General features: G+C 50.3%; 42 protein-coding genes and 4 tRNA genes (1 of these 46 only partly in view). 30 read left to right on the forward strand and 16 right to left on the reverse strand.

Going from position 1 to position 57671, the window contains the following annotated elements:
• Nucleotides 1-111: 111 nt before the first annotated feature.
• The 6 genes from PsAD46_RS16025 to tssM form a co-directional block, all read right to left on the reverse strand.
• Nucleotides 112-732, reverse strand: coding sequence for a 2OG-Fe(II) oxygenase (locus PsAD46_RS16025; protein WP_208981872.1), 621 nt, complete (start codon nucleotides 730-732; stop codon nucleotides 112-114).
• A gap of 280 nt (nucleotides 733-1012) precedes the next feature.
• Entirely contained in the window at nucleotides 1013-2005 is a 993-nt protein-coding gene (locus tag PsAD46_RS16030; RefSeq protein WP_063292023.1) for a hypothetical protein, read from the reverse strand.
• A gap of 161 nt (nucleotides 2006-2166) precedes the next feature.
• Nucleotides 2167-4140 (reverse strand): hypothetical protein, encoded by a 1974-nt coding sequence (locus PsAD46_RS16035; RefSeq protein ID WP_063292024.1) that lies wholly within the window; start codon nucleotides 4138-4140, stop codon nucleotides 2167-2169.
• A 26-nt stretch (nucleotides 4141-4166) separates the two neighbouring features.
• Nucleotides 4167-4631, reverse strand: a complete 465-nt coding sequence (locus tag PsAD46_RS16040) for a type III secretion system chaperone (RefSeq protein WP_063292025.1) — start codon at nucleotides 4629-4631, stop codon at nucleotides 4167-4169.
• Nucleotides 4632-4799: 168 nt separating this feature from the next.
• On the reverse strand, nucleotides 4800-6224 hold the full coding sequence (locus PsAD46_RS16045; protein ID WP_063292026.1) for a TssA family type VI secretion system protein: 1425 nt from the start codon (nucleotides 6222-6224) through the stop codon (nucleotides 4800-4802).
• A 5-nt stretch (nucleotides 6225-6229) separates the two neighbouring features.
• Nucleotides 6230-9856 (reverse strand): type VI secretion system membrane subunit TssM, encoded by a 3627-nt coding sequence (tssM, locus tag PsAD46_RS16050; protein ID WP_343229274.1) that lies wholly within the window; start codon nucleotides 9854-9856, stop codon nucleotides 6230-6232.
• Nucleotides 9857-10085: 229 nt separating this feature from the next.
• Between tssM and tssB the strand changes: the two genes are divergently transcribed.
• The 13 genes from tssB to PsAD46_RS16115 all read left to right on the forward strand — a co-directional run bounded on the left by tssB (nucleotide 10086) and on the right by PsAD46_RS16115 (nucleotide 25913).
• Complete coding sequence (gene tssB / locus PsAD46_RS16055; RefSeq protein WP_063307341.1) at nucleotides 10086-10595, forward strand: type VI secretion system contractile sheath small subunit; 510 nt, start codon at nucleotides 10086-10088, stop codon at nucleotides 10593-10595.
• Nucleotides 10596-10691: 96 nt separating this feature from the next.
• A complete protein-coding gene (gene tssC / locus PsAD46_RS16060; protein ID WP_063307342.1) occupies nucleotides 10692-12185 on the forward strand; it encodes a type VI secretion system contractile sheath large subunit in 1494 nt (497 codons plus the stop codon).
• A gap of 9 nt (nucleotides 12186-12194) precedes the next feature.
• A complete protein-coding gene (tssE, locus tag PsAD46_RS16065; RefSeq protein ID WP_208981873.1) occupies nucleotides 12195-12653 on the forward strand; it encodes a type VI secretion system baseplate subunit TssE in 459 nt (152 codons plus the stop codon).
• Between the two features lie 18 nt (nucleotides 12654-12671).
• On the forward strand, nucleotides 12672-14459 hold the full coding sequence (gene tssF / locus PsAD46_RS16070; RefSeq protein WP_057462093.1) for a type VI secretion system baseplate subunit TssF: 1788 nt from the start codon (nucleotides 12672-12674) through the stop codon (nucleotides 14457-14459).
• Nucleotides 14423-15457, forward strand: a complete 1035-nt coding sequence (tssG, locus tag PsAD46_RS16075; protein ID WP_063297241.1) for a type VI secretion system baseplate subunit TssG — start codon at nucleotides 14423-14425, stop codon at nucleotides 15455-15457. The genes tssF and tssG overlap by 37 nt, the downstream gene beginning before the upstream one ends.
• A gap of 9 nt (nucleotides 15458-15466) precedes the next feature.
• A complete protein-coding gene (gene tagH, locus PsAD46_RS16080) occupies nucleotides 15467-16966 on the forward strand; it encodes a type VI secretion system-associated FHA domain protein TagH (protein WP_057462091.1) in 1500 nt (499 codons plus the stop codon).
• A 65-nt stretch (nucleotides 16967-17031) separates the two neighbouring features.
• Complete coding sequence (gene tssJ, locus PsAD46_RS16085; RefSeq protein ID WP_063289819.1) at nucleotides 17032-17592, forward strand: type VI secretion system lipoprotein TssJ; 561 nt, start codon at nucleotides 17032-17034, stop codon at nucleotides 17590-17592.
• A gap of 29 nt (nucleotides 17593-17621) precedes the next feature.
• On the forward strand, nucleotides 17622-18971 hold the full coding sequence (gene tssK / locus PsAD46_RS16090; RefSeq protein WP_082830588.1) for a type VI secretion system baseplate subunit TssK: 1350 nt from the start codon (nucleotides 17622-17624) through the stop codon (nucleotides 18969-18971).
• Nucleotides 18971-19789 carry a type IVB secretion system protein IcmH/DotU gene (gene icmH / locus PsAD46_RS16095; RefSeq protein ID WP_208981874.1) on the forward strand — a complete coding sequence of 273 codons (819 nt, stop codon included), beginning with the start codon at nucleotides 18971-18973 and terminating at the stop codon, nucleotides 19787-19789. The genes tssK and icmH overlap by 1 nt, the downstream gene beginning before the upstream one ends.
• A gap of 15 nt (nucleotides 19790-19804) precedes the next feature.
• Nucleotides 19805-22507, forward strand: coding sequence for a type VI secretion system ATPase TssH (tssH, locus tag PsAD46_RS16100; RefSeq protein WP_063307344.1), 2703 nt, complete (start codon nucleotides 19805-19807; stop codon nucleotides 22505-22507).
• Nucleotides 22508-22544: 37 nt separating this feature from the next.
• Nucleotides 22545-24116 (forward strand): sigma-54 dependent transcriptional regulator, encoded by a 1572-nt coding sequence (locus tag PsAD46_RS16105; RefSeq protein WP_063307427.1) that lies wholly within the window; start codon nucleotides 22545-22547, stop codon nucleotides 24114-24116.
• Complete coding sequence (locus PsAD46_RS16110) at nucleotides 24106-24981, forward strand: type VI secretion system-associated protein TagO (protein ID WP_084404431.1); 876 nt, start codon at nucleotides 24106-24108, stop codon at nucleotides 24979-24981. Before PsAD46_RS16105 ends, PsAD46_RS16110 begins: the two co-directional genes overlap by 11 nt.
• Before the next feature lie 32 nt (nucleotides 24982-25013).
• A complete protein-coding gene (locus PsAD46_RS16115) occupies nucleotides 25014-25913 on the forward strand; it encodes a pentapeptide repeat-containing protein (protein ID WP_063307345.1) in 900 nt (299 codons plus the stop codon).
• A gap of 257 nt (nucleotides 25914-26170) precedes the next feature.
• On the opposite strand, the gene PsAD46_RS16120 is transcribed toward PsAD46_RS16115, so the two are convergent.
• The 4 genes from PsAD46_RS16120 to PsAD46_RS16135 all read right to left on the reverse strand — a co-directional run bounded on the left by PsAD46_RS16120 (nucleotide 26171) and on the right by PsAD46_RS16135 (nucleotide 35690).
• The gene (locus PsAD46_RS16120; protein WP_063292032.1) at nucleotides 26171-28165 is read right to left on the reverse strand and encodes a BCCT family transporter; all 1995 of its coding nucleotides are present in this window, start codon (nucleotides 28163-28165) and stop codon (nucleotides 26171-26173) included.
• Between the two features lie 414 nt (nucleotides 28166-28579).
• The gene (locus tag PsAD46_RS16125) at nucleotides 28580-29965 is read right to left on the reverse strand and encodes an aldehyde dehydrogenase family protein (protein WP_063292033.1); all 1386 of its coding nucleotides are present in this window, start codon (nucleotides 29963-29965) and stop codon (nucleotides 28580-28582) included.
• Entirely contained in the window at nucleotides 29962-31623 is a 1662-nt protein-coding gene (locus PsAD46_RS16130; RefSeq protein WP_063292034.1) for an acetolactate synthase large subunit, read from the reverse strand. The genes PsAD46_RS16125 and PsAD46_RS16130 overlap by 4 nt, the downstream gene beginning before the upstream one ends.
• A gap of 395 nt (nucleotides 31624-32018) precedes the next feature.
• Nucleotides 32019-35690: a vitamin B12-dependent ribonucleotide reductase gene (locus PsAD46_RS16135; protein WP_063307346.1), complete on the reverse strand. Its 3672-nt coding sequence runs from the start codon at nucleotides 35688-35690 to the stop codon at nucleotides 32019-32021.
• A gap of 698 nt (nucleotides 35691-36388) precedes the next feature.
• On the opposite strand from PsAD46_RS16135, the gene PsAD46_RS16140 reads away from it, so the two are divergent.
• Nucleotides 36389-37078: a response regulator gene (locus tag PsAD46_RS16140; protein WP_063292036.1), complete on the forward strand. Its 690-nt coding sequence runs from the start codon at nucleotides 36389-36391 to the stop codon at nucleotides 37076-37078.
• 169 nt (nucleotides 37079-37247) lie between these two features.
• Nucleotides 37248-37634, forward strand: a complete 387-nt coding sequence (locus PsAD46_RS16145; protein WP_057465168.1) for an NADH:ubiquinone oxidoreductase subunit NDUFA12 — start codon at nucleotides 37248-37250, stop codon at nucleotides 37632-37634.
• Between the two features lie 69 nt (nucleotides 37635-37703).
• Here the strand turns inward: PsAD46_RS16145 and PsAD46_RS16150 are convergent, their stop codons facing one another.
• Entirely contained in the window at nucleotides 37704-38363 is a 660-nt protein-coding gene (locus tag PsAD46_RS16150; protein WP_057465167.1) for an alpha/beta hydrolase, read from the reverse strand.
• A 328-nt stretch (nucleotides 38364-38691) separates the two neighbouring features.
• Here PsAD46_RS16150 and PsAD46_RS16155 point away from each other — a divergent pair, with 328 nt between their 5' ends.
• From PsAD46_RS16155 to PsAD46_RS16195, 9 genes are all read left to right on the forward strand, one after another.
• Nucleotides 38692-39849, forward strand: a complete 1158-nt coding sequence (locus PsAD46_RS16155; protein ID WP_063292037.1) for a cysteine desulfurase family protein — start codon at nucleotides 38692-38694, stop codon at nucleotides 39847-39849.
• A 151-nt stretch (nucleotides 39850-40000) separates the two neighbouring features.
• A complete protein-coding gene (sufB, locus tag PsAD46_RS16160) occupies nucleotides 40001-41473 on the forward strand; it encodes a Fe-S cluster assembly protein SufB (protein ID WP_057465165.1) in 1473 nt (490 codons plus the stop codon).
• A 60-nt stretch (nucleotides 41474-41533) separates the two neighbouring features.
• Nucleotides 41534-42286: a Fe-S cluster assembly ATPase SufC gene (sufC, locus tag PsAD46_RS16165; RefSeq protein WP_057465164.1), complete on the forward strand. Its 753-nt coding sequence runs from the start codon at nucleotides 41534-41536 to the stop codon at nucleotides 42284-42286.
• Between the two features lie 15 nt (nucleotides 42287-42301).
• A complete protein-coding gene (gene sufD, locus PsAD46_RS16170) occupies nucleotides 42302-43585 on the forward strand; it encodes a Fe-S cluster assembly protein SufD (RefSeq protein ID WP_063292038.1) in 1284 nt (427 codons plus the stop codon).
• Nucleotides 43582-44829 (forward strand): cysteine desulfurase, encoded by a 1248-nt coding sequence (locus PsAD46_RS16175; protein WP_063292039.1) that lies wholly within the window; start codon nucleotides 43582-43584, stop codon nucleotides 44827-44829. Before sufD ends, PsAD46_RS16175 begins: the two co-directional genes overlap by 4 nt.
• Before the next feature lie 5 nt (nucleotides 44830-44834).
• A complete protein-coding gene (locus PsAD46_RS16180; protein WP_063288640.1) occupies nucleotides 44835-45230 on the forward strand; it encodes an SUF system Fe-S cluster assembly protein in 396 nt (131 codons plus the stop codon).
• Between the two features lie 65 nt (nucleotides 45231-45295).
• Complete coding sequence (locus PsAD46_RS16185) at nucleotides 45296-45673, forward strand: iron-sulfur cluster assembly accessory protein (RefSeq protein ID WP_057465160.1); 378 nt, start codon at nucleotides 45296-45298, stop codon at nucleotides 45671-45673.
• A 42-nt stretch (nucleotides 45674-45715) separates the two neighbouring features.
• Entirely contained in the window at nucleotides 45716-46375 is a 660-nt protein-coding gene (tenA, locus tag PsAD46_RS16190; protein ID WP_063292040.1) for a thiaminase II, read from the forward strand.
• Between the two features lie 115 nt (nucleotides 46376-46490).
• On the forward strand, nucleotides 46491-46901 hold the full coding sequence (locus PsAD46_RS16195; RefSeq protein ID WP_084404432.1) for a TfoX/Sxy family protein: 411 nt from the start codon (nucleotides 46491-46493) through the stop codon (nucleotides 46899-46901).
• Nucleotides 46902-46914: 13 nt separating this feature from the next.
• On the opposite strand, the gene PsAD46_RS16200 is transcribed toward PsAD46_RS16195, so the two are convergent.
• The 3 genes from PsAD46_RS16200 to parE all read right to left on the reverse strand — a co-directional run bounded on the left by PsAD46_RS16200 (nucleotide 46915) and on the right by parE (nucleotide 51815).
• The gene (locus tag PsAD46_RS16200) at nucleotides 46915-47973 is read right to left on the reverse strand and encodes a GGDEF domain-containing protein (protein WP_063288643.1); all 1059 of its coding nucleotides are present in this window, start codon (nucleotides 47971-47973) and stop codon (nucleotides 46915-46917) included.
• Between the two features lie 110 nt (nucleotides 47974-48083).
• Nucleotides 48084-49517, reverse strand: coding sequence for a DEAD/DEAH box helicase (locus PsAD46_RS16205; RefSeq protein WP_063304934.1), 1434 nt, complete (start codon nucleotides 49515-49517; stop codon nucleotides 48084-48086).
• A gap of 207 nt (nucleotides 49518-49724) precedes the next feature.
• Nucleotides 49725-51815, reverse strand: a complete 2091-nt coding sequence (gene parE / locus PsAD46_RS16210) for a DNA topoisomerase IV subunit B (protein ID WP_063304935.1) — start codon at nucleotides 51813-51815, stop codon at nucleotides 49725-49727.
• A 593-nt stretch (nucleotides 51816-52408) separates the two neighbouring features.
• Between parE and PsAD46_RS16215 the strand changes: the two genes are divergently transcribed.
• The 4 genes from PsAD46_RS16215 (at nucleotide 52409) to PsAD46_RS16230 (ending at nucleotide 53969) form a co-directional block, all read left to right on the forward strand.
• Nucleotides 52409-53305: a tetratricopeptide repeat protein gene (locus PsAD46_RS16215; protein WP_208980920.1), complete on the forward strand. Its 897-nt coding sequence runs from the start codon at nucleotides 52409-52411 to the stop codon at nucleotides 53303-53305.
• A 390-nt stretch (nucleotides 53306-53695) separates the two neighbouring features.
• A tRNA-Pro gene (locus tag PsAD46_RS16220) sits at nucleotides 53696-53772 on the forward strand.
• A 21-nt stretch (nucleotides 53773-53793) separates the two neighbouring features.
• Nucleotides 53794-53870 (forward strand) — tRNA-Pro (locus PsAD46_RS16225).
• A 22-nt stretch (nucleotides 53871-53892) separates the two neighbouring features.
• Nucleotides 53893-53969, forward strand: a tRNA-Pro gene (locus PsAD46_RS16230).
• Between the two features lie 354 nt (nucleotides 53970-54323).
• Here the strand turns inward: PsAD46_RS16230 and PsAD46_RS16235 are convergent.
• Nucleotides 54324-55814, reverse strand: coding sequence for an inorganic phosphate transporter (locus PsAD46_RS16235; protein ID WP_193775952.1), 1491 nt, complete (start codon nucleotides 55812-55814; stop codon nucleotides 54324-54326).
• Nucleotides 55815-56400: 586 nt separating this feature from the next.
• Between PsAD46_RS16235 and PsAD46_RS16240 the strand changes: the two genes are divergently transcribed.
• Together PsAD46_RS16240 and PsAD46_RS16245 are read left to right on the forward strand one after the other, a co-directional pair.
• On the forward strand, nucleotides 56401-56706 hold the full coding sequence (locus PsAD46_RS16240; protein ID WP_063307429.1) for an ETC complex I subunit: 306 nt from the start codon (nucleotides 56401-56403) through the stop codon (nucleotides 56704-56706).
• 79 nt (nucleotides 56707-56785) lie between these two features.
• Nucleotides 56786-56862, forward strand: a tRNA-Arg gene (locus PsAD46_RS16245).
• A gap of 56 nt (nucleotides 56863-56918) precedes the next feature.
• Here PsAD46_RS16245 and PsAD46_RS16250 read toward each other — a convergent pair.
• Nucleotides 56919-57671: the 3' portion of a tyrosine-type recombinase/integrase gene (locus PsAD46_RS16250; RefSeq protein WP_193776954.1), read on the reverse strand. Its footprint extends 147 nt past the window's final position; 753 of the gene's 900 nt are visible here — the last part of the coding sequence; the start codon falls outside the window, past its right edge; its stop codon occupies nucleotides 56919-56921.

Raw genomic sequence — 57671 nt, forward strand, 5'->3', positions numbered from 1 at the left:
AAAAAGCATCCGGTTTATTACAAAGCTGCAAAGGACTCCGCCGCTAGAACGAAAGAAGCTCCCATATCAAGCGACTGATGCCAACAACTCTGGGCGTTGCATTCTGCTTGCCTAATTGATCCGCAACAAGCGTTTAAGCTTAGTTTGGAATCCGCCGCGTTTCTCTTTCCGTGCTAATTCCTCTTCAGAGATGAGAAACGTTACTTGCACCACATAGCGTTCGCCTTTGAACGAAGGATGGCCATGCCAGCTTGTTTCTGAGCGTTTGAATGCGAACACGTTCCCAGCGAGTGGAGAGACTTCCTCCGCATAGTCGTCCATGTCAGTGTCTCCATTAAGGGCACGAATGGCACCGCCAGCGGCGTCATCCCAGTCTTCATTGAGATAGATGAGCATGGTGCAGATCTTGGATTTGGAATCGTTGTGAATACGGCCATCACCGTGTTTGGACAAGCGACGCACAGTGATCATCCGTGGCTTGTCCATAAGATCCAAACTGAGTTTTTCCGAAAGAATTTCAGCCAGTTCCGGTTTATAAAGATCATCTACAAGTTGCTTGAATGCGCCAGTCGATTCAAGTTTAGACAACGGAAGATACCCAGTCTGTTTGATATCCGGATAATCACGACGAACATCAGCAGCTTGCTTCTTGGTCAGTACATTTTCCCCCACCAGATACTGGAAAGGAGTTGTACGAGTATTGGAGTCTCTGAGAGCATCGAAATTGATCATTTTCCAACTTCCCTGACGCAGCAAAAAACAAGTGGTAGCTGTAGCACAGGTTAGAAAAGCCAAAAATTCTCAGTTCTGAGTGCAGAAAATTTGAGACTGCAATTTAAATGGTAAAGGATCAAATCGATCAGAGAGATCGCTTATGTTGATTTGGCTGTGAAATAGTAGTTCACTATCAAAAAGTCTGTTCTACGCGCCTGATTTTTAAGTTCAGGAGAACAAGTGCATAGGGAAATGCCATTTGAAAGAAATCCTCCAGTCAAATGGCATTGCAGTCTTTTTATAGATGCCATTCAGCGAGACCGATGCGTTCTGAGCTGTCTACCCGCAACGTGATCGGTTGGCTGTCCTTGTCGTGCATGAGGACCGTATCCGCCCCCACACATTCAGTGAGCATGATTACGATGTTTCCTCGTGACAAACTGTCTGTGTGAATGGTCCCACCCGGAAGCATAATAGCTTTGCCATCCGGAACTTTAATATTGGCCAGTGCAAACTGGTCGTCTTTGATTTGCTTGCCCACGGTAATAACGATCTCATCCTGATCTGACGAAGCCATAAAGATATGAGGGAACTCATGTCTTTCGACGAAAAACCCATTGGCTTCTTCGAGAGAGTATTGGTGGTTTGCTGGTGTAATTTGATATTCAACGACGTTGAGATCACATTTGTCGAACTTCACTGGTACGGTTTCGCCTTTATCAAAGACTTTCACGCCAAAGGCTTGTGTTACATCTTCAAATGCAGGCGATAACTCCGTTATCATCGGAATTTCCAGTAAGACATCTGCACAGGACAGACATCCAGATGCTCCAAACACGTTTCCGGGCGCCGCGATGCTGACTGTGTTTGCATCATGCCATGTCCCTTCTATGACAGAAAAGGCGCTATCGGGCAGTGAAGACAATGATGTTTTCGTCTCCAAGATACTCTGGTGAGTGCCCGCGACCGTTTGTGAAGGAGAAGCCGGTGTAATGTGAGGGGCACTTCGATTGATAACCACATCACTCCCCGGTGGGATGATGTTATGAAGAGCGTTGGTTGTGACAGCAACTTCATTGTTGACCACACGATGTATCGATACAGCCTTTAAAGAGCTCTCTACTTTCTGACTTGAGAGTTCTGCATTATATTTGACTGTGATTCCGACATCATTCAGGCGCCGTTCCTGATAGTCTGGCAGCTTTATGCTCTTATCGGTAGAGCTTGAGCTCACCGTATGCTGTAGGTTTGCTTGTACCTGCGGCGTTGATGTTGCAAGTGTGACTGGCATCCTGGTTTCTTCTCAGAACTTGCAGGACTGATGAGCCTTTTGCTCACGAAAGGTACTCATCTTAGTCCTGACTTGATTGAAATGAACATGCTGCATCGTGCGGTCACGTCTGCATCAAGCAGACTGTGACCGAGCAATCAGCGGTTTGATGAACTCAGGCGTTATTCAGAAAGCGCCTGCAACTCAGTTTCAAACTGCGCGCGTTCTTCTGGTGTGAAGCCACGTAAGTGGTTGCCATCTGTGCGTTGCGCGATCACGTTGGCGACGAACTCGTTGGCTTTGTCCGCAGGAATATCCGGATAGTTTTGGGCCACGTAAAGGGCAATGGTCTGCTGATCTTCGTTGAAGTTGATGCCACCCGGTGTCGTGATCTGCTGTGGTTTGAAGCTTTCAGTCTGTGCCGCAATGTTCAGCTGTGCTCCACCAATCAGGCGTGGGTCTGCAACAGTCGCGGGTTGTGTGCGGCTCAAGCCTTGCGCCAGCAGGTCTGACACGCGGATTGGTTTAGCCGTACCACCCAGGTCGTTTGCCGCTTTGGCCCGCAAATCAAAGGTATGCAGCAGCTCATTAACGTCACTCAGAGATTGCTCAGCGTCGTTTGCTTTAAGTGCGCTTAACAGTGCTGCCTTCTGGTCCTGATATTCGCCCGGTTTTTTCAAACCGGAATCGGGCTTCAGAAGCTGTTCAAATGACTTTGCATCCAACAGAGCCGGGAAATGTTCTGCAGCCAAAGAACGGAACTCAGGATTGTTCTCAAGGACAGCTTCAAGCTGTGAGCTGTAATCTGCGTCAAGGTAATTGTGTTGGATCCCACGGCTGGACTGCATCGCAGCAGCACCGACCACTTCCAGACCTTCAGTCTTGGTCGTACCTGCAACTTCCAGACCCACCACGTGCTGCCAGGCCCCACCGGAAGAAAGGTCACTGAAACGCTGGTTGACGTCGTAGACTGGCTGCAACTGTGAGGCCAGTTCTCTTTCAAGGATCGGGACTTTCTTAGCTGCGCCCTCAACCACTTCGGTTCTGCTGGTTCCGCCACCGCGCTGACCGACTGCATAGACCAGATAGTCTGCTTCAAAGTCTCCACCATCTGTGCTGATGGTCAAGGGGCGATTTTCACCAGCAGAGACTTTGTTGATCTGCTGATAACGGAACACAGTGCCGCCATCAGAACGGTCATTACCCGCCTCCTGTGCCGTAAAGGTGGCCTCAATACCAACAGAGCGCACATCCCATGTCAGTGCCACGCCGGGCTTTTGATGGGGCTGCATCATCCAGAAGATGTTTTCCTTATCAACGCCGCGTGTGGAAAGCTCCATAATCGCATCTGTACCCGCATTCGGGCCCATCACCGCTACAACACGCCCGGTCAGGTCTCGTGTGCCTGCTTCGTTACGCTGGAACTGATCCAGATCCAGACAGTTGGCAGCATTGGGGTGACCAGATTTTCTGAAATCAGCCACTTCCGGCGGGACATGGTGGTACTCGTAGTCTGAGCGTTCAATGCCGGCGCCTGTGGCAAGGATGACCTTCTTGGCCAGAAGCGGCTCGCTATCTGCATCAGTCTGCACCTTATAAAGACCAGTCTCGCTGTCTCGGCTAATCTGACGGACTTCAGCATCTAGGATGTTCCCACCAGAGACCTGATCGATGCGTTGTGCATTAAGCTGAGACCATTCCTGTCTGTCAACCGGGTCCAGGCAAGAGGATGCAATTGGTTCATCACCAGGGTTCACCAGCTGCTGTGCTTGGTTGATGCACTGAGTGTAATGGCCTTTTTCATAGCCTCGTGCACCAGCCCATGGATCATTTTTGCCAACCACAAGCACGTTGTTCTTCGTGCTGTCCGCAACAATAGAGCAATCACACCGTTTCAGGCTGGTGAGGTAGGCAGCTGCTGATGTACCTCGCCCGACACAAATCAGATCATATAATGATTTGTCAGCATCAGCGTTTCCTTGCGTCGTTGCGAGTTGATCTTTGACAGCGGACTGCGTTTCAACGGCTTTTTGTTGATGCGATTGCAACGCCGGGTGAGGAGAACTCGGCGCCGGACTGCTTGTTGTGTCAGCCTGTGGTGGGATGTTGGCAGGTGCAATTGTTGGCGCCGTAGAAGTCGCTTGCGGGATGGTCATCGGGGAAGCCCTCGTTCTTATGGGGATCAGATTTTAAGGGAGTTTTGGGGAATTTCTGTTGCGAGCTCCTGTGTAAGGAGAACGCCAGATTTCAAAAGCCCAACCCAACCCTGCGCACGTTCTGCGAACTCAGAAAGGGCAGAAAAAAGGTCGTGGCGAGCCAACCCATTCATCGGAATATCCCAGAGGAGGGTGATGGTCTTGTCTGTATCTGCCAGCATTGCAAACCGCAGGCTACCGGTGCCCGCCCAAGACTGATTGACCTTTAAAAAATACTCCAGCAGAACAACCCGGTTCTCTTCTGGTAATCCGCCCAACTCCGCACTGATGGCGAGGGCATGCCTGTCTTCTTCCAGCGTCGCAATCACGTCCAAACCTGACGTGAATTGAAACAACCAACTGTCACGTGCCGGATCCGCAAACACGGATGCATCAACGAATAAGTCACTCACTTCCGTGACGAGTTTCGATACTTCGCTCGTACCAACCATAGTTTTCCGCCCTATGTCTTGCCGCCGTCCACGGCCTTATGTCTGCGCAAAACATTAGAACACGTTGCAATAGGTGATTGTGCCGATAGGCATAGCTCACAGAGGTGTGATGAAAATGTATTTTTATTGGAGGTGGGTAGGCTTAAGAGTGCAAGCCTCAATTGTTCATCATTTTCGGCTCTTGCGCGTAAGGGCAGCGGCTCTCTTGAAGAATTCGGGGTCCCAGTCAGTTATGGATGTTTCTTCGACGGATGTTTGTAGGCGCAGTGTTTGGTCGGAGACGAGGGCGGAGAAGCCGGAGCCTGCGAGATCTTCCAGCATAGCAAGTTCCATGAAGGCCTTTTGGCGGGGGGAGCGTTGTGATTTGTACTCTCCGTTCCATTTTGAGGCTAATCTTGGATTGCCAACAAAGTCTGTGAGACCTTTGCTTTCCTGCTGTTTATCTGCCTGTGCAGGCATGTCTGCGTGCGCAGGCTTTGAGCTTAACCATTCCGCCGTTTCTCCTTCTATGAAGGGGGTGCCATCGTTGAAGGACAGTTCGCGAAGTTCCGGGAGCCGGCCTATGAACGCCTGGGTGCTCTCTGTGATGGCATTAGCGACTTGTATGTGATCGGCTTTGAGAGCCAATTGAGCTGAAATGAACTGGCCTTCAATCCAAAATGGCATGGAAAAAAGCGTTGTTTCTAACTGGTGAATGATTGCTATATCTGCATTGCTTTGCTTGAGCGCTTCGCGATACTTATCGCAGGTATCTATCGATACGGCAGGAATAATAGTTCGGGACTCAGATGTTATCTGAGGCGCACCTGTTATCTCTTGCCAGCACGCATGGCGGCGCAGCTGGTAGATAAAGGGAAGGGATGGATCTTCCTGAAAGATGAGTGTGCATATCTCCGCGGTGGTGCGTTTAAAGGAACGTGCATCCATCGGAGTTGCGGAACCGATACTCCCCGTTTTTGCTCCATCTCCTGATGCAGAGGAACCTGCAGCAGTCTGCGTTTTCTCTTTCTCCGTCTGCTTCTTTTCAAGCTCAAGTCTCTCCTGAAGCACACGAAAATCTTTTACAAGGCCGTGCTCAAGCAAGAGTTCGTTTTTGGTCAGGCGAGCAAGGCTTTCATCCAGTTTTTCAGCTTCTGTGCCGGGCTTGCCGGGTAACGCATCCATGCTGAACAAACCGCAAATACGGCGTAGGATGAGATCAAATCTTCGATCTTCTTTTGGACAGAGGTCCGCTCTTGGCATTGTTAAGCAGGCATCAAGGCCTCGGATGCAACTGGTCAAAGCCCCGCGTGTTTTCCGCGTCATTCGGGCAAGCAGCACAGCTTCCAAAACTGCCAGGCTTTTTTGAGTGTTTTGCAGCAGTTGCAGCGCTTCCCGCTCTACCAGACTCCAGTCGATCGAGCCGTGAGAGAGGGTGCCGCGTTTCATCAACTCATCACTAACGGCGTCAAAGTCTGGATGATCTTCAATGTCGTCTTCAAACCTATCTGAAATGGGGGAAAGGACCGCTTTGGCAAGGTCGTCATAGGATGTTACGAAAAGAGAAGAAGCAGCCGGAGCTGCCTCTTCTGATTTTGTTTCTGATGCGGTCATACGAGTTACATCTTTGCTGGTAGGATAAGACCGGACAATGGTTGCTTGCGCGCGAGCGAACTAGCACCTTTGTGAAGCAGTGAATAAGTTGCTTTTTGACCGTCGAAACTAAATTCGATCAGTGCACCATTGCTGTCAAAGCCCTTGGTTGTCGCGAAGTCCAGCAGTCGGAAACCAGACCAAGGCCCTTTGAACGTAACTGTATGCGGACGACCTCTTCCTGCAGGGAAGACTGAAAGGCTGCTCTCTGCCTCATTCGTAAGGACGTTAGGCCAAATCACGCGGATTGGACGCCTTGGTCCATGTGAATAGGAAATGATCTGCCCTTCAATATTCATCACGGCACGACGCAATTTGGCTGCAAGAGCCACAGGCTGAATGTTGTACTCAACGCCAATGAGCCCTTCGGAGTTAAAGTAGCTTCTGCGCAGATCCAGAATGATCTTCAGGTTGTCCTGAAAATCTTTTTCGATGGCCAAGTGGCGACCATCAATGGTTTTGGGTTCGCCCGTTGCTTCATCAACAAATACAATGAGGTTTTTCTTATAGAACGTTTCGATTTTGCCGCCGGGACCGAAAAAGCTCTCAAACTCTTCAAGTGGTATTTCTTGCTCAGCTTGTTTGTTGAATGGATAGAGCTGAGCGTAGTTCAGATTATAATCCGCATAAATCTCTTCATTCCAGCTTCGCTGTAGTTCCTTCTTGGCTTCCTGCAGCAGAACCTTCCAGCTTTGGTCCGCTAATTTTGCGAAGAAGCGGTTCAATGGACTTGGCAGATCAACACCTATACGTTTGAGAGTATAGATCGGGTCCTCTCCCTGCAGGTCAATCCTAGCCTTCGCGCGTGCAAGGGCCACCTCGCCAGAGCGCTCCCCTGCTTGTCGGATGTCTTTGAGGTATTCGTAGAGTGTGTTGAGTGCAGCATCCAGATCTTCCAGATAGGCTTTTTCGCCTTCCTCCGCTTCAACCAAGCCGTTCAGATTGGAAAATGCCCGACGGACACGCAGTCCTTGCTCGCGGTAGATATCGAAGGGAAGGTCAGGGTCCACGGCCTGTTCGGCATTCAGCTTGATAAGCTTGCCTTCATAGATCTCAGTTTCACTTTTGACGCGGTTGATGAGCCGGTTCAGCGGTCGATCTGGGCCAGTCAGGGTTTCAAGAATATCAACCGCATGATCCAGATTTCTGAAATCAGTAATTTTCAAACGGTTCAGCGCGGTGTTCCAACTGGAGATGTAGTTGGTCGCATAGCGGGACACGATCTTGCGCCGGAACTCTTTTAGGTCGGCTTGAGAATACTCAACCGTATCGCGCTCATCTGCGACCCATGCATCTTCAACAGCGACGACAGAAAGGCCGTCATTCATTTTTACGAAATAGCCCAGATAAGCGTCTTTTGTGAAAAACTCTTTCACCCCAATCGGCTGATCGTTTCCGCTGCTGCTCCTGGTGCCATCAAAAACGATGTTGTAAGCAGGTCCGATATCATTTCGGAAATTAACTGATGAGGCAAGCTGTCTGTCGCTGACCTGTTCTATATTGCGGTAAAGGCGGAGGTCTCTCGGAACTTCTCTTAAGTCTCTTTGGGAGGTTTCCACCAGATCTTTGTCGAGTGCGGCTTCTAGCCCTGCAGTCTCAATGGCAAAGACCAGATGATCACGAAGAGCTTTTTGCAGTTTTAGATCACCTTCAAACTGCTCTTGCCATTTCTGTTCCATCCAGGCTTTGACCAGCAGCTCATTTCGTCGTGATGCGTCTCCCAACATGAGATAGACGCGCAAAGCTTCAAGGCGTTCATTGCTGTCTCTACCGGTCTCATTTTCTCCAAGTTTTGCGATCTCATCTCGTACGTACGCTGCCACTTCCGGGAGAAAGTAGCGTGCGAGCATGTCGACATATGCTTTCTCAACTTCCGGGCCTATTTTGTGTCCCTGGTAGAGCTCAAGCTGAGACATAAGCCAGTTTCTGCTGCGGTAGTTGCCAAAAATGTCGCTTGCCGATGTAAGGGCCCCAAGAGAGCGAATATAATTTTGCCCGGACGCGTTAGAGTTTTGTGCTGGTCCTTGCTGGAGCAGCTCTTCAAAGCTCTCAGTGATATCAACGACCTGATCTGCCCGTGCGCGGTTGCTTTCGTAGCCCATCCAGTAAGCGCTGAAAAAGCCGAGATACAACAATGAAGCCGCTAGGCCTGAGCCGATGAGTGCGAAACGCTTCGCGCGTTCAATCTTGATATTGTCGCCAGCAAGCCCAGCTTCTTTGAAGACCACCTGATCAAAGAGGGCCGAAGAGAAGTACTGCTTGGATGGGCCACTGTGAATGGGCAGGATTGGCGGCGCTATTTCGTACTTTTGTGAAGTTGCCTGCAAAACAGGATTTGTCGGAATGGCCTCCTGCCGGGCTGATGAGAAGAAGATGCCCCGAATATGAGGGGCGGTTGAAAACTTGTCTTGATGCAGGGCTTTGCCGAGGAAGCCACCCAAAATTGTACTTAAGCCAGCCATCTCACGGGTGAACAGATAGAGTTGGCGACGTTTGTGTGCTGAACGAATATCTGAGATACGATCGACAGTGGTATGATTGAGGTTTTCCAGCAATTTGGCAAAAGCTGCATTAAACTCGTCTAACCACTTGTCTTGATCTCGACCACTATGAAGGTCGAATGTAAAGCCAAATGGCTTTGCTCTTTCTGCAGTGGGCAGACATCCAATGAACTCATGGAAACCATCGATGAGGTCGAACTTGGTAAGTACGACATGGACGGTGTAGCGCGTGCCCAGCACTTCTGTCATTTCGCTCAGGCGAGCATGAATAAGTGCTGCTTTCGTGTTTCGCTCCTGAGAGGAGAGCGAAATAAGCTCTGATAGATCGAGACATAAGACAACGCCGTTGATAGGTCTGCGTGGTCGGTTGTCACGCAGGAGTTTGAGAAAGCGGCGCCATAAACCTGCGTAATGTGTTTCATGAGTGTCAGATTGCTTTCCGTTTACATGTTCAACAAACTGGCCAGCAACATCAAACAGAACCGCCTCGTCGGTTACCCAACAATCAACGTCTTTTGTCGGTTGCACATGCTTGGCGTCTTCCTGAGAGAAAAGATGTGCAAGTGGAAACTTTAAATTCGATTCAACAATAAGGGATGTCTTACCCGAACTTGGAGATCCCAAAACCACAAACCAGGGTAGTGCGTAAAGATTCTTTCCATTTCTGCGAGAACCCTTGCCTGCCCAGTTTCTGCTGATGGTTTGCAGGGCTTGGTTGAAGCCACGCTCGAACTCATTCAGATAGGATAGATCAGGTGTTTTAGGCTTTTCTCTTTTATCTTTATTTTTACTTAAATCAACTTTCTTCTTCTTTATGCTTACATAAATTAAGTTACTAGCACCCCAAATTATGGAAAACACTGCCATTGCAAGGGCGCTGTAGATTAATTTTCTTTCGCTTGAGCCTGCGAAGGAGAACACAAAATCCCTGAAGAAAAATACACTTAAAACGAGTAAAATTAGAAATATCGAGCTTATAAATATATATGATGTAGTTAATTTAATAATCGATAATAGTATAGTTTTGATTATTGAGAGAGCTCTAATTATCATTACGTTTCTCTGGTTTGTATTAATCAGGTCGAATCGCATTTTCGGGCAATATTATCTTTTTTCTCGAAATATTTACTTTGCTAATCAATATTACTAAAGTCTAATAACGGAAGTTTTACTTTTGGGTTGTCGTCTGTTTTTCTTTCCGATAGGCCTAAGGGAAATTTAGAGTCGAATTGACGCTAAAGTTTTCAATTTTCAATTTAAGTACAATCTTAGGTAGTTTCTAAGATGTTTTCAGTTTTATTAAGAAGAGTGGGGAAGGCTAATGGCTGGCAAGGAAGGTTCTGTTGCACCCAAAGAGCGGATTAACATTCGCTATGTTCCTGCAACTGGTGACCAACAGGAAGAAGTCGAACTGCCGTTGCGTCTTGTCATGTTGGGTGATTACAACGGCAAAGAAGACGATACGCCTCTTGAAGAGCGCGAATTGCTCTCAGTTGATAAAAATACCTTCGCATCGGTGATGAAAGAAGCGGGGCTGGAGCGTGAGCTAACGGTCAAAAATACGCTTGTTGAGGAAGAAGACGCACAGCTTGCGGTCAATCTGAAGTTTGAAGGACTAAAAGACTTCGAGCCAGATTCTATCGTGAAGCAAATTCCTGAGCTTAAAAAGCTAATCGATCTGCGTGAGGCTCTTGTTGCTCTTAAAGGGCCGCTTGGAAATATTCCTGCGTTCCGCAACCGACTAGAGCAGCTGCTACAAGATAAAGAGCAGCGTGAGAAGCTTCTTTCAGAGTTGGATGCAGTGGTTTCGTCTCAGGAAGAGAACTGCTGACACTACGTCATTATCAATAGATTTTATAAACAACTGCGGAGCTCGTTCGTTTTGATCCGCAAGTACATTTCAAAGTAAAAACATGGATGTGATGACATGGTAGATGTATCAGCTTCTACCGGCCAGCCAGATGTTGCCGGTTCGGGGGCCGCGATTTCTCTTCTTGACCAGATCATGGAAGAGACCCGCATTCGCCCTGAAGACGAAGAAAGCTATTCCATAGCGCGTAAAGGCGTTGAAGCGTTTATTTCTGACCTCCTTGCGAGCCAGGAAGTTGACCAGCGGATCAACCGCGTATTGGTTGACCGCATGATTGCAGAACTGGACCTGAAAGTATCAGCGCAACTTGATGAAGTTCTGCATGATGAAAAATTTCAGGAACTCGAGTCTGCCTGGCGCGGCCTGAAACTGCTGGTTGACCGGACAGATTTCCGTGAGAACATCAAAATTGATGTGCTTTCTGTCTCCAAAGACAAGTTGTTGGAAGATTTTGAAACCAGCCCGGAAGTTGTACAGTCTGGCCTTTACAAACACGTCTACTCCAGTGGGTATGGCCAGTTTGGTGGCGAGCCTGTAGGCGCAATGATTGCCAACTATGACTTTGGTCCTGGTGCCCGCGATGTAAAGCTGCTTCAGTTTACTGCCTCCGTTGGCGCAATGGCCCATGCTCCGTTTATTGCGGCCGCTGGTCCGAAAATGTTCGACGTTGATGAGTATGTGGATCTGCCTGCGCAGAAAGATCTGTTCTCCATCTATGAAGGACCGCGTTTCCGCAAATGGATGGGCTTCCGTCAGAGTGAAGACTCCCGTTATGTTGGCCTGACCTGCCCGCGCTTTTTGCTTCGTATGCCATATGATGCGGAAGAAAATCCGGTTGATGCGTTCGTCTATAATGAGAACGTGACAGAAGAGCATGAGAGCTATCTCTGGGGTAATACTTCATTCTTGATGGCAACCCGCCTGACAGAGAGTTTTGCCAAGTACCGTTGGTGTCCAAATATCATTGGTCCGCAATCAGGTGGTGCTGTTAACGACTTGCCAGTGCATGTGTTTGAGGCTTTTGGTCAGCTCGAAGAGAAAATTCCAACGGAAGTTCTGGTCACAGATCGCCGTGAATTTGAGCTTGCCGAAGAAGGTTTCATTTCGCTGACAATGCGCAAAGGCTCTGACAATGCGGCGTTCTTCTCCGCAAACTCTGCTCAGAAGCCAAAGATCTTCCAGAACACCAAGGAAGGTAAAGAAGCGGAGACCAATTACAAACTTGGCACCCAGCTTCCTTACATGATGATCGTCAACCGCCTTGCTCACTACATTAAAGTGTTGCAGCGCGAACAGATCGGGTCATGGAAAGAGCGTGAAGATCTGGAGCGTGAGCTCAATACCTGGCTCCGGCAGTATGTGGCTGATCAGGAAAACCCACCTCAAGATGTACGTTCACGTCGTCCACTGCGTGCAGCAGAGGTTATCGTCTCTGATGTAGAAGGTGATCCGGGTTGGTACCAAGTGTCTTTGAAAGTGCGTCCGCACTTCAAATACATGGGAGCGAATTTTGAGTTGTCGCTCGTTGGTAAGCTGGACAAGGATAGCTAAGGTTTGCCCATGAGAAAGCGCGATGAACCCGTTGTTTGGGACAGCAGGCTTCGTACAGCGCGTGGCAGTTTGTTCGAGCGTTTGATTGCTGATGAGGAGGAGATTTCTCCTCCTCAGAACATCGATCTGTTGGAAGTAAAAGTAAACTCTATCAAGCGTCATCTAGCCAAGCTGTTGAATGCGAGAGCAGGGGCTTCTGCTGCCACTCCAGATTTGGGACTGGTTGATTTCAACTTGTCTAGCGTGGCGACAAACGACCTTACGCAACATATTGCGGCCTCTATCCGTCAATGCATTGAAAAATATGAACCGCGCGTTCAGGTGCGGTCCGTCCACTTTGTTCGTGACCCTGACCGCCCATTAGAGCTGCGGTTCAAGGCAACTCTGCTCATGCCAGCCTTAAGCCAGGGGGAGCAGGTGCAAATCGATATTCTTATGAAAGATGGGCATGTCGCTCATATTGTTTAGTCAAGCAGGCAACCAGCTGTGAAAGCTTCATACTTTCAAGACGAATTGACTTATCTGCGAGAGAGCGGTCGGCTTTTTTCCGAACGCAATCCGCGGTTGTCGAAATATTTGTCTGATGCCTCCACGGATCCAGACGTGGAACGGCTGCTGGAAGGCTTTGCGTTTTTAACGTCAAAATTGCGCGAAAAGTTGGATGATGAGCTTCCAGAGCTTACCCATTCACTTGTGCAGCTGCTTATTCCGAATTTCCTACGGGCGTTTCCATCAACCACACTTATGCAGATGGTCCCCGTCGAAAAAGCGATTACAGAGCGTCAGGTATTGCCGTCAGGCTCGCAGATCTTGTCTCGCCCAGTGGATGGTATTGTCTGTCCCTTTCAGACAACAGCAGACGTAACGGTCTATCCGCTCGATATTGTCGATCAGGATGTTCAGCGTTCTCGCGAAAGCACTGTTCTGACATTGCAGTTCCAGACATTGTCGGGCCTGCCTCTGTCCCGGCTGAGTTTTAATGACCTACGTCTATGGATTGCTGGCGATGAAGTCGCCGCCCAGATGCTTTATTTGTGGATGGGCCGATACCTGAAAGACGTCACGGTTTGCTTTCGTGCTGATGGGGACAATGAAGACGGTGTTAGCCGTTACAAGCTTCCAGCCTCAGCACTGCAGCCAGGTGGTTTCGGCGGCTCTGAAGCGTTGCTGCCCAATGAGAATTCTGCTTATGAAGGCTACCGGCTCTTGCAGGAATACTTTGTCTTTCCTGCAAAATTCCAATGTTATGATATTGACGGATTAGAGCCCTTTTTCCGCAATCGTGAAGAAACAGATTTCTCATTAGAGTTCACTTTTTCCAGACCTTTGCCACCTGATGTGAAAGTGCGTCCGGGAACGTTCCGCCTCTACTGTGTTCCAGCAGTGAATTTGTTTGATTATGATGCTGAGCCGATGAAGATCGATCATAGTCAGATGCGGTATCCAATCCGACCGACAGCAAATGGTCGTGGTGCCATAGACATCTTTTCCATCGATCGGATTATGAGCTGGCGTGCAGCGAAGGATCCAACAAGTGGTTCTCATCTGCGTGAGTATCCCTCGTTTGAATCTTTCCATCATGAGGTCGAGCGTGCGGATGGTCTAACTCAGATTTATTATCGTTTGAGACTTCGCGAAGCGTTGGGCAAGCGCGGTATGGAGCATCTGGTTTCATTCGTGCGCCACGATAATGAGCGCGCTATCCCGGAACATGAAGTTCTCTCTGCTGATCTGAAGTGCTTCCATCCCAAACATGCCATGGAGTTGGGCGCAGGTGATGTGCGTGAGCCAACAGGTGAAACGCCGAGCTTCGTGACATTTAAGAACCTGAGCCAGCCCAGTGCACCAGTCTACCCACCGCTGGATGGATCGCTTTACTGGAACCTGATCTCTAATCTTTCTCTTAATTACGTTTCATTGCTTGAAAAAGAAGCTCTGAAGACCGTGATTGCGACCTATGATTTTCAGGCTCGCCTGAACCGGCAGGACGAGCGTGTCAGTAAGCAGCGTATTGATGGCATCATCTCTATCGAAACCAAACCAGTCGACAAGTTATTTCGAGGACAGGCCGTTCGAGGTTTGAAAACTGTCATGTCCCTCAGCGAAGACGCGTTCCAGAGCGAGGGCGAAATGTTCTTGTTCTGCAGCGTGCTCGCAGAATTCTTTTCTCTCTATTCAAGTGTCAATTCGTTCCACGAACTCATCGTAAATGGAACACAAAACAATGAAGTCTATCAATGGCCAGCGAAAATTGGGCGACAACCTCTGATTTAAGAGGCGACCTACAGTTTAATGCTCGCAGCTGGTCATTCTTCCAAGCTGTTGAGCTGATCCAGCGTTGTTATGATGAGCGCAATGAAGTTGGTACGCATCTTTTGCCGAAAGATGAGAAGATCAACTTCAGCGTCATGCATTCGCTTGGCTTTCCGCTGTCTGATATCGCCAGCATTGAAAGACAGGGTGATCAGGAGACGAACGTCGAACCGGTCGACTATGTCGATTTTAATATGGAAGTGACGTTTCTCGGCCTGCACGGTTCAAGCTCGCCATTGCCCTCTTATTATCAAGAGGTCATAGCCAAATATGATGCACAAGGCTCCTTGATGAAGGGGTTCTTTGATTTCTTCCATAATCGTCTGGTTGGCCTCTTACACCGTTCCATGCGCAAGTACCGCTTCTATGTGCGTTATGAGCCGGGTGCGTTGGATCCATTCTCGCAATGGGTGTTCTGCGTTTTTGGATTATCAGATCGGGAGTCGCGGCAAAAATCACCCATCAACTGGGCACGCTTGCTTACGTTCGCAGGCGTTCTGGCGTCTCGCAATCGTTCACCTGCTGCGATCGCAAGTGTCGTGTCTCACGCCTTTTTTCATAAAGAAGTGGAAGTGGAGGAATGGGTTCAACGAAGAGTGGATATTCCCGAAGGGCAACGCTCTGAGCTGGGCCAGCACAACATGTTGCTCGGTGAAGACACCATTATTGGAGATAGCGTTTCTGATATCTCCAGCAAATTCAATATCTTCATTAAGAATTTGAGCTTTGAACGTTTTCAGGACTTCCTCCCTCATGGACGAGACTACAAGGCCTTGCGAGATCTGGTGGAATTCATGCTGCGTGATCAACATGCCTATGACATCAAGTTGGAACTGGCGGAAAACCAAGCTTCACCGGTCATGCTTACTGACGAATATGAAGGACGACTGGGTTGGTCAACCTTTCTGGACAAGGGTGATGGACGCTCGCGCGAAGTCCTGATCTCTGCGCGGTTGTAGGAGGGTGGTATGAAACTGGTCCTGGTCATCAACAACACGTCTACGCTTGAAAACGGCAGTAAAGCCACTGCCACATTTGACAAGGCAGGTGGAAACATCGGCTCTGGTGAACAGTGTCACTGGCAGCTGCTGGACCGCCGCAACTCTGTTTCTCGTGAGCATGTACGCGTGTTTTTTCAAGACGGTGTTTATTGTGCGGAAGCCGTGAGTGATGAAGGCATCATCGTAAATGGTTCCAATCGGCCAATCCCAACGGGTCAGAGATTTCGTGTCTCTGACGGTGATGTCTGGAAGGTTGGGGCGTTCAAGTTGACCACTTATGTGGTTGCTGAAGGCAGCGAACTGGAAGACCAAAGCGAGCAGTGGGCAGGCCGGTTTGCAGCCATAGACACAATCGTGTCCGGACGCTTGCAGGACGAAGACGAGCACACACAAGATAACATCGAATACATCCTCGCGGACCGGTTGGAGAGTGACCTCAGTGAGGATTTCTTCGCAGGCAATCAGCGGGCAGGGGCCCTTGCATGCGATCCTGTAGAGGTTCTTGACCAGCAGGATGATGAAGGCCTGCCGGGCAATCAAGACCCGCTCTCTCAATTAAATCATGACAGCAAGCCCGACCAACAAGAGTTGGACGAGGACTTATTGAGCACTCTGGGGCTACAGCCTGAAAACAGCGGTAAGGCACTGGGTGTGGATGATCCTCAAGCACATCACCGTTTGATGATCATGCCCCAAGCAAAAGGAAACCATACAATGACCAATACAGGTACAGAACCGGTTGATCCGGATATGGACAGCTATCTTGAGTCTCTGACGAACTCGGGCGGGCAAGAAATGTTGGTCAGCGATATTCAGGAGACCGAAAGTTGGCATGGTTCTGTTGCTCTTTCTGAATCCGGAGAAGAGGGCATGGTAGATCATGTGGTGCTGCGACCTCTTTTGACAGCACTGGGACTACCGGCTGGCAACATGAGTCTGCCTGAGGCAAACCGTATCACTCAGGATGTTGGCGCAGCCTTGAAAACGGCAATTGCTGGGTTGATGGCCATTCATACGCAGCAGTGGGAAGACCGTTCGTCAATGAACGACACTCACCTGCATCCGGTGGAAGATAACCCGATCCGACTGGCTCAAAGCCCTGAGCAGGCGATTGAGGACCTTTTGCTTGTTCAAAGCCCAGTTCATTTGAACGCTCCCTCTGCCATTGAAGAGAGTCTGATGCAGATTGAACTGCATGAGAAGGCAAGCCGTATTGCGGCGGATGAAGCTCTGGAAGCGGTTCTTCTCGGCCTTTCTCCTGAGAACCTGAAAAACCGGTTTGCACGCTACAAAGGACATGCCCCGCGGACAGGCGATCTGGATGGCTGGAATTGGCAGATGTACGAGCATTACTACCAAGAAATGCGCTCTGGTCGCCAACGCGGATTGACGCGCATGTTCTGGGAGATCTTCCGGCAAGTCTATGACCGCGAAATGCGGAGCCAGCACTTGTATGCAGCTGAGTGACGTTTGATGGCTAGCGAAGATTTGAAGGTGTCCAGCTTTGGGAAGAATGAGGCGGTAGGCATACGATGAACTGGGGTTGGACACTAAACGCGCTCCTGCGAAAGAGCTCTCATCTTGCCTTTGCACTAGCTGCTCTGCTGGCGTTGAGTGCATGCGAAGCACAGAAAATTCCTGAGAAGGTTTTCAAGGTTGTCATGGATCCAGGCATTCCGGTTGGAGAGCCTAAGGACCAGCCGACACTGATTGATGTGACCATCTTCTCAGAACCAGGATCGAACAAGAATGATCTGGGCGAGAGCGTGCCGATTGATGTTTGGGTCTTCCAACTGGGTGACGATGGCAAGTTGCTGCAGTCCTCTTTTGAAGAGGCAACCGAAGACTACGAGAACGCTCTTGGAACCACCTTCATTGATGTGAAGGAGGTTCAGGTCATGCCCGGTGAATCCAAGGTCGTGAGTGAGCTTGAGTTGGATGAAGACACGGTCTTCATTGGCCTTGTGGGCGGCTACGCGAAGCCTGAGAAAGTCGATTGGCGCGTCGTTGAGCAGGTCAAGCCCAAGGGAGAAACTTACAAGCTGCTTGCTGTCATCAGCAGAAAAAAAATTATCACGAACCTTCATCGGTAGGTTTGAGAGCAAATAGGTTTATTTAGATTATGTCACTGCGAAACCATGTAATTTGGCGGGATGGCCTGTTTTTGAAGCCCCACCATTTTCAGCAGCAACAACGATATTTAGAACATCTTATCCGCTCTCGCAGCGAGGCGATTGATCCTTATCAGCACGGGGTAAGCCGGTTGGAGATCAATAAGGAAAGCCTGCTGCACGGTAAGTTGCTGGTTGACTATGCGCTGGGAATTTTCCCTGACGGTACAACGATTGATGTACCTGGCGAAACAATGGCGCCTGCGCCTTTGGATGTGAGCGGTGAAAATGTAGTCGGGCAGACGGTATATCTGGCTTTGCCATTGCGCTCAAATGGTGTTCCCGAAGTAGAAGACCCGCTCAACCCTCAGGATGCGACTCGAATGCGTGCGTTCTCTCAGGATGTGCGCAACAACACCAGTTCAGATTCTGAAGCGTTTCTGGTGGATGTGGCTCAGTATCGCCTGCGACTGATGCTCGAACGTGAAGACCGTTCTGCCTTCACGTGTCTACCTCTAACGCGTATCCGGAACAAAAACTCAGACGGTAGCGTGGTGCTGGATGATGAGTTTCTACCAATGGCCTCAACCATTGATGCTCAACCCCGCCTGCGTAAAACCCTTGATGATCTCGTAGGACTGCTGCGCCAGCGTGCCTCTCACATTTCAAGCCGCATGGGTACACCGGGTCAGCGAGGTGTCTCGGATGTTTCTGACTTCCTGATGCTGCAAACGATCAACCGTTTATGGCCGGAATTCCGGCACATGTCCTCCCTCAAAGGCGTGCACCCAAAAGAGCTCTATAAGATGTTCTCTGGGGCGGCCGGAGAGTTGGCAACGTTTACGCATGAACAACGCATGCCAACAACGTGGCCAGCCTACCATCATGAAGAACCGCAGATTTGCTTCGATCCAGTGATTAGCTCTTTACGCCAGTCGCTATCGACCATCTTTGAAGCAAACGCAATCGCACTGCCGCTGAACAAGCAGAAGTACGGCATCATCACGTCTCCGCTTAGTGATCGGTCTCTTTTAAACTCAGCAATTTTTGTTGTTGCAGTGAAAGCCAGTATGGAGCTGGAAGAACTGGCAAAGTCGTTCCCGGCGCAAACCAAGGTGTCGTCCATTGAGCGAATTCGCGAGTTGATCCATCTGCATTTGCCCGGGGTCGTGCTTCAAAGGCTTCCTTCTCCGCCACGGCAACTGCCATATCATGCAGGGTTCTCCTACTTCCAGCTGGATGCTAACTCAGCAGGTTGGCAATACATTGAAAACGCGAGTGGTTTTGCCTTCCACATCGCGGGTGAATTTGCTGATTTGCAGCTGCAGTTCTGGGCTATCCGCAATGAAAGGACGACATGATGAGTGAAGTTGCAAATCTGTTTGACTCTGGTGATCCTGAAGTTGTTGAAGACGCGCCAATTGCAAGTGCTGAAACAGTGCCTCAGAATTTGAAGGATGTTTCTCCAAGGCCAGTGCAGCACATCAGTTTCCCCATGCGTGGACACAGCATCAATAAAATCATTGATGCAAGCCAGTCCTTACTTGCCTTGATTTCACGCATTCCGGAAGTCTCTGAAAACAACAAGTTGGACTACCTGCACAAGGATGTTCGGGCTGAGATTGAATCCCTTGAGCTGGAGCTTCAGCGCGAAGGATTTGATCGTGCCACCATTCTGGCGCACCGCTATTGCCTGTGTTCTGCAATTGATGAGGCGGTGATGTGCTCTCCCTGGGGGCAGAATTCCGACTGGTCCGAGCGCAGTTTGCTGGCGTTGTTTCATAGCGAAACCTGGGGCGGTGAGAAATTTTTTATAGTTCTCAGCCGTCTGATGAGGGATCCGGTTCGTTATATTGAGTTGATTGAGTTCCTGTATTTGCTGCTCGGGCTTGGTTTCGAAGGCAAGTATCGAGTGATGCACAATGGCAAGCTGCAGCTCGAAGAAATCATGCGTGATGTTCACCACGTCATCCGGCAGGAGCGGGGTGAGGGGAATTTCGAACTTGGTCAATCAGAGAACAAAGTGATTGAGAAAGCGCATGTCGTTCATTGGCATACACCTGTTTCTCTTGTTTGGATTAGCCTTTTTATTTTATGCGCGCTGACCTACGCCGGGTTTTATTGGCAGATAGACCAATACACCGATGGGGTCGTCACTCAGCTGCGTGAAATACTTTAATTTTGGAGATCGAGTATGGCTCGACTGGAAATCAAGGCGCTGATCGAGCGTCTCAACCCATGCTGCCGTCAGGCAATTGAAGAAGCTGCCAGCCTGTGCGTTTCGAACTCGCATCAGGAAGTGACAATTGAGCATTTCCTCATTTCACTCATTTCACAACCTGCGGTGGATATCAGGTTACTGGTACAAAGCCAGAATGTGGATGCAGACAAGTTGAACGAAGCCCTTCGTGCGACGTTCAACCGATATCGCAGAGTTAAAGCTGATCGCACGCCAACGTTCTCACCGCTGCTTCAGGACCTCTTGCAGGATGCATGGTTGATTGCCTCCGTTGAGCAAGGTGAGAAAACCGTCCGCTCTGGTGCTGTTCTCATTGCCCTGCTCAATGAGCGTGGCCGCTATATGCAGATGGACTACTACCCGCTGCTAGAGCGCGTTTCATCTGATGTTTTGCTGCGCGATTTCGAAGCGTTGACGGCTGGCTCTTTCGAAAAAGATCATCGTGCCATGCCGGGGGCTGCATCAGGTGCAGGAGAGGGGGCAGACGGCTTCCTTCAAAAATACGGCACCAACTTCACTCAGCTGGCGAAAGATGGAAAGATTGATCCGATCTTCTGCCGCGATAATGAGATCCGCCAGATTATCGAAATCTTGTGCCGCCGCCGTAAGAACAACCCAATTTGTGTTGGTGAAGCTGGTGTAGGTAAAACCGCACTGGCCGAAGGTCTTGCCCTGCGCATTGCGAATGGTGAAGTCCCAGCAGATTTCGCCAACGTCTCCCTTTGGGGGCTGGATATCGGAGCGCTGCAAGCTGGCGCATCTATGAAGGGTGAATTTGAAAAGCGCCTGAAAGGTGTTATCGACGAAGTCCGCTCCAGTCCTGAACCGATCATTTTATTTATTGATGAGGCGCATACGCTCATTGGAGCTGGTGGTGATCAAGGTGGTTCTGATGCTGCGAACCTTTTGAAGCCTGCTCTGGCCAGAGGCGAGCTGAAAACAATAGCCGCAACAACATGGTCTGAGTACAAAAAGTACTTTGAGAAAGACCCTGCCCTGACCCGCCGCTTCCAATTGGTGAAGTTGGATGAACCGACCATTGATGAAGCGATTATCATCATGCGCGGGCTTAAAAAAGCCTACGAAGATGCGCACGGTGTTTACATCACCGAAGAAGCGATTGGCGCTTCTGTTCGCCTTGCAGCGCGTTACATCACAGGCCGTCAGCTTCCAGACAAAGCGATTGATGTGCTGGATACAGCCTGTGCCCGCGTTCGAGCTGGGGCCAATACGCCTCCTGTCGAACTACAAGATGTCGAGCAAAGCCTCCAAACCTTGAGCTGGGAAAGAGAAGGCCTGGAGCGCGACCAGCACACAGGCCCATTGGAGCCTGAGCAATTAGAGCGTCTCAAAGCCATCGCAGACCAGTTGAATGAGCTTGAAGCACGTAAGGCGGGGCTTTCGCAACGTCTGGAAACGCAGGTTTCCTTAGCTGAAAACTTCATTTTTGCCCGCGAAGATCTGTTTCAGAAGCAACCTGAAACACTCGACGAAGACGCCTTGGATGAAGTCCGAGCAAATCTTGCAAGCCACAAGAATGCGCTGATCGCAGAAGCTGGGGCAGAGCCGCTGATTTCGGTAGAGGTTGGACCTTCAGAGATTGCTGCAATCATAAGCGATTGGACAGGTATTCCGATCAACTCCATGGTGCAGGATGATTACCATCGTCTACTGACCCTTGCTGAAACTATGAAGAAAGCAATCAAAGGTCAGGACCACGCCATTGATGCCATTGAAGCTCGCTTGCGCGCATCGCGGCTTGATCTTCACAAGAAAGGCCAACCGCTTGGTGTGTTCTTCCTTGCTGGACCTTCCGGCGTCGGAAAAACAGAGACAGCCCTTGAGGTCTCGCGCCGATTATTCGGTGGCGAAGAGTTCATTACCACCATCAACATGTCTGAGTACCAGGAGCGTCACACGGTTTCCCGGTTGATCGGCTCACCTCCCGGTTACGTCGGTTATGGAGAGGGTGGTGTGCTGACAGAGGCCATTCGTAAGAAGCCTTACTCTGTCGTGCTGCTTGATGAAGTGGAAAAAGCCGACCCGAACGTGCTGAACTTGTTCTATCAGGCATTTGATAAGGGAGAGCTTGCTGATGGGGAAGGGCGCCTCATCGATTGCCGCAATGTAGTGTTTTTCCTGACCAGTAATCTTGGTTCAGACCAGATTGAGAACTGGGTTGCAAGTGCCGAAGATGGTCAGGTTCCAAGCCATGGCTCGATGCTGAAATCTCTTACACCGCTCTTTGCGCAGCACTTTAAACCCGCACTCCTCGCGCGGATGGAACCATTGGTTTACCTGCCACTATCTGAAGAAGTACTGGCAGACATTGTGCAAATGCGTCTTGCTGATCTCATCCAGCTCTTGAAGGACACACAGAAGGTTGCGCTTTCCATTAGTGAAGAGGCCTATGAGCGTGTAACGCAAATGTGCCGAGTGGCCTCTAATGGTGCCCGGCTTGTCGATCAGGTTATTCAACGCCAGCTATTGCCTACGTTGTCTATTGAGCTGTTAGAAGCTGGCCATCGCGGTGAACAGATTTCCGCGATTGCCATTGACAGCCCGGAAGGTGAAGACGGCTTCACTTTCGCAGCGGCCTACGAGGCAGATGCTGACGAGGAACCAGCCGAAGACCTCGCTTTGGAAGAGGCGCATTAGTATTGATATGGAGGCATCTTCTACAACAGACGCTCTGATGACATTGATGACGTGCAGGTCAGAAAATGAACTGCGCGCCATGATGTTGAAGACTGTGTTGGCGTCAACCAGAGCACAAGCTATCGCTGTTTACTTGCCAGATATTACTGGTCGTAAGTTGATACCTTTTGCATGTGATGGCGGGCTACCGGTAGCCCGCCTTCCACAGCTTGACAATGAAGTCGGCACCGAGCGCTTCCGTGAGCTGGATGTCTTGCAGACTGAGCCATTCTATTTTGGGAAGACGCCATCTTCTGCGAAGACACAAGATCTGAGCTCAGCTCTGTTCTGTCGTCATGGCTCTCTCGTTGCCCATCGGATACTGCTGGAAACGTCAGAAGGTCATAACGCATACAATCAAGTCTACGTTTTCCTGCTCGCTTCAGCGGGTAGTACTCCAAGACTTCAGGAGGAGCACCACACGCTGCATGTGTTGTGGCGCTCATATTTCCACCTGTCCCCTTTGCTTGTCACTCTGGAGAACCTGCTGAAAACCGAAGAAACGCAGGTTGAAAAGTCGAAGCACCAAAAAGGGCAGGTCGACTCCATGCTCTCAGATAACCTCGTGGGACGCTCACCGCAGATAACCCAGGTTAGAGAGAAAATCGCCCAATACGCACAAAACAAGTACGCGGTTTTGGTGCACGGGGAGACGGGAACAGGCAAGGAAGTCGTTGCGCGATCCTTACACCGGCTCTCACAATTTTCTGATGGTCCTTTTATTGCAGAAAATATTGCAGCTCTGCCAGAGAACCTTATTGAGAGCGAGTTGTTTGGCTATAAAAAGGGTGCTTTCACCGGGGCAACTGAAAACAGAGACGGTCTTGTAAAAAGAGCTTCTGGCGGGACATTGTTCCTTGATGAAATTGGTGATCTGTCGATTGATCTTCAGGTCAAACTGCTTCGAATTCTTCAGGAGAAAAAGCTTCGACCTCTGGGAGGAAGTAAAGATGAGTCTGTCGATTTCCGCCTCATCTGTGCCACCCATGTTGACCTGAAAAAAGCGATTGAGAAGGGAAAGTTCCGCGCCGATCTTTTCTACCGTATCACGCAGCTCACCATAGACGTACCACCATTGCGCAGCCGCGAAGGCGATAGAGTTCATCTCGCACGGCACTTCCTGCAGGAGATTGCTGTTAGTAACGCAGACACCTCCAAAGCACTGAGTGAAGAAGCCGTCTCCCTGCTGGAAACAGCAGAGCTGAAAGGCAATGTCCGTGAGCTGCAGAACTGCATGATCAAGGCCGTCTTTCTCGCTTATGACACTGACGAAATTTCAGGAAGTATTCTCAAACAGGCCATGAATGAGCAACTCGATACTGCTGCTGTGTCCAGGGCTCAGAGCAATTCTGTTGCAGGTGAGAACGGATACGATGATCTGTTAATGGCAGAAAAAGGACTTCGCACGGTTGTCTCAAAGTTCGAGCTAGACTTGATACGGAGCGCGTATTCCCAGTTCAAAGGGGATCGGAGCAAAATGGCGGATTTCCTACAAATACCAAAACGTACCCTTGCCAACAAACTCAGCAAATTCAATTGTCCAACGATGGAATTCGACCATGAGAACTAGCAGGTTTGCTCACCCGATTTTTTCAGCAACGCTGGCCGGCCTGATCGCGGCTCCTACCAGTATTTCTCTATCATCGACCTCTTATGCAGAAACGATCACCTTGGAAAAGCAGGTGGTTGAAAAATGCACTCTCACCATTGGCCGGGTTAATCGTTTGTCGTGCTTTGACCAGTTGCTTAAGACCCCGCTTGAGGTCTTATCTGCAGGAGAACCCAATCCAGAGTTCGTTGAGAATGTGAATGCACCTGCGGGCCGTTTAGAACGGCAGGCGAAAGCGATGGAACGAACGCGATCATCAGGAGATTTAACCTGGCAGTTTCGCTTTGGCGCAGTCGGACATCCCGCGATATTCAGGTGGGATGAGATCCAGGAAGAGAGCATGCCTGCTCAACCACTGGAGCAACGTGATGGGGCAATCCCTGAGAAGGCACAGGCACTGCAAACTGAGCAGGGACAGCAACCGGTCATTCAGCCAGGTGAAACCAATGTCTACCTCAGCATGAAAGCTGTGCAGTCTGTTGATGCTGGTATCGAGGAAAAGCCCGCGATCTTGCTGCTATCCTGTGTTGAAGACATCACAACAGTTGCCTTGGTGCTCAATGAGCCACACGTTAAACGCCGGGTTCCAATCCGCGTTATGCTGCGCGGTCAGCGCATCGATAACGATGTCTGGCAGAGCGCGGAAAGCAAACGCATTCTTATCAGTCCACGTGGATTGACCAGTATCGCACACATTAATCGTTGGGCCAACGTAGATCGGGTGCAGCTTGATGTTGTGTCAGATGATGGCTCGCGTGCCTACCTATTCGACTTGGCAAACCTTCAGGACATGCTACCGCCTCTTCGCAAGGCGTGTCACTGGTAGGAACTTGATTTTTTGAGACAGGCATTTTTCCAATGAAGCATAGTTTCCGTATTGCTGTGATACTGGTAACCCTCGGGTTTCTGACAATTCCAGCCTATTTGATTTGCGACTATCTCAATCTCATTCCTGATGAGTATTCCATGGTGCGCAACCTTGTCGTACTTGCGGGTGGTAAGATTGAAACGTTTAGAAGTCAGTTACCCGTCCCAAAAGGCGTGCCTTACACGCCAATTGAGCAAACATCTGTATTTTACAATGTTGCGGCTGGTCTGAGTGCACTCTTCACTGTTTTTGTGGCAATTCCAGCGTTTTTGTTGCTCGCATATATCGCCAGTTCAGCTTTTGCAGCAGTTAAGGCAACACGGCGAAACTACGTTTTGGGACAGTTCACCAAAGCCGCAGAACTCCTTGAATCCGGGAATGGCGCTTTGCGTGAAGCCGGAGTCGTGATCCTTTCAGAAATCGCAAAGTCCAATCCAAATGAACACTTTCAGGACGTCCTGCAACTTCTGGCCGCTCACATTCGCAGCACAAGCTCTGCACAACGCTCAAACTTGATGGCCGGCAAAGAACATGCTCGTGCCCGTGGGGAGTTGATTGCTTCAGTGCAGAAGGTGTCTGAACTGAGAAAGCTGCTCAGAAAGAAAGACAGAAGCATTCAGCTGGATCTAACCGGAGCATATTTCCGGGGTATGAAGAACAGTAGTGGTCTGATCGGAAAATCAAGCACACACGGCCCCGACCTGAGCTATTGCCTGTTAACGGACAGTGTCTTCGACGACGCCGACCTCACCAACGCAAACTTCTCACAAGCAAACGTAAACCGTGCTCGCATAGAAGAAAAGTGGAAAGCCTTATTCTCCGTAGAACAATGGGCCAGCGTCCAAGTCATCAACGAAAAAGGAAAAGTCATCCGCCCACCCATCACTTGATAGGTGGGTGGATGTTCGGCGAACTCATGGCAATGGACTATATCTGGAAGAGAACATAAACCAGCACGATTGAACACTTTTCGATGCCTCAAAAGCACCTTCGATATCAAGTATTCCAAGATGCTATCTTCCTCGCGTGCTGCGATGAAGAATTGAGTGCGCGTGTTTAACTTCAATTTATGTCCAACTTTGTCAACGTGCGAGTTTCCCCTCTAACACCCTTCAAGAGCAGGTTCTGCAACTCTTCTGCAATGGGATCAAAGCAACTCGGATTGTGACAAGTGCAGATACTGCATGAAGCGTTCGTATTGTGTGACGACGTCGGCTATCAACTGTTCCTCGGTATAGCCGAGTACGTCGTACTCCTGGCCGCCTTGGGCAAGGAACACCTCGACGCGGTAGTAGTTGGTGCCTTCCTCTTCGGTCTCGTCCTCATTTTCATCTTCGTCAATGAGGTGACCCGGGCCAATTGCCAAAGCGGTTGTGAAGTACCGTTTTCGCAGGCCATACACAAAGACCGTTTCTTCAGACTGTTCGATGGTCAATCGATAGTTCTTGGTACCGGTCAGTGTGGCTTTGAAACCGCGTGTCTCAAATTCCGCCTGCACCTTTTCCAGAGCAGGCTTGCCAATAGTACCCATAAAATGTCGTGCGTCTTTTAAGGTCGCGTTTTCAGTCAATGTTCCGATGCGCTGCCTCCAATCCACGGTGCTTTTTGTGTACTGCACTGTGGTGTGGTGCATTTGCAGGTTTTTGGTGCGCAAAGCATCATCCTGCAAGGCTTTGTAAAGGCCAAAGCACATCAGCAGCATAACAATGAGGAAGGGGAGCGCACTGGCAATCGTCGCAGTTTGTAAAGCTCCCAGCCCACCTGCCGATAACAACACAATCGCAACAACGCCCTGTAGAACAGCCCAAAATACACGCTGCCAGACAGGGGAGTTGATGTCGCCGCCAGAGGTCAAACTGTCAATAACCAAAGACCCGGAGTCGGAGGAGGTTACAAAGAAAACCACCACCAACACAACGCCCAGCATGGAGAGTACAGATGAAAATGGCATGTACTCAAAGAACTTGAAGAGAGCCAGAGACACATCAGTAGAAACGGCTTCAGCAAGGCTATCTGCCCCTCCATTGAGGATCAGATCAATACCTGTGTTCCCAAAGATCGTGAACCAGATCAGGCTGAACCCTGTTGGCACAAACAGCAGACCAACGAGGAATTCACGGATGGAACGACCACGGGAAACGCGTGCGATAAAGGTGCCTACAAAAGGTGACCACGAGATCCACCAGCCCCAATAAAGCAGAGTCCAACCGCCCAGCCAGTCATCTTTTCGGTCATAGGCGTAAAGGTTGAAGGTCTTATGGATCAGGTCCCCCATATATGCGCCTGCATTTTGCACAACAGTCTGCAGCAATGTCACGGTTGGCCCAACAATCAGGACCAGCACCATAATGCAAACAGCCAGAATGAGGTTTGTTTCAGAAAGACGCTTCACACCTCGATCAAGGCCGGAAAAAACCGAAGCCGTTGCCATGCTGGAGATGAGTACGATCAGAATGATTTGTGAGGTTGTCGAAACAGGGACGTCAAACAGATAGTTCAGGCCAGCATTCACCTGAAAAGCACCATAACCAAGCGAGGTGGATACACCGAACAAAGTGCCTAATACCGCAAATGTATCAACCGCATGGCCGATCGGACCGTAGATCTTCTCTCCAAACAGAGGATAGAGCGCGGACCGCGGCAACAAAGGCAATTGGTGGCGGTAGGTGAAATACGCCAATGAGAGGGCCACCACACCATAGATTGCCCAGGCATGCAGACCCCAGTGGAACATGGTGATCTTCATTGCCTCACGAGCAGCCTCAATGGTTTGCCCTTCCATGTCGGGTGGAGACATGAAATGCATGATCGGCTCTGCGACACCGAAGAAAACCAGTCCAATGCCCATACCTGCTGAAAACAGCATGGCGAACCAGCTTTTGTAGGCGTAATCGGGCTCAGCATGGTCAGGTCCCAGTTTGATATCACCAAACCGGCTCACCATGATGAAAAGGATGAACAGCAGAAAAATCGCAACTGCCAGAATATAGAGCCAACCAGTATTAGTTTCGATCCAATCCTGAATGTTGCTGTAAAACCTCTGAGAGCCTTCCGGCCAGATGACTGCTGTAATTAGGAGCAGAAAAATCAGCGATATGGAGCTGATAAAAACAGGAGGATTAAACTTGTGCTTTATTCTCATCACGTGCTTCAACAAGCGCCGAAAAATGCAAAAAAAGGGCGCACGAGTGACGAGGACTGCATTTTTCAAAGCAAAGCTATCTCAGTTGTGTAGACGGCCTCTTAAAACAATGTGTCCAACTCAGGATGGTTCTAAGCAAAACAAATATATATGCTTCGAATGACCAAAGCTGGGGCCGAGCATTTACTCCTGCCTTCACCAAGTGGCAATAGCTTTTATGTCGCACCTGAAAGTACGTATTCTTTTTTAATTTCAAAGGCTTGTAGATTTAAGTTAAGAGTGCTCGTGCTGAGCTGTAGAGCAGCGCTGTCAAACTCAACTGTTTCGCCTGAGAGCCCGGCTCAAAACAGCATAAAACGAGATATCTGATCGCGACTGGGCTTTGAAATGCTTAGTTCAACTCTGTAGGGAACATCAAAGTCGGATGACTGCCATTTTGTCTTGTGTCATGTCGTGCATGGTGTAGCCGATACCCCCGGTGTTGTAGCCAGACTGGCGACGACCAGCAAAGGGCATCCAATCCACACGAAAGGCGGTATGGTCGTTGACCATGACGGCAGTGGCATCGAGACGCCGGACGGCTTGGAAGGCTGTCTCTAAGCTTTGAGTGAAAACAGCGGCCTGGAACGCAAAGGGTAGGCTGTTTGCAGTCTCGATAGCATCCGCAATACTATCAATGCTGTAGACGCAAATCACCGGACCAAAAATTTCCTGTTGCGAAACGCGGACATTGGCGGGTGGATTCAGCAACACGGTGGGGGCATAGGTTGTCGGGCCCAGGCGTTTTCCGCCTGCCAGCAAATTGGCACCTCCATCGATAGCCTCATTCACCCATTCCTCAACCCGGTCCACCTCACCAGGCCGGATCAGAGGACCGCAATTCGTTGTCGCATCAGTAGCATCACCCACTTTCAGCAGTTTGGCAGCCTCTGCCAGCTTTTGCGCGATCTCTTGCGCTTTAGAGGGAGGAGCAAATACACGTTGGACAGAAACACACACCTGACCAGAGTGATAAAAGCCCCCCTTGGTTAAAAGAGGGATCATGTCGTCGATATGGGCATCTTCGCTGACAATTACGGGCGCTGCTCCACCATGTTCCAAAGCGCAGCGCGCACCTGGTGTCAGCTTTGAGCGAAGCATCCAGCCAACACGTGCAGAACCGATAAACGAGAAGAATCCAACCCGCTGATCAGTGATCATTTGCTCAGCCACTTCGTTATTACAAACAACGGCACGGCACCAGTCCGCTGGCAATCCTGCTTCATGTAACATGCCTACAAAAGCCAGGCAGGACAGTGGTGTATCGGGAGCTGGTTTGATGATAACCGGACAGCCCGTGGCCACCGCCGGTGCCACCTGATGCACAATCAGGTTGAGCGGGTGGTTGAAAGCGCTCGCAGCAACGACCACGCCGATCGGCTCGCGCTGGGTAAACGCGATGCGACCTGATCCAGCCTCTGTCAAATCCATCGGAATTTCACGGCCAGTCATTTGGCCAACCTCGTGTACGCAAAGTTCCACACCATCAATGGCGCGCATCACTTCCACACGGGCATCAACCAGTGGTTTGCCACCTTCGTTGGCGATCTGGAACGCCAACTCGTCAATGCGAGCCTCCATGAGCTGAGCTGTTTTCTTTAAGATGGCTATTCGTTGAAAGGCAGGAAGCCACTCATCACGTTGACGAAAGAGATTGTGTGCAGTCTCCAGAAATGCGTCGACCCGCTCCCATTCACTGGTCTCGACACTGCCGATGCATTTCAGGCTGTACGGATTGACGACATCTAGTGTCTTGCTCATATCAGGCACACCTTGGCTGCAAGCTCGTCAATCAAGACCCGCTGGTTTTCGCTGTAATCAACGGGAATATCAACCAGATGGACCCCGCCAGCAGTAAAGGCCGCTTCAAAGGTCGGCAGCAGATCTTCTGTGCGGGTAATCCTGTGGCCAGTAGCACCATAACTGTTTGCATACTCGACAAAGTTAGGGTTGCCAAACTGCAATCCCCAGTCTTCAAACCCTGCATGAGCCTGCTTCCAGCGGATCATACCGTAAGAGCGATCATCCAAAACAGTGACCACCAAATTGAGCTTCAACCGAACAGCCGTTTCCAGCTCCTGACTGTTCATCATGAAACCGCCATCACCGCAGATCGCCATAACACGGCGGTCTGGATAAAGCTTGGCTGCCATCATAGCCGAAGGCAGGCCAGCGCCCATTGTCGCCAATGCGTTGTCTAAAAGCACCGTATTGGGTTGATGAGCCTTGTAGTTGCGGGCGTACCAGATCTTGTAGATCCCGTTGTCGAGCGCAATAATATCGAAATCGCCCATCACCCTGCGTGTATCAGCGACCACCCGTTGTGGGATAACCGGAAAACGCGAAACATCACCACCTTCAGAGGTGTGCAGGTCTGTCTCTTTTTTGATGCGTTGGAAATAACTGCGATCAAAGTCCAGCGGACCGTCCAGGATATCGCCAAGCCGTGCAACGGAGCGGGCAAGATCTCCTACCACCTCAACCTGAGGGAAGTACACCTGATCAACCTGCGCAGCCTTGTAGTTCATATGGATCACTTTGGTGCCGCCATGTTCCATGAAGAACGGCGGTTTTTCGACAACGTCGTGACCCACATTGATGATCAGATCAGCCCGTGCAATTGCGCAGTGCAAGTAGTCTCCATCAGAGAGCGCAGCAGTACCAAGAAACAGGTCTGAGCGCTCATCAATGACGCCTTTGCCCATCTGAGTGTTGAAAAACGGAATCTGGGTCTTTTCGGCGAAAGCCTTGAGTATGGAATGAGCGTCCTTACGGTTTGCTCCAGCTCCAAGCAACAGCAACGGCATTTTTGCGTTGCGGATCATCTCAGCTGCTTCATTCAGCACCGTATCATCTGCGACCGCGTAGTAACGGGGATGAGGGTGCAAGACAGCTTCATCAGTTTCTTCAACAGCAATATCTTCAGGCAGCTCCAGCAAGACCGCGCCGGGGCGCTCCTCTTCTGCCACCCGGAAAGCCTCACGGATCAGGGCAGGGATGGTATTGCCATGGACAATCGCCTTGGACATCTTACAGATCGGCTCAAACAGACTGACAATGTCGATGATCTGAAATTGCCCTTGCTTGGACTTTTTGATCGGCTTTTGCCCGGTGATCATGATCAAAGGCATGCCGCCCAGAAAAGCATAGGCCGCCGGGGTCGCAAAGTTGGTCGCGCCCGGTCCAAGCGTCGCCATGCAGACGCCCGCTTTGCCAGTCAAACGCCCATAAGTGGCAGCCATAAAGGCCGCACCTTGCTCATGTCGGTTCAACACCAGTTCAATTGTTGAGGTACGAAGGGATTCAAGAACGTCAAGGTTTTCCTCACCAGGAACAGCAAAGACGTATTCAACACCTTCCGCTTCCAGTGCAGCTACAAGACGATCAGAAGCTTTCATCGGGGCATGAGAGTCAGGCATGGGATCTCCTGTTCAGTCAACGCTTGGCTTTAGAACTTCAGGCTTATATTCTCTCTATGAGATCAGAAATTAGTAAAGGCAGTATGCTGATGTTTGATATTTCCGTAGAGACACATTTTGGCGGTTGGTTCTCCGTCAAGAAAATAAATCGCTAACGAGCAGGAAGTCCGTGAACAGCAATTAATATGAGATGAAGTGTAAACTATATGTCCTTCTGCATACGAATAGCTCAGGTTAAGCAACCAAAATCAGTATTTGTGTATAAGAAGAATTGCCTTTTATCGGCACGTAAGCTCCAGTTGGAGTAGACCTTAGCAAGCGCTCATTAACCACAAACGAAAACAGGCCCCAAAGCAGAGCTTTGGGGCCTGTTTTTATAAGCTTTTGATCAGTAATCAGCTGCAGCCGCTGGTGGAGCCGCAGGTGTCGCATTTTAGGCAGGTGCCGTTGCGGACCATGGTGAAGTTGCCGCATTCTGCGCAGCTTTCACCCTCATACCCCTTCATGCGGGCCTGAGCGACCTGACTGGCGACAGATGGCTGTGCAGCTGCTGGTGTTGCAGTACCAACGCTTGCTGTTGCCGTCGCTTCACCACCGCGCTGGAAGGCTGTTGCAATCGCATCAGACTGAGCTGTGATCGCACCGGCCAGCTGAACAGCTGGATCGCCACCTGGGACCAGACGGAACTTTTCGGTCTGACCGCGAACAAGGCCGTGAGAAACAATCGCAGGGCTGCTCTCTTCATCCTGTCCTTCAGCTGAAGAACGGGAGGTAGACGTCGTGCTGTCCAATGCTTCCGGTGGCACGTGTGCCAGATCGTTACGACCGAGATAGGACACGGCCAGCTCACGGAAGATGTAGTCAAGAATGGATGTCGCATTCTTGATTGCGTCATTGCCCATCACCATGCCAGCAGGCTCAAATCGGGTGAACGTGAACGCGTCAACATATTCCTCAAGCGGAACGCCGTATTGCAGACCAAGAGAGATCGCAATCGCGAAGTTGTTCATCAATGAGCGGAAGGCAGCGCCTTCTTTGTGCATGTCGATGAAGATTTCGCCGATACGGCCATCCTGATATTCACCGGTTGTCAGGTACACTTTGTGGCCGCCAACGGAAGCTTTCTGAGTGTAACCTTTGCGGCGGTTAGGCAGCTTTTCACGGTTGCGAACAGTACGCTCGATGATCCGTTCAACAACACGCTCTGCAACAGCTTCAGCGCGAGCTGCCTGTGGCTGTGCAAGGATGTCATCAACTGTGTCTTCTGCATCATCGTCTTCATCTTCCAGCAGCTGAGCGTTCAGCGGCTGAGACAGCTTGGAGCCATCACGATAAAGAGCGTTTGCTTTCAGACCCAGCTTCCAGGAGAGCATGTAAGCTTCTTTACAGTCCTCAACACTGGCAGTGTTTGCCATGTTGATGGTCTTGGAAATCGCACCGGAGATAAAAGGCTGCGCAGCGGCCATCATCTTGATGTGACTGTCAACGGACAGGAAGCGCTCACCAATGCGGCCACAAGGGTTCGCACAGTCAAATACCGGGTAATGCTCTTCTTTCAGGTGCGGTGCACCTTCCAAAGTCATAGCACCACACACATGGGTGTTCGCAGCTTCAATCTCTGCCTTGCTGAAGCCCATGTGGCTCAGAAGGTCAAAGTCCATGTCTTCCAGCTGCTCTGCAGAAACGCCAAGCTTACTGGTCAGCAGCTCATCACCAAGGGTCCAGCGGTTGAAGACAAACTTGATGTCGAACGCAGACCCAAGTGCTCCGGCTAGTTTCTCAAGCGCAGCATCATCAAAGCCTTTGGCTGTCAGGCTGGCACTGTTGATCGCAGGGGACTGAGAGATAGAACCATGACCAACCGCATAAGCTTCGATTTCGGCAATTTCAGCTTCTGAGTATCCAAGCGTACGCAGCGCTTCAGGAACAGCACGGTTGATGATCTTGAAGTAACCGCCACCCGCGAGCTTCTTGAACTTCACCAGCGCAAAGTCAGGCTCAATACCGGTTGTGTCACAATCCATAACCAGACCAATGGTGCCGGTTGGTGCAATCACAGTGGTCTGGGCGTTGCGGTAACCGTGTGCCTCTCCAAGCTCCAGAGCTTTGTCCCATGCAAGACGGGCACGCTCAACAAGCTCAGCCTGTGGGCAGTTGGAAGCATCCAGAGGAACGGGCAGGGTGCTGAGGTTCTCATAACCCTTGCTCTCGCTGTGGGCAGCACGGCGATGGTTGCGGATCACGCGCAGCATGTCCTTGGCGTTTTCCTCATAGCGAGGGAAAGTGCCAAGCTCACCAGCCATCTCAGCAGATGTAGCGTAACAAACACCGGTCATGATCGCGGTGATCGCACCACAAAGCGCACGGCCTTCATCACTGTCATAAGCAATACCGGAGATCATCAGCAGGCCGCCAATGTTGGCATAGCCCAGACCAGTGGTGCGGTATTCGTAGGACAGTTTTGCAATCTGCTTGGATGGGAACTGCGCCATCATGACGGAGATCTCAAGCACGATCTGCCAGAGGCGCGTCGCATGCTCAAACTTGTCAAAGTCGAACTGCTGGTCTTCCTTGCGGAATTGCAGCAGGTTTAAAGAGGCCAGGTTACACGCGGTGTCATCCAGGAACATGTACTCAGAACATGGGTTGGATGCGCGGATCTCGCCGCCCTGCGGGCAGGTGTGCCATTCATTGATGGTGGTGTGGTACTGCAGGCCCGGATCAGCAGACGCCCAGGCCGCGTAACCAATCTGTTCCCAAAGCTCAGCTGCTTTGATGGTCTTCTGGGTGCCACCGTCAATACGGCCAATCAGATCCCAGTCTCCATCTGCAGCGACAGCTTTCAGGAAGCCGTCAGTTACACGAACAGAGTTGTTGGAGTTCTGACCGGAAACAGTCAGATAAGCTTCAGAATCCCAGTCAGTGTTGTAGATCGGGAATTCAATGGTCTTGTAGCCCTGACGTGCAAACTGAACCACACGCTGAATGTAGTTATCAGGAACCATTGCTTTCTTGGCAGCGCGCATTTCGCGCTTCAGGGCAGGGTTCTTTTTAGGATCAAAGCAATCGTCGCCGCTGCCTTCGCAGTTGACGCAAGCTTTCATCACAGCCTGAAGATGCTTCTGACACACTTTGGAACCGGTTACGATGGCCGCAACCTTCTGTTCTTCATGCACCTTCCAGGTCACGAATTCTTCGATATCCGGATGGTCGATATCAACCACAACCATCTTAGCTGCACGGCGTGTTGTGCCGCCGGACTTGATTGCACCAGCTGCACGGTCACCAATCTTCAGGAAGCTCATGAGGCCAGAGGACTTACCACCGCCTGCCAGACGCTCGCCGCTTGCGCGCAGAGAGGAGAAGTTGGTGCCGGTGCCAGAGCCGTATTTGAACAGACGTGCTTCACGAACCCACAGGTCCATGATGCCGTTTTCATTCACCAGATCATCGTCAACAGACTGAATGAAGCAAGCGTGCGGCTGCGGATGCTCATAAGCAGTCGCAGAGCGGGTCAGCTCGCCAGTTTCAAAGTCTACGTAATGGTGACCCTGGCTTGGGCCATCAATGCCATACGCCCAGTGCAGGCCGGTGTTGAACCACTGCGGGGAGTTCGGAGCAACCTTCTGGGTCGCGAGCATGTACCGCAGTTCGTCATAAAACGCCTGCGCATCAGCTTCGCTGTCGAAGTATCCGCCTTTCCAGCCCCAGTACGTCCATGTACCAGCCAGACGATCAAACACCTGACGGCTGTCGATCTCAGACCCAAAGCGCTTGTCTTTCGCCATCTTGGAAAGAGCTTTGTCGTCTGGAGCTTTGCGCCATAGCCAGGATGGAACGGTGTTTTCTTCTACCGCTTTCAGCTTGGCCGGAACGCCAGCTTTGCGGAAGTATTTCTGTGCCAGAATATCAGAGGCAACCTGAGAGAATTGCTTAGGAACCTGAATGTTCTCCAAGCGAAACACAACGGAACCGTCTGGGTTACGGATCTCGCTCGTTGCGTTGCAAAACTCAATATCTGCGTAGGGGGATTGTCCTTCCGCAGTATATCGCCGCTCAATTCTCATGTTTAGCCCCTTATCGCACCCGGTGACGGTCACCGCGGTGCATCTCGGTTTTAAGAGTGCCGATAGCTAAGATTTTAACCAAAAGTCCGCCGCCGGTTTTGATTAATCCGCTAACTGGCATTTATCCTAGTAAACGCAGGTAAAGTGGCACGCAATTCGATGCTATCACAATATCTAGTGTGCTGATAATATATTAACACAATATTTAGGCTGCAATTGGCAAAAAAAAGCGACCGCTGGAAGTGAATGTTAATCCAACTCCTAGCACTCGAAGCTACTTAAATGTGGTGAACTCCCGGCCGAGGCCGCACTATCCTGAACACGTCTTGATTTCGACCTCAAATTAGATTGAATCGGAAAGCATCGTCAAGCGCGATCTGTCCACTGGTTGTGTGCATAAGAGGGATCGGAACACCAAATATTGTAATCTGTGTGGATTGTGGGGAGGCTCTGGTGTGTTCCAAATCGGGCACAGGCAGCAGAACCCCGCCATTTCCGCAAAGCCAAGCGAAAATGCAAATTCAAGCTCATTTTTTCTGGGGGATATTTTTAGGAAAAATTATTCAGTGGATCAGAAAATTTCACGGGTAAAAAAGTCTGTGTACCCCACGCAATTTTACGCAGTAGTTGTATGGAGAGATCATATATAGTTTCTCAATTACCTTCGGTATCTGGTTAGGTTAAATTAGCGAGCAGATATGCATCACACCTCCTTCGGCAAGGACATTTCTCAGTTAGATGTGGTTCTTGTGGAACAGTCAAAACCCACCCAAGCAATCCTAAGGGGTATCTTAGGCACCCTGAAGCTTGGGCGCGTGCGTGTCTATGACAGTCCCAAAGATGCATTACCAATGCTCATCTCGGACCCACCAGATCTGGTGTTATCCGGTTGGGAGATGAAACCCGTCAGCGGTTTCCAGCTCTTAAAGCTTATGCGTTCAGGCCGAATCCCCGAGCTCATCAATGTTCCGCTCGTCTTTATTACGGCCTATGGCACCCGTGCTTTGGTGACGCGCGCCTTGGAAGCAGGGGCCCATCATCTGCTGGTCACGCCGATTTCATCCTCTGTTTTGAAGAAATCGCTAGAATCAATCAGCAAGGATCGCCGTCAGTTCGTTCGCAACAACGACGGTGGTTTCATTATTGATGGTACGGCAAAGCGGCTGGAACAGAATCAGGCCAAGTTCGCGGCGCTCAACAAAGCGCGCGAATACCAGAAGGACGAGAACGCACCATCACCCGAATCTGAAATGGCACCAAGACCACGCAGATCGACGAAAAGAGATGAGAATGAGCCTCTCTCACTCAAGGATCTGGAAGTTGGAAATATTTCACCAGCAGACAAGTTCAGTCAAAACCCGTACTTGTCGCGCCGTACCAAGAAGTAACGTGCAAAATAGTCATCGGAATTGTGAAAATAATAACTGACCCTAGGATATTTAAAGCGACTTCCGGTGAATAGTTGAAACTACGGTACTCTAAGACTGGACAGGCACCCAAACACTCGTCATATTCCGGGAAAATTTACAAAGCCACCGATCTGGAAAGGCCAGACACATGAAACACCTTCTGCTTACGTTCTTCACATGGTGGAACAGTGACACGTGGGGCACTCGCTTCTTCACATGGAGAAAGGGTGAGTTCGTCGGGACCGATGACTTTGGTAACAAGTATTATAAAGAGCGCGGCGGCAAGCGTCGTTGGGTGATTTATAAAAACCTTGCTGAAGCCTCCCAGATCCCTGCCGGTTGGCACGGTTGGATGCATTACCGCACAGACACTCCGCCAACAGAGAGTGGTTATGTCGCGCGTGAGTGGGAAATCGCTCACTCTCCAAACCTGACAGGCACACCAAATGCATATCGTCCAAAAGGATCCATCCTGACCCCGGAAAAACGTCCGGAAGTGACTGGAGACTACCACGCTTGGACACCTGGCGAATAAGCCAGACACGAGTTACGAAAAAAGCCCGGTCAATCGACCGGGCTTTTTTAATGCGTAAAGCATCGCTGATTAACCAGCGTCTTCTCCGATCAGGCCGAGACGGCGATCGAGATAGCCGGCACAGTTCCCAATCAGACCATCTACATGGTTTTCAAAGAAGTGGTTTGCACCTGGCATTTCCTGATGGTCGATAATGATACCCTTTTGGGTTTTCAGCTTATCAACCAGAGCCTGAACATCCTTCTGTGGAACCACTTTGTCCTGCTCACCATGAATGATCAGGCCAGAAGACGGGCAGGGGGCAAGGAAGGAGAAGTCATGCAAGTTGGCTGGTGGGGCGATAGAGATAAAGCCCTCAACTTCAGGACGACGCATCAAGAGCTGCATGCCAATCCATGCACCAAATGAGAAGCCCGCAATCCAGCAAGCACGTGCATCCGGATGGATGGTTTGTACCCAGTCCAACGCCGCAGCAGCATCTGAAAGCTCACCTTGACCATGGTCGAACTGACCCTGGGAACGACCCACGCCGCGGAAGTTGAAACGCAAAACTGCGAAGCCGCGTTTCGCAAACATGTAATAGGTCTGATAGATAATCTGGTTGTTCATCGTGCCGCCAAACTGCGGGTGCAAATGAAGAACCAGTGCAATCGGAGCATTACGTTTTTTTGCTGGATGGAAACGGCCTTCTAGCCGCCCTGCAGGGCCATTGAAGATCACCTCAGGCATATACTGCAAAATCCTCTTGTTTTAGTCGGCAGCAACTGTCTGCCGGCTTTTTGGTATACCGGATCATTGTCGATTAAACTTGACTGCGAGACGCAAGTTTATTAGAACCAGTTTAGAATTATTCTACGATGAACCTCAAGGGCTACACTGAAAATCGGCCTCTATTGGAGAAAGGTATATCCAACTCGGCGCACGCACGTTATAGACCTCAACGAACTCAAAGGGAACTCTTTACCCCTTATCGTAAGCACCGTGGAAAATATCAAGGTTTCCATTTCCATAGAGACCCAATTAGGGCACTAAAGAACCCCATTTTCTGTGTTAAACTATGACAACAAACCGCGAACTGACATATTTAGACTATAACGCCAGCGCTCCGCTGAGGGAAGAATCTCTTTTAGCTCTTCAGGAAGCCTACAAAGCAGCTGGCAATGCGTCCTCTATTCACAGTAGCGGTCGGCGCGCCCGATCCATCATCGAAGATGCAAGGCACAAAATTGCAGATCTGGTAGATGGCAACCCGGCGAATATCATTTTTACGAGTGGAGCGTCAGAGGCAAACGTCACAGCATTATCGCCCACTTGGCTAAAAAATGGCGAGCCCTATATTCTGACCCAGGTTTTTGTGAGCGCAATCGAACACCCATCCATTATAGCTGGTGGTCGGTTTGCAGCCCAAAATGTTCAAAGCATTCCCGTTGATGAAGACGGGCGCGTGGTAGTGAGTGAACTGCGCAGACTGCTTGAGAAGCTGGGAGAAGATGAAACCGCGTTGGTATCTGTTATGGCTGCCAATAGTGAGACCGGTGTTTTGCAGCCCCTGCAGGAAATCGGCGTTCTCACAGAAGATTTAGGTCATCTCTACCATGTGGATGCAGTCCAGATGGCAGGGAAAGAACCACTTTCAATGGCCATGATTGGCTGCAACTCCATGTCGATCTCCTCCCATAAAATCGGAGGTCCGCAAGGGGTTGGTGCTCTTATCCTCGGGAAAGGCGATTTTCGCCCCATTCCACTGCTGACGGGTGGCGGACAAGAATCGTGGAGAAGAGCGGGAACAGAGAATACGGCAGGCATTGCAGGATTTGCGGTTGCGGCAGCGCAATCAACTAATCCTGATGAACATGCTAGGATTTCGCGCCTGCGAGACCATATGGAAGAGAGACTGAATGAACTCTCTTCAGATGCGATTATCTTCGGTAAAGATGTCGCGCGTCTTGGCAACACGACGTGTTTCGCAGTTGAAGGGATTTCAGCTGAAACCGCACTGATCAACTTTGACTTGTTTGGTGTCGCTGTTTCATCTGGGTCTGCTTGTTCATCCGGCAAAGTAGGCGCATCCCATGTGCTTCTTGCAATGGGAGTATCGGAATCATTGGCGCGTGGCGCAATCCGGGTCAGTCTCGGTTGGGCGACAACCCATGAAGATGTTGAGCGTTTTTTAAGCGCTTGGACGAAAATTTATAAACGAATGAAGCCCACATAGAAGGGGTGAATGCCGTATATAAAAATAAACGAGGACAAACCCTCGTATAAATAGGGATGCACTGTGTTGCGACAGAGCATCTGTTAAGTAAGGGCAAACGGGTCCAATAATCGTACCCAATGCGGCTTTGAACCGCGTATGGAGACAAAGCATGGCGGCAGTCCAGGAAACAATTGATCAGGTCAAAGCAATTGATGTTGATCAGTATAAATATGGCTTCGTAACCGATATCGAAAGTGAGCTTGCTCCCAAAGGGCTCAATGAAGATATCGTTGCATACATTTCGGCTAAAAAAGACGAACCGGAATGGATGCTCAATTGGCGCTTGGAAGCGTTCCGTCGTTGGAAGACGATGGAAGAGCCAACATGGGCGCGAGTTGATTACCCGAAGATCGACTTCGAAGACCTTCATTATTATGCAGCACCTAAAAAACGTGAGGGACCCAAGTCTCTTGACGAGGTGGATCCAGAGATTCTGGAAACCTACAAGAAGCTGGGCATTCCATTGTCCGAGCAGGAAATCTTGGCAGGTGTTGCACCAGAAAACCGCGTCGCAGTTGATGCCGTTTTCGATAGTGTTTCAGTAGCAACAACCTTTAAGGAAGAACTGGCCAAGGCAGGCGTTATTTTCTGCCCGATCTCCGAAGCAATTCGTGAGCATCCAGAGCTGGTTCAAAAGTACCTCGGTTCTGTTGTTCCGGTCTCCGACAACTTCTACGCAACATTGAACTCAGCTGTGTTCTCTGATGGGTCGTTTGTGTACATTCCGCCAGGCGTACGTTGCCCAATGGAACTGTCCACCTACTTCCGTATCAACGAGCCGAACACAGGCCAGTTTGAGCGTACGCTGATCATCGCAGATAAAGGCTCTTATGTGTCTTATCTGGAAGGGTGTACTGCCCCTCAGCGCGATGAAAACCAGCTGCACGCTGCTGTGGTTGAGCTTGTTGCTCTGGAAGATGCACAGATCAAGTACTCTACCGTTCAGAACTGGTACCCAGGCGACTCTGAAGGCAAAGGCGGTATCTACAACTTCGTGACCAAGCGTGGCGACTGCCGCGAAAAGAACTCCAAAATCTCTTGGACACAGGTCGAAACCGGTTCTGCCATCACTTGGAAATACCCAAGCTGCATTCTGCGCGGAGATAACTCACAGGGTGAGTTCTACTCCATTGCGATCTCTAATGGTCATCAGCAGATCGACAGCGGCACCAAGATGATCCATCTGGGCAAAAACACAGCCAGCCGGATTATCTCCAAGGGTATCTCCGCAGGTGTCTCTCAAAACACCTATCGCGGGCAGGTTTCCGCGCATCGCAAGGCATCTAACGCACGTAACTTCACCCAGTGTGACTCGCTTCTCATTGGCGATAAGTGCGGTGCCCACACCGTCCCTTACATCGAAAGCAAGAACTCCTCAGCGGTGTTCGAGCATGAGGCAACAACCTCCAAGATCTCTGACGATCAGATGTTCTACTGTCAGGCCCGTGGCCTTGATGAGGAAGAAGCTGTCGCATTGATCGTGAATGGTTTTGTCCGGGACGTAATCCAGCAACTGCCGATGGAATTCGCAGTTGAGGCACAAAAACTGATTTCGATCAGCCTTGAAGGAAGTGTGGGCTAAAACGCGGACCACCGTGTTTGCCTCGTACCTATTGAAGAATTGAAAAGACGAGAACGATAGATGCTTGAGATCAAAAACCTGCACGCCGAAGTTGATGGCAACAAAATCCTTCGCGGCATCGACCTGACCGTTCGCCCGGGCGAAGTCCACGCGATCATGGGACCAAACGGGTCTGGTAAGTCCACCCTGTCATATGTATTGGCAGGCAAAGACGATTACGAGATCACCGAGGGCTCCATCTCCTACAATGGCGTTGACTGGGCTGAGCTTGGCGCCGATGAGCGCGCAGCTGCCGGCATGTTCCTTGCGTTCCAGTACCCGATCGAAATTCCGGGTGTTGCAACCATGACCTTCCTGAAGACTGCGTTGAATGCACAGCGCAAAGCACGCGGTGAAGATGAAATCTCCACCCCTGACTTCATGAAGCTTGTACGTGAGAAATCCAAAGAGCTGAAAGTGACGCCAGACATGCTCAAGCGTCCACTCAACGTTGGTTTCTCCGGCGGTGAAAAGAAGCGCGCTGAGATTCTGCAGATGTCTCTGCTGGAACCAACTCTGTGCGTTTTGGATGAAACAGATTCAGGTCTGGACATCGATGCACTGCGCGTTGTTTCTGAAGGCGTCAACCAGCTTCGCTCCCCTGAGCGCTCCATGATCGTGATCACGCACTACCAGCGTCTGCTGGACCACATTGTACCGGACGTCGTGCACGTTCTGTCCAAAGGTAAGATCGTGAAAACCGGTGGTAAAGAGCTTGCTCTTGAACTGGAGAAAAACGGTTACGCTGATTACGTCGGCGAAGAAGCTGCTTGAGCTGGAGGGTAACCGATGAATGCTCCGGCAAATATCAAAGAGACAAAAGCAGAGCAGAGCCTGAACGCTCAGTTCGACGCAATTTTCGCGCAAACAACGCAGGAAAACGCAAATCAACGCAAACAGGCGTGGGATGCTTTCAAAGCGAAAGGTATCCCACATCGCCGCGTTGAAGAGTGGCACTACACAGACCTGCGCACCAAAATGAACGATGCATTTGCATTGGCTTCAAAAACCGCTCCCAAAGCTGAGGCTTTGAAGGGTGCTGGTGACCTGAAGACCCATCGCATTGCCATCGTCAACGGTCGCTACGCGCCAGAACTGTCTTCAGATCAGGATGTTGCAGGCTTGAGCATCGCTCAGACCAACGGCTTCCTGGCAGCACAGCTCGGCACCGATGATGCCATGGCGCACCTCAATCAGGCTCTGGTTCAGGGCGGCATCAGCATCAAGATCGATGCAAATGCAAAGATTGAGCTGCCGATTGAAATCGTTCGTTACACCGACGGTTCCCAGGTCAGCTCCTATGCAGGCACCACGGTTGAGATCGGTTCGGGCGCAAAGGCGCTCATTATCGAGAGCTTTGAAGGCGATGCCGACGCTGCTTACCAGTCCAACGCCCTCACAGAGGTCAAGGTTGGTGATAAAGCAGATGTGCACTGGCTGAAGCTGCAGGTGGAAAGCGCAAAAGCGCAGCATATCGAGACGCTTAGCATTGAGCTGGGTGCGGAAACCAATTTCCAGCACTTCATCTACAATGAAGGCGCATCGCTCTCTCGTGCCCAGCTCTTCCTTGAGTTCAAGGGCGAGGGCACCCATGCTGGCCTGCGCGGAACATCTCTGCTCAAAGACAACCAACATGCTGATATCACACTGTTTGTGAAGCATGCCGTTCCAGGATGTGAAAGCCGCGAATACTACCGCTCTGTCGTCGACGACAAAGCCCGCGCAGTTTTCCAGGGCAAGATCATTGTGGAACAAGCTGCTCAGAAGACTGATGGTCAGATGATGATCAAAACGCTTCTGTTGAGCGATACCGCTGAAATCAATGCCAAACCTGAGCTGGAAATCTTTGCGGACGACGTTCAGTGCGCCCACGGATCCACCACCGGCGACATTGATGAAGACCTGCTGTTCTACCTCATGGCACGCGGTATTCCAGAAGCTCAGGCACGCAAAATCCTCGTTCTCGCATTCCTTTCAGAAGCTATTGAGGAATTTGAAGAGGAACAGTGTGTAGAATTGCTGGAAGCAATGACACGCAGTTGGCTTCATGCCGATGATATGGTGAGCGAATGACCAAGGTCGACAACACGGCTTTCACAGCTCCATACGACGTTGATAAGGTTCGGAAAGATTTTCCGATCCTTTCAACGGAGGTCTATGGCAAGCCGTTGGTCTACCTGGATAATGGTGCGTCAGCCCAAAAGCCGACGGCGGTGATTGATGCAATCACCAAAGCCTACACCCAGGAATATGCCAATGTGCATCGTGGCTTACACTACCTGTCGAACACAGCCACCGAAAACTTTGAGGCGGCACGCGAAACCGTGCGCCGTTTCCTGAATGCTCCAAGCGTTGACGAAATTGTTTTTACAAAGTCGACGACTGAAGCAATCAATCTGGTGTCCTATGGATTGGAAGATGACATCCAGGAAGGCGATGAGATCATCATCTCCATCATGGAACACCATTCCAACATCGTGCCTTGGAACTTCCTGCGGGAACGCAAAGGCGCTGTCATCAAATGGGCACCCATTGCGGAAGATGGTACGTTTCTGCTGGATGAGTTTGAAAAACTCCTGACAGATCGCACCAAAATCGTCGCGATGACACATATGTCCAACGTCACCGGAACTGTGGTTCCAGTGAAGGAAGTCACGCGTCTTGCACACGAACGTGGTGCAAAAGTCCTGATTGACGGCTCGCAAAGTGCAGTGCACATGCCTGTCGACGTTCAGGATATTGGCTGTGACTTCTATGCGATCACCGGGCATAAGCTCTACGGTCCAAGCGGCATCGGCGTGCTCTACGGCAAGAAAGAGATTCTCAACAAGATGCGTCCATTCCAGGGCGGTGGTGAGATGATCAAGGACGTGACCGAGTGTCTTGTCACCTATGCTGAAGCTCCGCATCGTTTCGAGGCTGGTACCCCGCCAATCGTTCAGGCTATTGGATTAGGGGCCGCCCTTGACTATATGGAGAGTCTGGGACGCGAAAATATCGCATTGCATGAAGCGTCCCTACGTGATTATGCAGAGCAGCGCTTAAAGGAAGTCAATTCCCTGAAGATCTTTGGCAATGCCAAGGATAAGGGATCGATCTTCTCCTTTGAGATTGAAGGGGTTCACGCCCACGATATCTCGATGGTGATTGACAGAGCGGGCGTTGCAGTTCGGGCCGGTACGCATTGCGCGCAACCTTTGCTGGCGCGTTACGGCGTGACCAGTACATGCCGTGCAAGTTTTGGCCTGTACAACACCCATGATGAAGTCGATCGCCTGGTAGAAGCCTTGCGTAAAGCGCAGATGATGTTTGGTTAGGACCTATGACAGACAACACACAAACAAGCGAGTTCTCTGACGGACCTTTGACAACTCCGGAAATCAACCAGAGCTCCGCAATCCCTGCGGAAGAGCTGGAGCGTTTGACCGGCGATATCATTGCTGCGATGAAAACCGTATTCGATCCGGAAATTCCGGTCGATATCTACGAGCTTGGCTTGATCTACAAGGTTGATATCGAGGACGACCGCGCTGTCAAAATCGACATGACTTTGACAGCTCCAGGCTGCCCGGTTGCTGGCGAAATGCCAATTTGGGTAGAAAACGCAGTAAGCTCTGTACCAGGCGTTGGCACCGTGCAAGTGGATATGACCTTTGATCCTCCATGGGATCCAAGCCGCATGTCTGACGAAGCTCGCGTTGCGTTGAACTTCTTCTAAGGTTCGAATAGCGCTTACAATGTATGGCACCTCGACAGTGTTGAGGTGCCCATGGAGGGTGCAAAATGGCCTCAGGATTTCAGGTACTATCGCTGACGGACGAAGCAGCTGATTATATTCGTACTTTGCTTGAAGCAAGTGATGCCGATCCACTCGGTTTGCGTGTCGCCATAAAAACTGGTGGCTGTGCGGGCATGGAATACGAACTGGATCTGGTGACAGAAGCAAAGTCGGGCGATGATGTTGTTGAAGATAAAGGCGTAAAAGTTTTTGTTGATCCAGCAGCTACGCTTTATCTGCTTGGAACGGAAATGGGTTTTGAAACGACAAAATTCCGCTCTGGTTTTACGTTCAAAAATCCAAATGAAGTCTCTGCGTGCGGCTGCGGCGAATCCGTAGAGCTGCTGCCAGCTGATCTTTCAAAGTTCGCTCAGAAAAACTAGTAGCGCTCAAGCCTGAGCAGCTACGGCAATAGGTGGGATGCCGTGTCTCTTTTTAATTCATTGAAAAACGATAATCTCGAGACGTGGCATTCCTACACCAAACATGAATTTGTCCAGGGCCTTGGCGATGGAACTCTGCCAATTGCAGCGTTTAAGAAGTACCTCGTCCAAGACTATCTCTTCCTGATTGAGTTCGCCCGCGCTTATGCGCTTGGCATGTACAAGTCCACTGACCTTGCTCAGATGCGAAAATGTCTTTCCTCCGCAAAAGGCATCCTTGAAGTAGAGATGGGCCTTCACATCCGCCTTTGCGAAAGTTGGGGGCTGTCTGAAAACGAGATTGTCGCAACTCCGGAAGAGCCAGCAAATCTTGCATACACCCGGTATGTTCTCGACACCGCAATGAAGGGCGATATGCTCGACTTGAAAGTCGCACTCGCACCTTGCGCTATTGGTTACGGTGAAATCGGTGCCGAGCTGGCAAAGCAAGATGGGGCAATAGATCCAAGCAATCCATATGCAGAATGGATCAAAGAATACTCTAGTGATGAGTATCAGGAACTCGCCGCTGATGCGGTGAAGGAAATCGATGATCTCGGCGCACTCTATGCGACTGAGGCACGCTACGCCAAATTGTCTAGAATATTTAGAGAGGCCACTAGACTTGAGGCCAATTTCTGGCAGATGGGCCTCGAGCTATAATCATTCAAAAGAACACATCACATTTCTGTGAGTGGATGAAACAAGCAATAATCTTGTCGGTCTTCGACTGAATATTGCAAGCTTTCAATATATTTATATCTTTTGGTGATTGCTTATGTCTTTATCCTCATTCTTTCTATCTGATAAACGCCCGGTATTCCTGAAGAATATCCGTTGCCGCCCCATGTTTGGTGGTCACGGATACTATACAAATGGCAAAATGTTTGCCCTTGTTCGCGAAAAGTCACTCTATCTCAAAGCGGGATCCAATAACGTGGCTGATTTTTTGCTGACTGGCCAGCTGCCTTACATTCATCAGTGTTTTGGAGAATATTTCCCGACGAACTTCTATTCGGTTCCGCTGAATATTGTCGAGGATGAAGTCCAGCTGACACGATGGATTGCGAAGGCAATTCGCCAACTTGCTCAAGCCAAGGAGAGTGCGAAAGCCTCTTCGGCCTTGGATAGCCGACAAAAAAAGACGGCAATCATACGATCTGCCGTCTCGAATACGTTTCTATTTTAAAAATTAGTGCTGCTTAAGCAACCTGTGTCACGCTGGGGATCTTCTTCTCTTCCTCAGCTTTCACGAGGTTGCGGCCTGCTTTCTTGGCAGCATAAAGCGCAAGGTCCGCACGAGACACCATGCTTTCTGCACTGTCGCCAGGCCGGAAAGTTGAAATGCCAATGGAAATAGTAATGCGACCAAGGTTCTCACCGGTAGAACGCTTCACGAGTTCTTTCGCCACAACGTTCTTACGGATCTTCTCCGCAATTACCTTGGCATCTTCAATGGTGGTTCTTGGCAGAATGATGCCAAACTCTTCACCACCATAACGACACGCAATATCGTTGTTCTTGACATTCTGCTTCACCGCCAGCGCCACAAGTCGAAGAACCTGGTCGCCGGTCTGGTGTCCGTAGTTGTCATTGAACTGCTTGAAGTGATCGATATCTGAAATCAACAAGGAGAGGGGAGCATGGCTCTCTTCTGTCTCCTTAACCGCACGCACAAGACTCTGATCGAAATGCTTGCGATTGTTCAGTGTGGTCAGTTCATCGGTGAGCGATTCATAACGGATCGCCTCCAATCCTTCCTGCAAGACGCCGATCTGACGGCGAGAATCAACCAGCTGTTCGCGAAGCTCTTGATTGCTTTCAGCAGTTTCAGTGGTCAGTTTTGCAAGATGAATGACAAGTTGGGAAAGTTGAGAACGATCACTGACGTTCTCAAGAGCACTTAATGTACGGGCCAGCTCTTCACCGTATTCGGTGGTTTTGAGTGTTCCCTTATCAAGCGCAGAAATTAATTCCCGAACTTCCTCAGAGATCTTGTCGCCAACTTCGTCAATGCGCTCACCCAAACGGTTCGGCGACAAAAAGCGATTATAGATCTTCTGAGTCTCTTCAGGAGAAATTTTGCCATCACGGGCAAGAATCTTATTGATGGTCCGGTTCAGGGCCCGGTTAAACCCGGAAGCGTAAGAATACCACAGCTCATAGTTGCGTGGAAACGCTGGAAGCTTATTCGTCTTGATGTAATCGAGCGCACTGTCTGCATAAACAATCGTACGCTTGAACTCGTCTTCTTGACTCATGATTGCATCACCGCGTCACGGAAAGGGCTACCCCATAATTAATAAGCTAATTTAACATTAGCTTATTTAATGGGATATACCTAACCAGTGGTTAACCTCAGAAAAATGGGCTATCGGCTTTGAACTTTGGAACGAGTTTCCCGCAGCAGGAAGGCCGGAACGTGGCTTGCATTACGGAAAATCGCATCATCTTTAGGTTGATTAGCGCGGCGACCGCCTCTTGGACGAGGGGGAGCAGCACGGCGCTCAGCATGCATTGGAACCACCGGTTGCTCTTCAAGGCCAGCTGGTACAGATTCGGTTTCCTGTACGGCTGCTTCCTGAACTTCAGCCTTAGGCTTGCGTGAGCGGCCTTTTTCTTTTGGAGTGCGGGTAGAACGGCGGCGAGACTTTTTGTCATCGGCAGGCTTGGAGAAATCAACCGGCTCTCCGACCCACTCGAGCTCTTTACCAATCACGTCGTTAATCGCTTGCAATGCTTTCTGGTCCTTGCCCGTCACAATGGAAATCGCAGTACCCTCACGGCCTGCACGACCGGTACGTCCAATACGGTGGACGTAATCTTCTGCATGAATAGGAAGATCAAAGTTAAAGACGTGGCTCACGGTTGGAATGTCAAGACCACGTGCAGCAACATCACTGGCCACCAGAACCTTGATGTGACCCTTTTTAAAGTTGTCCAGCATGGTCATGCGAGAGCGCTGGTCCATGTCACCGTGAAGTGCACCAACAGAAAACTCATGACGCACAAGTGAACGGAAGAGGGTAGCTACATCGCGTTTGCGGTTACAGAACACGATCGCATTCTGCAGATCTTCAGCACCTTCGATCAGCTCGCGCAATTTCGCGCGCTTCTCGTAGTCTTCCGCATCAGCCGCCGCAATGCGCTGCGTCACAGTATCCGCTGTTGTAGAAGCTTTCGCCACTTCCACCTTTGCTGGGTTCTGCAAGAACGTGTCAGTCAAACGCTGAATCTCAGTCGGCATAGTTGCTGAGAAGAACAGGGTCTGACGCGTAAACGGGATAAGCTTACAGATGCGCTCGATGTCTGGAATAAAGCCCATGTCCAGCATGCGGTCGGCTTCATCGATCACGAGGATATCAACGCCTTGCAACAGCAGCTTACCGCGCTCGAAATGATCAAGCAGGCGGCCAGGTGTTGCGATCAGAACATCAGCGCCACGCTCAAGCTTGCGGTCCTGCTCAGCAAAGGAAACACCGCCGATCAGCAGTGCGACGTTCAGCTTGTGATTGACGCCATATCGATTGAAGTTGTCTTCTACCTGCGCTGCAAGCTCACGGGTCGGCTCAAGAATAAGAGTTCTTGGCATCCGGGCGCGCGCACGGCCTTTTTCCAGAAGAGTAATCATCGGCAGCGTAAAGCTTGCCGTTTTCCCGGTTCCAGTTTGAGCAATCCCGAGGACATCTCTACGTTCGAGAACGTAAGGGATGGCGCCTGCCTGAATGGCAGTCGGTTCTGTATAGCCAGAGGCTTCTACAGCGGCGAGAACTTTCTCACTAAGTCCGAGAGTGGAAAACGACATATTTCATGTTCTTTACGATAATTGAGGAGAGAAGCTGGAAGCCGTATGAGTTACAGGTTTCTCCAACCAGTTTGGCGGAACACTACATTTCTAAGCAGCGTTGTCAATAAATTCTGCGGTATAACCGATATATTCCTTCAAGTTATGCCAAGGTTGCCGAGTTATAACCTACGCAAAACTCAGCAACTATTCAGAATTAAGTGTCTTTTAAATATCCAGATCAGTCGCGAACTCTGCTCGTTCCTGAATAAAGTTGAAGCGCGCCTCAGGTTTATTGCCCATCAGCTGCTCAACCGCATTGCGGGTTTCACTCACTTCATCCTCGCCAACAACCACTTTAAGCAGCGTCCGACGCTTCGGATCCATGGTGGTTTCCTTCAGCTGAGCAGGCAACATCTCACCAAGGCCCTTAAAGCGGCCAATTTCGATCTTGCCATTTTTCTTGAAGCTGGTTTTCAAAAGCTGCTCACGATGTTCGTCATCCCGGGCATAAAGCGTCTTACCACCCTGACTGATCCGGTACAGCGGAGGAACAGCAAGGTAGAGGTGACCGTTATTGACTAGATCCGGCATCTCTTTATAGAAGAATGTGATGAGAAGGGCTGCGATATGCGCCCCATCAACGTCCGCATCAGTCATGATGACAATGCGCTCATAGCGCAGATCTTTGTCATCGTAGTTAGATCGCGTCCCACACCCAAGTGCCTGAATGAGATCTGACAGCAATTGGTTTGCGACCAGCTTGTCCCGGCCAGCGTTCGCAACGTTCAGGATCTTACCACGCAATGGCAAAACGGCTTGTGTTGCACGATTACGAGCCTGTTTCGCTGAACCACCCGCGGAATCACCCTCCACGATAAACAGTTCAGTGCCATCAGATTTGCTTGTAGAGCAATCTGCGAGCTTGCCGGGCAGACGAAGGCGACGAACTGCAGTTTTACGCGCGACGTCCTTCTCCTGGCGACGCTTCAAGCGCTCTTCAGCACGATCAACCACCCACTCAAGCAGTTTGTTTGCCTGATTAGGAGAAGCGGTCAGCCAGTGGTCAAACGCATCGCGGACAGCATTTTCAGCGATGCGAGTTGCTTCATTTGTGGCCAGCTTGTCTTTTGTCTGACCAACAAACTCGGGCTCGCGCACGAACACGGAAAGCATACCAGCTGCTGACGTTAAAACGTCGTCACCCGTAATAATGGAAGCCTTCTTGTTGCCAATCAGCTCGCCATACGCCTTCAGACCGCGGAGCAGGGCATAGCGCAGGCCCGTTTCATGCGTCCCACCTTCTGGTGTTGGAACAGTGTTACAATAAGAGTTGACGAACCCGTCGCCAGCAAACCAGGCAACAGCCCATTCAACTGAGCCATGCTTACCTGTCGCCTGTGTGCGGCCTGCAAAAACTTCGTCAGTAACACGGCGCTCTTTACCAAGAGCCTCTTCCAGGTAATCCTTCAGGCCGCCAGGGAAATGGAAAGTCGCAGTCTCAGGCACTCCATTGGCTTCATCAGCAAGAGCCTTGGCACAGCGCCAACGAATCTCCACACCGCCAAACAGGTAGGCCTTAGAACGCGCCATCTTCATCAAACGGGCAGGTTTAAACTTGAGCGTCTTGCCGAATATTTCCGCATCCGGCTTAAACCGCACCATGGTGCCACGGCGGTTGTGAACATCACCAACCAGCTCAAGGCCGCCATCAGCAAGGCCACGACGGAACGTCTGGCGATACAGCTTGCGGTTACGCGCAACCTCAACAACCAGCTCCTCAGAAAGCGCGTTGACAACGGAAATCCCCACACCATGCAGACCACCAGAGGTCTCATAGACTTTACTGTCAAACTTACCGCCGGCATGCAGGGTCGTCATAATGACTTCCAGCGCGGACTTGTCTTTATATTTAGGATGCGGATCAATCGGGATACCGCGGCCATTATCAGTAATGGTCAGGTAGCCATCATCGCCCAGAGAGACATCAATCCAGCTGGCGTGGCCTGCAACGGCCTCATCCATGGAGTTGTCAATCACTTCAGCGAACAGGTGGTGCAGCGCCTTTTCATCCGTGCCGCCAATATACATTCCCGGGCGGCGACGCACAGGCTCCAGACCTTCAAGCACTTCAATGTCAGCTGCTGTGTAATCACCCTCAGCGCCGATAGGAGCGGCCTTGCCTGCGGATGATGGCTTTGCAGGTGAGGACGGTGCGCTTGCGGCTGGTGCTTGTTTCTTCTCAGTGCTGCCAGAAGAGGATGTCAGCTCATCCATGCTTTTGGTAACATCTGCAAACAGATCATCAGGCGTGCTCATCGTACCTCTTTGGTCTTGCGCTTAAATAGTCTCGAATCAAACGGCAGTCTTGCAGGACTGAGAGAAAAGGGCAAAGATCTGCCGGAGTTCTACTCTTGTTCCTTGTGGGTAAGCGCCAGACATACGCCTTTTCGCTTACCTGAATGTGCCGAACCCCACCAAAAGCGGGCATCTGATGCCATATGCGCCATTCGCGGCGAAAATACAAATAGCATTTGTGATTGCCCCAAGGCCTGTGATCAAAACTTTACACCGGACATACACACGGCAGTTACGTCATCTGCTGCAGATTGTTGCGAGCATGCAACAGCATTTTGCGCTGACCCGAATGGTGGAAACTGACACTGGTTCATGAATGGCAAATTGGATAGTTTGCCTTGTCCATGTTTGAGAGATGGTCGAACTGTGTAGGATTTTTGTCAATCAGATAGAAAGCTAGGCATTTGTAAGATCATTTGTGACAATTTGAAGGTATGTCACCTTTGGAAACAAAATTGACATTTTTTCCTTTCATAGCCTGATCACACAGCGACGGTATGAAAAGATAAGAAGTCAGAACCACTGACAAGTAGGCAGTGGTCAAGTGAGGCACTTTGATAAAAGCTCTGTTTAAAGATGAAATGGGAACGCACCACAATGCGTTGACGCGTCTTGTAACAAGCTTGAGCTTCGCCTCGGTTCTTACTCTTCTCGCACTCAACAGTGCACATGCTCTGGATACCAACAAAAGTGCAAGTGCAATGGCTGCCGTCAATCAGATGGCAAATGTCACACCTCAGCAAGCCTTGAGGGAAGGGGCCCGCGCTTACTATTCCGGTGAAAAAGACAAGGCACTCTCTCCACTTCGCTACGCTGCTGAAAACGGACAGGCTATGGCAGCCTGGAAGCTCGGCAGGATGTACGCGCAAGGAGACGGTGTGCCAGAAGATGATCTTCAGGCGTTCCAGTATTTTTCCCAGGTCGTGCGCGAATATTCTTCCGATGGCCCCAAAGCACGCTCAGCCCCATTTGTCGCAAGCGCTCTTGTTGAACTGGGCCGCTACTTCCTGACAGGTATTGGCGACAGCCCGGTTAAACAGAACACGCACAAAGCACGTGAGGTGTTCACCTACGCTGCCTCCTACTTTGGCGATGCGGATGCGCAGTACAATCTCGGCATCATGTATCTCAACGATAAGCTGCCAGATTATGACCGCCGATTGGCTGCACGTTGGTTGAAGCTCGCAGCCGTAAAAGGCCATGTCGGAGCGCAGGCCAAATTTGGTGAACTGCTGTACTTTACAGAAGAACTGACAACCGCACGCATGACAGGCCTCAAATGGATGACCCTGGCACGCCGGCAAGTGGTTGGCGGTGATAATGATGCATGGATCGTCTCTCTCCACGAGAAGGCATTTTCTCTCGCCTCAGAAAAAGAGCGTCGCAATTCTGCTGAATGGGCAGATGCATGGCTGGTTAAGCGCGGCCACGTGATTGCTTCAAGCAACTAATCCACTCTCTTCTGATTTTCTTTTAAAATATGACTTGACCACTCAGGTTATTTCTGCGATTTAAAACATGAGTTCAATATTCAAGTTTTGTTATTGACCTCTGTTTGGCGATTGTAGACCCCGATTGCGGGTCTCTGGAATGTACTTGGGGTGAGCCTTTTGCGCTCACCCTCTTTTTTTGCCTGCATGTCGCAGAAAAGCTAAAATTTTCACAGTCTTCACGCACATTGTTTAAGCCTCTGAAATTTCAGTCTTTTCAACAGCAGGATGCAGTTTTTGAAATTTTCTCGCATGATTTGGGAAAAACTATAAAACACGCTTGCCAAGCTTTAAAACTCTGCCTATATACCTGCCTCAACAAGACGCCGCGGGGCGTCACGTTGATGAGATCGGAGCATAGCGCAGCCTGGTAGCGCATCTGGTTTGGGACCAGAGGGTCGCAGGTTCGAATCCTGCTGCTCCGACCATTCATCAACACGAAGATAGATCGGAGCATAGCGCAGCCTGGTAGCGCATCTGGTTTGGGACCAGAGGGTCGCAGGTTCGAATCCTGCTGCTCCGACCATCTATCGACCCGAAGATTAGTTCGGAGCATAGCGCAGCCTGGTAGCGCATCTGGTTTGGGACCAGAGGGTCGCAGGTTCGAATCCTGCTGCTCCGACCATCTTCCCTTCTTCTTCCCCTAAATTTCATAATTTAAGTAGTCAGCATCGCAGCCTTTTATGCTTTTGTGCCCTCAAATCTGCACAAAGTAGCGCTCCATTTGCATCTACTGTCGCACGTCTCATTCAGCAGCACCGCTCTTTGATTAAAACGAGCAAGGAAGGTTGCTGACAGCGCTCCTCATTCAATCTCGACATAGGCCACCCTAAGTGCAAGCTAGCGCTCTACGACCCCTTTAAAATGCTCTACTGAGACGCTGCAATCCTCACCATAAAACTACAGCCAATGCGCACATAGAAAAAGCCCGAAGGCGAGGGCCTCCGGGCTTCTTAAATCGTACAACTGTGAAACCTGCTTAGAACACGAAGAGATCCAGCACGTAGAACAGAGCGGCTGACAGGATTGCGGCCAAGGGAACCGTAATTACCCAAGCCGCAATGATGGTCATGAAGTGCGAGCGACGCACCAGCATGCGGCGCTTTTCGTCTTCTTTCACAGTGTTTTGCTTATAGCTTTCCATGCCGGTGCTTTCTTTCACGAAAGCAATACGACGCTTGGACTTCATTGTGTACCACTCACGGAAGAAGCCAACGCCGAAGATTGCGCCAACGGCAATGTGAGTAGAGCTCACCGGTAGTCCCAGCCAGCTCGCGAAGATCACTGTGATCGCAGCAGAAAGGGAGACGCAGTAAGCGCGCATCGGGTTCAGCTTAGTAATCTTCTCTCCGACCATACGGATCAGCTTAGGACCAAACAGCATCAGACCGAAAGAAATACCAAACGCACCGATCAGCATAACCCAGAGAGGAATTGTCACAGCTTTCGCAATGCCACCTTCCTGAACGGTGTGCACGATCGCAGCAAGAGGACCAATCGCATTCGCAACATCGTTCGCACCGTGGGCGAAGGAAAGAAGCGCTGCGGAGAAAATCAAAGGCCAGCGGAACAGGATACGCAGGGACTGGTTCCGGTTTTCCATACCTTCAGACTGCTTGCGGATTAACGGACGACAAATAGCCAGTGCAGCAACAAAGGCAATTGCGCCAAGCAGCAGAGCGACCTCAATGTCGATCTTTACGATCTTCTTCAGGCCCTTCATTGCCAGATAAGTAGCAAACGCAGCGGCCATAATCGCGATCAACAGCGGCACCCAGCGACGGGCAGCAGCAATCTTGTCTTGTTGGTAGATAATAAAGGATTTGATGAAGGCCAGGAACAGGGCCGCAATAATACCGCCAAGAACCGGGGAGATGACCCAGCTTGCTGCAATGCCCGACATGGTCCCCCAGCTGACAGAGCCAAAGCCAGCAGCAGCAATACCGCCGCCCATCACGCCACCAACGATAGAGTGGGTGGTGGAGACGGGAGCGCCGATCCATGTTGCAAGGTTCAGCCAGACAGCCGCAGAGATCAGCGCCGCGAGCATCAGCTTCACAAAGTCTGTGTAATCTGTCACTTGCGTTGCGTCGATAATGCCCTTGGAGACCGTCTTCACGACGTCACCACCGGCAATCAAAGCGCCAGCGCTCTCAAAAATGGCAGCAAGCAGCAAGGCGCCGCCAATGGTAAGAGCTTTAGAGCCAACAGATGGGCCCACATTGTTGGCTACATCATTTGCACCGATATTGATCGCCAGATAGGCACCAATACCTGCAGCAGCAACAATAATAATAGCGTTTGGATGGTCAGAGACATAAAAACCAGCCATCGCCATAGCGAACATTAGAAAAACAAATGCGACCGCAGGAGCAACCAATGGACGTGCCATTGCGTTGCCGGCCAGCTCTAGCCTGGAAAACTTATCTAAGTCTTTGTCTAGAGTAGGCTTTTTTCTAAGGTTAGACATGCTGTATACTTTTTTCGCCGCGTCTTCTTCGCGTAGTTTCTCATGCACCTGGCAGCAGGCATAACACCTGACTACAATTTTGCACCCACCCTTCATCACAGGACAAAGGCAGGCGAGCGCACATCATTGAATGTGGCAGTGTTGCCCTCAAATGAGCGGGCACCAGAAAAGCACTCGAGGAACTTTGTGTATTAAAGCTACCTTCAAGCGCTTTTATTTCCAGTGAACGCTCAGTTCGCGCGCAAACTAGTTTTGTCTCCGGTATATTTCAAGTTAAAATTACCTATAAACTTTGGAGAAGTAACTAGTCACAGAAATATCACGAAAGCTTCGCAATTTCTTAATTAAAAATCGCCCAACGTCAAGTCCGGTAATACTGGAAATAAAACCGCAATTATTGCACCGGTTAGCGCAATTATTGCACTTAAGGCCGCAATGAGTGCATCTATAGCTATTTACTAAGAGAAATCGGTATAGCTTGACCAAGTGCATTGACACCAATGGCATAATTGGAGAAGAAACAGGAAAACTGGTATATCGCGTTGGAGAGTGTGTTTCCGAATCCAATGCGAAAAAGAGAGGTTACATGGTAGCTCGCATTTACAATCCAGCCAAAACTGCAATGCAGTCCGGAACAGCCAAAACCAACAACTGGGTGCTGGAGTTCGATCCACAGTCCCCAAAAACCATTGATCCGCTGATGGGCTATACGTCATCAGGTGATATGAAGCAGCAGGTAAAGCTGAAGTTCCCGACCAAGGAAGAAGCGGTTGCCTACGCAACACGCAACAATGTTGCATACCGTGTTGATGAAGAGAGCAAACGCAAGCACCGCCGCGCATCCTATTCAGATAATTTCCGTTTTGACAGATTATCTCCGTGGACACATTAAGTTTCAGCATTGAGATTATTCTCTAACGGCCTTATGAAACATCCCACGCAACGGGCGATCCACTCGCCCTTGCAAAAGCGGTCCCTTAGCTCAGCTGGATAGAGCACCGGCCTTCTAAGCCGACGGTCGCAGGTTCGAATCCTGCAGGGATCGCCACTCTTTTCTAACATCCTGATATTGCTTAGAAAATTACCTCAAAAACCCCTAACAAGTTAGGTGTTAGGGGTTCGTTGCAATGTTTTGATGGCTTCCTCTGCCATTTTTTTGCGATTGGCTTTGCGCGTATAGAGCGACGGCATATCATCTGTCGTCCAGCCAAAGATCGCTTTTAGTTGAGAATCGGTAGCTCCGTTTTCTGCAGCAAGTGTTGCAGCGGCTTTTCTCATTCCATGAGCACGACCGGGTACTCCAGCTGCAACGCAGCACTCCCTAAACCAATTCCCGAACGATTCCTTCGTGTATGGCGTCTGGTCTTCTTTGCCGATGTAGCTGACACCATGTGGTGTTGCGTCAATCGCCTCCTGAAGGGGCGCCAAGATCGGCAGATGTATTTCCACTTCTCCTTTTTCCGTTGAGAAGCTTATTACCCCGTCCTTGACATGGGCAGGACCTACTCTGCAAACATCCCCGCGTCGAAGCCCGGTAAAAGCCAGCACTTCAAGTGCAAGGCGTTCGCGTGTCCCAAGCGGCCAGCGGTTCCTGTACTGCTCAACTTCCTCAGGCGTCCACGTGTGATGGCCGTCTGATTTATTTCTTAGGCGCGGTACGTCGCGGGTAGGGTTCTTGGTGATGGGTATGTTCTTGTCGCTGATCGCCCACTTGTACATTGCTGACATGTGCTTCAGAAAGTTATTCGCCGCCCCAGGCGTGCTTGCACGCTTATCTCTCCCACCTTGGATCGTTGAAGCATCAATCGCCTCAAGTGGATGATGTCCGCTTTCTTTTGCGATGTTGTTTAGGAAGCT

The organism is Pseudovibrio sp. Ad46, assembly GCF_001623065.1.
Lineage (GTDB): Bacteria > Pseudomonadota > Alphaproteobacteria > Rhizobiales > Stappiaceae > Pseudovibrio.

Excerpts from the sequence above, each read along its gene's own strand:
- PsAD46_RS16025 (WP_208981872.1), bottom strand. The coding sequence starts at position 732 with ATGATCAATTTCGATGCTCTCAGAGACTCCAATACTCGTACAACTCCT.
- PsAD46_RS16030 (WP_063292023.1), bottom strand. The coding sequence starts at position 2,005 with ATGCCAGTCACACTTGCAACATCAACGCCGCAGGTACAAGCAAACCTA.
- PsAD46_RS16035 (WP_063292024.1), bottom strand. The coding sequence starts at position 4,140 with ATGACCATCCCGCAAGCGACTTCTACGGCGCCAACAATTGCACCTGCC.
- PsAD46_RS16040 (WP_063292025.1), bottom strand. The coding sequence starts at position 4,631 with ATGGTTGGTACGAGCGAAGTATCGAAACTCGTCACGGAAGTGAGTGAC.
- PsAD46_RS16045 (WP_063292026.1), bottom strand. The coding sequence starts at position 6,224 with ATGACCGCATCAGAAACAAAATCAGAAGAGGCAGCTCCGGCTGCTTCT.
- tssM (WP_343229274.1), bottom strand. The coding sequence starts at position 9,856 with ATGCGATTCGACCTGATTAATACAAACCAGAGAAACGTAATGATAATT.
- tssB (WP_063307341.1), top strand. The coding sequence starts at position 10,086 with ATGGCTGGCAAGGAAGGTTCTGTTGCACCCAAAGAGCGGATTAACATT.
- tssC (WP_063307342.1), top strand. The coding sequence starts at position 10,692 with ATGGTAGATGTATCAGCTTCTACCGGCCAGCCAGATGTTGCCGGTTCG.
- tssE (WP_208981873.1), top strand. The coding sequence starts at position 12,195 with ATGAGAAAGCGCGATGAACCCGTTGTTTGGGACAGCAGGCTTCGTACA.
- tssG (WP_063297241.1), top strand. The coding sequence starts at position 14,423 with ATGGCCAGCGAAAATTGGGCGACAACCTCTGATTTAAGAGGCGACCTA.
- tagH (WP_057462091.1), top strand. The coding sequence starts at position 15,467 with ATGAAACTGGTCCTGGTCATCAACAACACGTCTACGCTTGAAAACGGC.
- tssJ (WP_063289819.1), top strand. The coding sequence starts at position 17,032 with ATGAACTGGGGTTGGACACTAAACGCGCTCCTGCGAAAGAGCTCTCAT.
- tssK (WP_082830588.1), top strand. The coding sequence starts at position 17,622 with ATGTCACTGCGAAACCATGTAATTTGGCGGGATGGCCTGTTTTTGAAG.
- icmH (WP_208981874.1), top strand. The coding sequence starts at position 18,971 with ATGAGTGAAGTTGCAAATCTGTTTGACTCTGGTGATCCTGAAGTTGTT.
- tssH (WP_063307344.1), top strand. The coding sequence starts at position 19,805 with ATGGCTCGACTGGAAATCAAGGCGCTGATCGAGCGTCTCAACCCATGC.
- PsAD46_RS16105 (WP_063307427.1), top strand. The coding sequence starts at position 22,545 with ATGACATTGATGACGTGCAGGTCAGAAAATGAACTGCGCGCCATGATG.
- PsAD46_RS16110 (WP_084404431.1), top strand. The coding sequence starts at position 24,106 with ATGAGAACTAGCAGGTTTGCTCACCCGATTTTTTCAGCAACGCTGGCC.
- PsAD46_RS16115 (WP_063307345.1), top strand. The coding sequence starts at position 25,014 with ATGAAGCATAGTTTCCGTATTGCTGTGATACTGGTAACCCTCGGGTTT.
- PsAD46_RS16120 (WP_063292032.1), bottom strand. The coding sequence starts at position 28,165 with ATGAGAATAAAGCACAAGTTTAATCCTCCTGTTTTTATCAGCTCCATA.
- PsAD46_RS16125 (WP_063292033.1), bottom strand. The coding sequence starts at position 29,965 with ATGAGCAAGACACTAGATGTCGTCAATCCGTACAGCCTGAAATGCATC.
- PsAD46_RS16130 (WP_063292034.1), bottom strand. The coding sequence starts at position 31,623 with ATGCCTGACTCTCATGCCCCGATGAAAGCTTCTGATCGTCTTGTAGCT.
- PsAD46_RS16135 (WP_063307346.1), bottom strand. The coding sequence starts at position 35,690 with ATGAGAATTGAGCGGCGATATACTGCGGAAGGACAATCCCCCTACGCA.
- PsAD46_RS16140 (WP_063292036.1), top strand. The coding sequence starts at position 36,389 with ATGCATCACACCTCCTTCGGCAAGGACATTTCTCAGTTAGATGTGGTT.
- PsAD46_RS16145 (WP_057465168.1), top strand. The coding sequence starts at position 37,248 with ATGAAACACCTTCTGCTTACGTTCTTCACATGGTGGAACAGTGACACG.
- PsAD46_RS16150 (WP_057465167.1), bottom strand. The coding sequence starts at position 38,363 with ATGCCTGAGGTGATCTTCAATGGCCCTGCAGGGCGGCTAGAAGGCCGT.
- PsAD46_RS16155 (WP_063292037.1), top strand. The coding sequence starts at position 38,692 with ATGACAACAAACCGCGAACTGACATATTTAGACTATAACGCCAGCGCT.
- sufB (WP_057465165.1), top strand. The coding sequence starts at position 40,001 with ATGGCGGCAGTCCAGGAAACAATTGATCAGGTCAAAGCAATTGATGTT.
- sufC (WP_057465164.1), top strand. The coding sequence starts at position 41,534 with ATGCTTGAGATCAAAAACCTGCACGCCGAAGTTGATGGCAACAAAATC.
- sufD (WP_063292038.1), top strand. The coding sequence starts at position 42,302 with ATGAATGCTCCGGCAAATATCAAAGAGACAAAAGCAGAGCAGAGCCTG.
- PsAD46_RS16175 (WP_063292039.1), top strand. The coding sequence starts at position 43,582 with ATGACCAAGGTCGACAACACGGCTTTCACAGCTCCATACGACGTTGAT.
- PsAD46_RS16180 (WP_063288640.1), top strand. The coding sequence starts at position 44,835 with ATGACAGACAACACACAAACAAGCGAGTTCTCTGACGGACCTTTGACA.
- PsAD46_RS16185 (WP_057465160.1), top strand. The coding sequence starts at position 45,296 with ATGGCCTCAGGATTTCAGGTACTATCGCTGACGGACGAAGCAGCTGAT.
- PsAD46_RS16195 (WP_084404432.1), top strand. The coding sequence starts at position 46,491 with ATGTCTTTATCCTCATTCTTTCTATCTGATAAACGCCCGGTATTCCTG.
- PsAD46_RS16200 (WP_063288643.1), bottom strand. The coding sequence starts at position 47,973 with ATGAGTCAAGAAGACGAGTTCAAGCGTACGATTGTTTATGCAGACAGT.
- PsAD46_RS16205 (WP_063304934.1), bottom strand. The coding sequence starts at position 49,517 with ATGTCGTTTTCCACTCTCGGACTTAGTGAGAAAGTTCTCGCCGCTGTA.
- parE (WP_063304935.1), bottom strand. The coding sequence starts at position 51,815 with ATGAGCACGCCTGATGATCTGTTTGCAGATGTTACCAAAAGCATGGAT.
- PsAD46_RS16235 (WP_193775952.1), bottom strand. The coding sequence starts at position 55,814 with ATGTCTAACCTTAGAAAAAAGCCTACTCTAGACAAAGACTTAGATAAG.
- PsAD46_RS16240 (WP_063307429.1), top strand. The coding sequence starts at position 56,401 with ATGGTAGCTCGCATTTACAATCCAGCCAAAACTGCAATGCAGTCCGGA.